The sequence below is a fragment of the Olsenella phocaeensis genome (genome assembly GCF_900120385.1).
Classification (GTDB): domain Bacteria; phylum Actinomycetota; class Coriobacteriia; order Coriobacteriales; family Atopobiaceae; genus Olsenella_I; species Olsenella_I phocaeensis.
Genome location: NZ_LT635494.1, coordinates 1,911,348 through 1,952,513, shown reverse-complemented (window position 1 = coordinate 1,952,513; position 41,166 = coordinate 1,911,348). Strand labels below are relative to the sequence as shown.

Sequence of the window (41,166 nt, the reverse complement as noted above, 5' to 3'; positions counted from 1 at the left end):
CGTACTGGCCCACGTTCTGCCGGTGGCCGTACTCGACGTGCGGGGCGTGCTCCGCCTCGTAGCCGACCACGCCCTCGCCGCCGTGCGCCTCCTGCCTGAGCGAGTTGACCAGGCCCCCGGTGTCCCGGGGCGTCGTGGCCCTCAGGTCCTCCGCCATCTCGTTGACGGTGCGCCTCACGACGGTCTCGACGGCGAACCGCCGCAGCTCGTCGAGCCGGTCGGCAAGTCCGCCATCGTCCAGCTCGAGCCTCAGCCCGGCCACGTCAGGTCCCCTTCCTGCGCGAGCACGACAGGGCGCGCCTGCGGCCCAGGTCGGTCCTCTGCGTGACTTCGTAGGTGCCCCCGGCTATGACGAGGAGCGTGGCTCTCCCCACCGTGGCCATGGGGGCCGTGGTGACGAGCGTGAGGTCGGCCTGTGTGTGGGCGTTGCCCTCCTCGGTCACGAGGAGCAGGTTGGACGGGGCCACGCGCACGCGGGCCCTCCCCAGGGAGACCTTCTCGCGGACGCGGTTCCCCAGGGCGTCGCGCCTGCCCGTGTCGGCCTCCTCGAGGAGCTCGGCCATGAGCCACCTCACAGGAACCTCACCGTGGGCAGCGCCGAGGAGCCGTCTGCCTGGGCCATGGAGGCCAGGGCGGACAGCTCCCTGTCGTACTCGGAGAGGAGGTCGTCGGCGAAGGAGACGGACATGGTCCCGCCCTGCCCCTCGGACTCGGAGCCGATGCCCTCGTCGAAGCGGCGGTTGACGGCCTTCACCGTGGCGTCGACCACGATGGACTCCGCCATGGGCGGGAGCGCCGACACGCCCGCCCTCAGGCACACGCGGTCCGAGAGCGTGCGCGCGGCCTCCGAGAGCCACGCGTCGGACGGGACGTCATCCCACCCGTCGAGCCTGGCCTTCACGCGGGTCAGGACGTCGGTGTCGGCCATCTGGCCACCTCCCTAGGGTTTGCCTACGCGCCGGGCGTGATGCTGCCCTTCAGGACGGCGTCCGAGACCTCCGGGAACACCTTCATGCCGCTCATGAGCAGGGTGTCGACGGTGGCGTTGGTGGTCACGATGGAGTGCGTCATGCCGATGAGGCCGGTGGCGTCGGAGGTGAGTCCGAAGGTGCTGGCGATGGCCGAGCCGTTGGCGGGGACGTAGGCGATGTTCAGGTTCTGCGCGGCGGTGCCGTAGACGGCCCCCGCCTCGACCTTTGCGGTGGGGATGACGGTGCCAAGGCCCAGGAAGTCCTTCAGGTAGTTGATGCCGAAGGCGGTCTGGGTGCTGATCGTGGCGGTGCCAAGGTAGTCCGCGACGTCGGTGGGGTTGACGAAGAAGACGTACTTGGAGGAGTCCCCGCCGTCGAGGTCGCCGAACCCCTCGTAGTCCTCGAACACGACTTCGAGCGCGCCCCACATGCTGGCGAGCGTGGCCTGCAGGGTCTTGCCCGCCTTGGAGGTCTTCTGGGTGCCGGTCACGGCGGCGTAGAGGTCGTCGCGCGTGAGCTTCTGGACGCCCGCCACGAACTTCGCGTCGGTATCGTTCAGCGCTGCGGCGAGCCCGCGCGCCTGGACTGCCTCGGCCGTGGTGTTGCGGCGCCACTTGTTGAGGGGCAGGTCGTAGGTCTGGTCGAGGGTCTTCTTCACGCTGGAGAGGGGGATGTACTCGCCCTCGGCGACGTTGCCCTTCTTGATGTCGGAGGTGTACTTGTAGGTCTTGATGGTGCCGCCATCGGGGACGGGCATCAGGTTCGAGACGCCCAGGATGGCCTGGAGCTTCTGGATGCCCTGGGTGAAGCGGTTAACGTAGTCGATGGAGATCTCGGGCGCGATGTCCGCGGCCTTGGTGACTCCCGCCTCGGGGTAGCTGACGTTGGTCTCTGGCATGTTCTGTCCTCTTTTCTGTCTGCCTTACTGCCTGTTGAAGAAGTACTCGGGGTGCTCGGCGATGGCCTGCTGGCGCTTGGCGGTGTCCTTGATCGCCATGATCTCGTCCTTGGTGAGCGCCTTGGTGGCGCCACCTGACTTCGGCGCGGTCCCGGCGAGGCGCTGCCTGACGCCCGCGTCCACGGCGGCGAGCCAGGCGTCCGCGAAGGCGTCGACCGTGGCCTTGGTCTCGTCGGCGGTCTCGCCCACGAGGCGCGCCACGAGCTCGTCGGGGACGCTCACGCCGCGCCCGGAGAGCTGGCGGCGCGACTCGGCCACCATCCCGGCGACCTCCTTGTCGCGCTCGAGCTCGTCGAGGCGCTTCTGGAGCTGGTCGCGCTCGTACTCCGCCTTCTGCGTCGCGTTCATCTCCGCGAGCTTGGCCGCCTCGGCGACCTTCTGCTCCTGCTGGCGCTGCCACTTGGCAAACTTCTTCTCGACGATCGCGTCGACGTCCGCGTCGGTGTACTTCGCCTCCGGCTTCCCCTCGGGCGGCCTGGGCTCGTTCCCCTGGCCCTCGGTGCCCTCGGCCTGGCCGGTGCCTTCCTCTGCCATCACGTGCTCCCCCATCCCCGGCTGTCGCGGCCCGCCGGCGCGGCCATCGCGGTGCTTTTAGCGTCGTCACGACTCGGACGTATGAGAAGGGCCACCGTCCCCGGTGGCCCCTACTTGCCCAGCAATTCGAGCATCTTACCGAGCGCGTCNCGACGCACCGGCGCACGATTTCGTCATCGACCGTGTGGAAGCTCGAGCCGTAGCCCATGACCTCCGCCACGGCGTTGGCGGCGTTGGCGGCGTGTCTCGCGAAGTGCTCGCCCATGCCCTCCTCGGCCTCGGCCGTGGCGCGCGCGAGGTGGACGCGCACGGACGCCTGTAGGCCCTCCAGGCGGTCGAGCCTCCATATCCCCTTGCGCACCTCGACCATGTCGGCGTGCTCGGGGTGGGCGGCGGCGAACGCCTCGCAGTCGCGCATCAGGAGGTCGCGCTCGCCGTCCGAGAGCCTCTGCAGGAGGTCGCGGTAGCGCAGGACGCTGCCCGTGCCGTAGCGCTCGTAGAGGGCCGATACCTCGCGGGAGAGCGACTCCATCTCAGCCTCGTAGACGCGCCTGACCCTCTTGGCCATGGCCCGCTCGTCGCGCTCCAGGGCGGCGTCCGCCCTGGCCATGCGCCGCTCCCAGTACGTGGGCAACTATGCCTCCTGACCGCCCCTCGGGGGCGCTAGGGACGTGACGCTGGACTCCGCCTCCCCCTCGATGCGGTCGAGCTCCTCGTGCGGGTCGTCGACGCAGGAGAGGACGGAGAGCTGGGTCTCGCGCGACGTGATGCCCGAGAGGTTGCCGGCCACCTGGCTCTCCTCCAAGAGGTTTGACGGCAGGTTGGCAGTGAAGGTCGCTCTGAGCCCCATCCAGGCGTCGTCCGCCACGGGGCACGCCGCGTAGCCGAAGAGCAGCCGCCAGCGGCGGGTGAGCGAGCGCCTGAACTTGCGCTCCTTGACCTTGGCGAGGTCGTTCATCGCCTGCAGACGGTACTTGATCGCGATGCCCGAGCTCGTGTCGAACGACTCGGAGCTGAGGTCGGAGACCATCGAGAGCGTGAAGATGAGGCGCTCCAGGCGGTCGATGAGGTGATCCTGCGTGCCGTCTGCATCCGGCTTCGAGAGGAACTCGACCACGACCTTGTCGGAGTTGGTCCCTGCGAGGTTGATGATGCGGCTGTCGCGCAGGGTCCTGAGCGTCTTCTCGTCGAGCTTGGCGCCCGTCACCTTCAGGTAGGCGTCGGCGTAGTACTCGACGTCGTTGGCCTTCTCAGAGAGGGCGCGGTCGTGCGCGTCGATGAGCGAGAGCACGCCCTCGAAGAGGCCCTGCCTCTCCTCGTTGTCGACGTACTCGACCACGGGAACGTCGGGGAACCCGTGCGCGACGGGCTCGCCGAACCTCGCATCCGCGCCTCCCCACTCGAACGGGGTTTCGAAGGCGCTGTCGTAGAGCGTGCCGCGCCAGGCGTCCGGACGCCCGTCAAAGCGGTTGTCGTCGCGCCAGAAGCGCACGGCCCAGAGTATGCGGCCCTCGACGGTGTCGTCGCGGATGACGAGGCAGTTCACGGGGGTCACGACCGACGAGCGCGGGTTGGCCCCGCCGTCGCGCCACATGACCTCGAAGGCGGAGCCGTAGACGTCGGCGACCTTGGAGAGCTCGGCGTCGAGGTCCTCGACGTCGTTGGCGCGCGACCACTCCGCGAGCCAGGCGAGCGCCTCCTCATCGTCGCCCGCGACGCGCACCGGCATGCCCAGGAAGTAGCCGACCATGGAGTCCACGATCTGGCGGGCGTAGTTGGCCACGAGCCTGTTGTCGGGCTTGTAGGCAGCCTTCCGTGGCAGGCGCAGCACGTCGTGGTCCCCCTCGTAGGCGCGCCTGAGGGTCGCGAGGCGGCCGAGCGCCCTCGACCTGTAGTCGCTGAGGATGCGCGAGAGCAGGAGCCCCGTCATCTCCGTGCCCTCCGGCACGCGGTACCCCTCGCGGGGGTCGAAGGTCGCGGCGTCCGCGCTCGCGTTCCCTGCCATCAGATTCCCCCTCTGAACAGGCTGACCTCGATGGCGTCGCCGTGCAGGCGCATCGCGCACGCGAGGGAGTCGGGCGCGTCGTCGTGCGACGCGCCCTCCGTGTAGTCCATGACCTCGTCCCAGTAGGCGCAGCTGGCCTCCCACGCGCTGTCGTAGCGCAGGAGGGACGGCCAGGAGCCGCGCCCGTGCGTCGAGATCTTGACGTGCTTGTTGGCTGTCTCCTGGTAGGTCGAGACGGGGAGGCCCATGCCCTCCAGCTCGCGCGCCAGGTAGCCCTTGTCGGCGTTGCGCTCCAGGTGGACCGTGCCCAGGCGCAGCGACGAGTGGAGCTCGAGGATGCGCTCGAGGCAGCGGTCGACGTGCGTCTCGCGGAAGAGCTCGCCGTGGACGTAGGCGTGGCCGTCGTGCCACGCCGCGCAGGTGACCGCCGTGCCGTCCGGGCCGCCGTAGGCCGCGTCCACGTGCATGATGCCGTCGAAGAGCAGCGACGGGTCGGAGAACGTCTCCGGCTCGCCCTCGAACACCGCGCCCTCGTCGGCCACGTGCCGGAGCTCGTAGTTGGCGGCGAAGAGCGAGCGGGTCATCGACGCCCTGAGGTCCGCCGCCTCCCCGTCGGAGACCAGGCCCGTGCGGGAGAGGTCCCACCGCTCGGGCTCGGGCATGAGCGAGAACGCGTCGTCCCTGTGCCAGGGCGTGCCCGTGTTGACGATGCGCCCGCCCCTGTTGCGCACGTTCTGCAGCTCTCGGTAGAACGCCTTCGTTGACTCGCGCTCTGCCCTGGACGCCCTGTCCCTGAGCGTGACAACGTCATCGGTGAACACCACGTCGTAGTGCTTGCCCGTGAGCGAGCCGCCTATACCGTAGCCAGAGAGCTGCGGGAGGTCAGAGACGTTGCACGCGAGGTCGGTGCCTATCGCCGTCGAGCTTGCCGACGTGACGCGCGCGGGCCTGCCATAGATCGTCTCCGTGACCATGGCCGACGTGTCTGACGCAAGCATCCTGGCGACCGCCGTCATAACCTCCTCGACGTCCGGGGAGGCCTTGCGGAAGAAGCCGACCGTGAGCTGCGGCCTGGTGACCATGAGCAGCCAAAGCGCGACCTTGACGCACGTGGTCTTGTACGACCCGCGGTGCGCCTGGAGCGTCCAGTCGCCCGACCCGAAGGCCATGCGGCGTATCCAGCCGTCGTGCAGTGGCTCGGTGAGCCTGTCGTATCCCATCATGCGTGCCAGCCTCACGGGATGACCCGTCATGACGTGCGCGAGGGCCTGCGCCCTGCTAGCCAGCATCGCCCATCGCGCCGTCCAGCAGGCGCGAGAACTCATCCGCGCTCTCCCTGGACGGGGTGGTCAGCTCGACGCGGTCGCTCGGCCTCTGGCCTGACGTGTCGCGGATGAACTCCGCCGCGCGCACGTCGCCGTCCAGGGCCTTCCTAAGCACGGAGAGGGCGATGGCCTGGCCGACGGTCATGTTCTTGCCGCCCATTCCCTCCAGGGTCGAGGCGGTCGTGGTGCCGCCCGGGCGCATGGGCATGTCGAGCATCGCGCGGAAGGTCTCGCGCATGTCGCGCCTCTCGCGGCGCTTGCGGTTGGTGGCCTCGGCCCCCTTGCGCGAGAGCTCACGGCGCTCTCTCGGCGTGAGAGTGTTGGTCGGCCTCAGGTTCTGCTCGTTCGCCATCCGTCACCCCCGCGCAAAAAGGAAGGGGCCATGCCCATCAGGACACGACCCCCTGCCGAACTTTCTCAACGATACCTTCATACCACGAAACCGAGTGCAAAGCAGTACAAACTTTCGCACAGGCACCTGTTCTTGTCATTCCGGGCAGGCCCACCCGTGCACGAGGTGCGCGATGCCGACCTCGTCGGTGAGCTCCACGGCCCTTTTGCGGATGCCGATGGCAGTGCCCCTGGAGACATGGGCCCTGTCCGCGACCTTGTCCCACGTCAGGCAGTCCACGTAGTAGCTCTCCATGACCAACGCGGCCGCCTGGCTGTCCATAATCACCCCGATTCGATGGCAAGCGGCAAGGCCGTCACCGACCACCTGCTCAAGCGCGCGCACCACCTTGGTCTCGCTCGCCTCGGCCTCGGCCAGCTGCACGGCCCACCTGCCAGTGGGGTCCCCGATGCCGCTCCCGACGCCGTGTCCGCCCGAGCCCCTCGGCTCCCTGAGCGCGGCGAGCCTCGCCTCGGCGGCCCCGATCTGCGAGGCGGCGTCCCTCACCGAGTCCCACCACTCGCGCCCCGTCACAACGCGTCCCCCTCGATCTCCTCGGCCCTGAACCACACCCCCACCGGGTGCCAGGGGACCATCGGCTGCCTGTCTCCCCTGCTTCCGGTCTTTCTTCCAGTGACCAGGTCGTACGCGATACCCCTGTCGCCCTCTCCGCGTTGGGCGATGACCGGCGTCGCCGACACGGACTCGCAGTAGCCAAGGAACGCGTTCCACTCCTCGACGCCTATGGCCCCATGCAACTTGCACTGCACGAAGACGAGCTCGCCGGTCCTTATCGCGTAGAGGTCCGCGGGGGACTTCGACGCGGGGGACCTGAGGACGAGGTACCCCCTCTTTGCGAGGTCGTCCCTGACCGCGTACTCGAAGTCGCGCCCGCGGGCGTACTGGGTCCTCCTCGGCCTCTTCGACTCGATGACGGTGTCGTACTCGTCTGGGAAGCACCTCCGCATCGCGTCCGTGAACGACTGGACGTTGTAGTGCCTCGACCTGCAGAACGCGCCAACGCCCTTCCTTGACCTCTTGAACTGGTCCCAAAGCGGGGCGAGGACCGCCTCGCTCACCTGCGCCCATGTCCGCGCGTAGGACCTTGCGTGCTTGGGGTCGGTGAGGCCGAGCGTCCCCGCCTTCCTGCAAATGAACTGCTTCGTCCTGCCCATCTCGTCCGCGAGTATTTGGAGCTGCCCTGCGTCACGGTACATCAGGTACCTTTCGGCGAGGTACCTCTCGTCATCCTTCGTGAACTGATTCGCCGACGTGTCCACGCCCATCCTCTTGAGGCGCTCGTGCACGGACTGTCCGCACATCCCCAGCTCTTCCGCGACCTTCCAGACGTTCTTGAGCCTCGCGTACGACTCCCGTATCTGCCCGTCCGTCGCCTTTGCCGCCATCCCAAAACACCTCCGAACTCCCAGCCGCATCGCGTGCGGAATCTTTTTGACCCTCTGACGGGGGGGTGTTGCCCTAGCGTCCCCGCGTAAGGGCGGGGCGCGCCCTTAGGCGCCCCACCCGGGGGCTAGCACCCCCCCAGAGGGGGGGTACCACACCCCTTTATAAGGGGGTGTCGCACCCCCCCGTGCAGGGGTGCCGCAACCCCTCGTCGCACCCCCCCCGTGCAGGGGTGCCGCAACCCCTCGTCGCACCCCCCCGTGCAGGGGTGCCGCAACCCCTCGTCGCACCCCCCCGTGCAGGGGTGCCGCAACCCCTCGTCGCACCCCCCCGTGCAGGGGTGCAGGAACGCGGTCCGGCACCCCCCTAGCAAGGCTCGCCGCCGTCGTTCCCGTCGCACCACGGGTCCCCGTCGTCGACGCTGTAGAGGACGTAGCCGCGCTCCTCGCCCGCGCACCTGTAGGGGCTCCAGTCGGCCTGCGCCGTCGTCCAGTGCTTGAGCTGGGCCATGGTCACCTTGCCCTCGCGCCCGTCGTTGATGCGCTCGAGCACGGCCCTCCTCGTCGGCGGGACGCCGTCCCGCTCGCACTCCGCGACGGCGCCCGCGATCATGGCGACGCACTCGTCCTGCTCGCGCCTGGCCTTGGCCTTGCGGGTCTCCATGGCCTCCCGCGCCGGGTTCTCGCCCTCGACGTCGAACCTCGCGAGCTCGCCCGTGGCGTCCCGGTAGAAGCGCGGGAAGCGGAACAGCAGGTCGATGGGCTCCGGGCTCCTGAACTCGCGCAGGGTCGCGGTGACCCTCCACGCGGTGGCGTCCCCCAGCACGCTTTTCGCCCTGTCCTCGGGCACCCTGATCTGGGTCATGTCCAGGATTGCGTCGGCGTCGCGTGCGAAGACCCCGGAGCCGCTCATGCGGTCCATGGCCTTCCTGGCCCCCATCGCGCCCTTGGCGTGGTGGTGCGCGTAGATCACGGCGCACCCGCACTCGCTGGCCACGCGGTCCAGCTGGTTCGTGAACTTGCTGATGGCGGAGGCGTCGTTCTCGTCGCCGCCGTTGACCTTGTAGATGGGGTCGACGATGACGGCCATGAACGTTCCCTTGGGGCCGCGCCTGAGGACGCGGCGCACGAGGAGCGGCGCGAGCCGCTCCATGTCCTGGGCGTGGCCCCTCAGGTCCAGCCGCACGAAGTTGCCGCGCATGGTCGCGAGCCCCTCGCCCACGTCGTGGTGGGCGGCGCGGTCGTCCCAGACCACGTGCTGGCGCATGCGGAAGCTCTCGTCCGCGATCTCGAGGTTGACGTAGTAGACCGGTCCCATCGCGCAGGGCCATCCCAGCCACCTGCCGCCGCAGGCTATCGCCTCTGCGAGGTCGATGAGCGCGAAGCTCTTGCCCGCCTTGGAGGGGCCTGCCAGGACCATCTTCTGGCCCTGGCGCAGGATGCCATCCCCCTCGGTGCCTATGAGGGGCGGCGCGAGGCGTATCGGCTCGTCCCAGTCGTCGCCGGAGTCGTCCGGCAGGTCGTCCTCCTGCTCGTCGCGCCATGCCACCCACTCGTCCCACGACGCGCACCCGCAGCCCACGTCCACGAGCGTCTGGAGCTGCCCGCCCCTCGTGGCGCCCGGCAGGCGCGAGAGCCTCGACGGGTTCTTGTTCTGCGTGTCCGGCTCGAACCCCTGCCTCCGGCAGAAGGCGTACAGCTCCTCCACCCTCCTGCGGTAGAGGTCGTAGTCGGTCCCGGCGTCCACCCTGACGATCGCGTGGACGGACTTGCCGCCGCTCGTCACGATCGCCGCGCACGGCAGGCGCATGGCCCGTATCATGGGCAGCTGCCGCTCGTAGGGCAGCGTGTCGGACTCGACGAGCGCGTGGCGGTACTCCGTCACGTTGGCGTTGCCCACCCCCCTGCCGTCGAGCGGGTTGAAGCGCACCCACGCGCCCACCTCGCCGTCCCAGTCCCCCAGGACCTTGGCCAGGTCGCCCGTCCTTGCGAGCTCCTGCCTGAGCTGGCCAGCCGTGCGGTCGCTGTGCCCCTTGGTGGGCACGCGCCTTCCGTCCGGCGTCTCCCAGCTCTCGCAGACGTAGCCCACGCGGTCCTCGTNCGGCCACACGGACCAGGCCGTCGGCGAGGGCGTCGGCGACGTAGCCGCCGCCGGACGTGTCGGTGCCGAGCATCATTGCGACCTCGAGCGCCGCGTCGCTGGTTTCGAGCCTGTTGTCCCGCGCGACCTGCGCGGCCTTGCGGATTGTTTCGCTGGTTATCGTCATGAGGTGCTCCAATCGAGTCTCGCCGGCTCCGCGTCCGGCTCGTAGGTTGTGGGGTCGACTCCGGTGGGCACGCGCCATCGGTTGGCCGCGAGACGGCCCATCATGTCGCTGGCTGCCGCGAAGGTCCAGGTGCCGGGGTGCCTGAAGCCCTTTCGCTCGAGCATCCGCACCTGCTTGGGCGTGGCCATGCCGGCGTCCCTGCGCTTGGCGAGGCGCTCGAGCATGAGCGACGCCTTGCCGGCGCCCATGCCGTCGGGGTCGATGCCCCACCTCTCGAGCGCCTCCCTCTGCGCGTCCGTGGCCTCGTCCATCTCCCACGCGAAGGTCGGCTCGTAGGTCGTGAGGTCCTCGTCGCAGATGCTCATCTCGTACTGCAGGGGGTCCACCAGGCGGGCCTTGCGGTGGCGGACGGCCTCCAACTCGCGTGCCAGCGCCTCCTCGCGCTCGGCCTGTGCGTCGCGCTCCCCCTCGTCCACCTCGCCCATGAGGTNTGCCGCCCCATGCCGTGGCCGAAGCCGGCCCACTTCCTGGCGCACTCCCCTTCGTGCCAGCGCGCGGCGTCGCGGCGGCTCCACCCGTCCCACGCCTCCATCGGCAGGCCCGACTCGTGGAGGGCGAGCCCGACGTCCACCCACTCCTGGTACGACAGCCGCGCCGGGTCCACGAAGTCGAGGGCCCCCAGCAGGTCGCCGTGCCCCCCGTCAGCCATTCCTCTCTCCTAGTGCCTCCTCCAGCTCCATCACGCGTATCCCGCACGCCATGGCCACGTCGCGCTCTAGCGATGCGCCCTCGCTGCCCTCCCAGCCCGGGAGCTGGACCAGCGTGTCCACGCCGGGGAAGCAGTCGTTGACCAGGGCGTCGATGCACTTGCGCATGCCGTGGCCGTGGTCCGTGCCGTACGTGACGCGCTCCGTCGGCACCCACACCTCGTGGCCCGCCATGCGCAGCCTGGCGGCGGCCCGCGCGAAGTCCGCGCAGGCGTCCTCGTAGTCGCGGCCCGTCACGGGGCCGGAAAGGTAGACGTTCATCTCTTATTCCTCCGATCAATCCACGCGCACGGCACCCACGCCGGCGCGAGCAGCACGGCCATGAGCAGCCCCACGAGCGCGCCCAGGCCCCAGCCCAGGTCGTAGCGGGTCACGAGGCATCGCCGCCCAGGACGCGGGCGCCGCAGCTGGAGCAGAAGCGTATGGGGATGCAGCCCGTTGCGTCAGTCACGCATCCCATCCGTACGAACGCCCCGCAGCGTGAGCATCTTACCCAACCGTCCATGGCCTCCAGGCTGCACGTGCGCTCCTCCACGACGCGGGTCCCGTCCGACAGGCGCGTGGACCTCGCGGAGCGGAAGTAGCTGGCGTCGATTACCAGGTCGCACTCCATGTGCGACACGTCGCCGACCACGGCCTCGCAGACGAACGTGCGTTCCTCACTCATCCACATCGCCCCCGTCCGGGTCTATGAGGTCGGCAAGGCGGATGAACGTCTCGCTGTAGTCGTGGTACTCGAGCCCTGAGAAGACCTCGTACTGCAGCAAGTCTCTGAACTGCTCGGCATACCGCACCGGCTGTCCTGGATAATCGGCAAGACTGCGTAGGTTCTCCGCCACCTCGCGCCGCTCGCCATCGGTCACTTGCCAACTCATAACATCAGCCCCTCTCGTATCTCGCGCCCGCACCACGGGCAGTGCTTCCATGTCGGGTAGTAGCCCTGGTCAAGCTCCTGGTCGCAGTGCTCGCACCAGACCTCGTAGTCGCCAAGCTCTCCCGTCTCGTCGCGATTGAGGTATGTCGTGTCGTTGCGAATCTCTCCGCAAAAGCGCTCGTCATCGGTCGGTCTCATTCGCCCTCCTTCCTGAGCCTGTACCGGTTCTCGTATGCGCGGCATGTCAGCGCGCGGAGCACCGGGTGAAGCTGCATCTCGCCGCCGCGCACCGTACACTTCCACACGTCCGGGAGGTGTGGCGCTGGTCTGAGCAGGCACCGCGCGTAGACGCAGTTCTCACACCTGCGCATCGCCGCCACCTCCCATCCATCCACTCATTCGTCCTCCCCTGCTACTCCGTCCTGCTTCGTGGTCGCTCATCGCGCACCTCCCGCCAGGTGCTCGCAGCGGGCCACGAGGTCCTCGACCGAGTAGCCCGGCCCGTCGCCCACCATCTCCTCAGACCATCCGCCGAGCGCGAAGGCGTCGCGTACCACGCGCTCGAAGGAGTCCGGGTGCTCGTGGGCGAGACGGTCCGGACGCTCTTGGACAATGCCGTCGTCGTATCTGACATATGCCTCGACGCAACCATCGCAGACGGTCAGGGACGTCACCACGCCCTGCGTCCCGTCCTCGTCCCAGACGCCATCGCCCGGCCTTATCGGCTCCCCGTCCGCGCCCACGGGCAGCGGCATCATCGCGTCCATCGCGTCGGCCACACGGACCAGGCCGTCGGCGAGGGCGTCGGCGACGTAGCCGCCGCCGGACGTGTCGGTGCCGAGCATCATTGCGACCTCGAGCGCCGCGTCGCTGGTTTCGAGCCTGTTGTCCCGCGCGACCTGCGCGGCCTTGCGGATTGTTTCGCTGGTTATCGTCATGAGGTGCTCCAATCGAGTCTCGCCGGCTCCGCGTCCGGCTCGTAGGTTGTGGGGTCGACTCCGGTGGGCACGCGCCATCGGTTGGCCGCGAGACGGCCCATCATGTCGCTGGCTGCCGCGAAGGTCCAGGTGCCGGGGTGCCTGAAGCCCTTTCGCTCGAGCATCCGCACCTGCTTGGGCGTGGCCATGCCGGCGTCCCTGCGCTTGGCGAGGCGCTCGAGCATGAGCGACGCCTTGCCGGCGCCCATGCCGTCGGGGTCGATGCCCCACCTCTCGAGCGCCTCCCTCTGCGCGTCCGTGGCCTCGTCCATCTCCCACGCGAAGGTCGGCTCGTAGGTCGTGAGGTCCTCGTCGCAGATGCTCATCTCGTACTGCAGGGGGTCCACCAGGCGGGCCTTGCGGTGGCGGACGGCCTCCAACTCGCGTGCCAGCGCCTCCTCGCGCTCGGCCTGTGCGTCGCGCTCCCCCTCGTCCACCTCGCCCATGAGGTCGCAGGGGCCCCCGTCCTCCGCCATCGCCTCGGTGGCCCTCGCGGCGCCCTCGGCGGTCCTGGCGAAGAGCGCGGCTGGCCTGACCAGCTCGTGGCGACCGGTCATCCACAGAAAGTCCAGCAGGAGCAGCCCCTGCTTGCCCGTCTCGGGCGAGAGGCGGGTTCCGCGCCCGACCATCTGGGCGTAGAGGCTCCGGCTCTTGGTGGGCCTGAGCACCACAACGCAGTCAACGGACGGGCAGTCCCATCCCTCGGTGAGCAGCATGCTGTTGCAGAGCACGGAGCCGTGCCCCGCTCCTGCGAACGCCTCGAGCACCTCTTGCCTGTCCTCGCTCTGGCCGTCCGCCTCGAAGGCGAGGAGCCCACGGCCATTGAGCATCTCGGCGAACGCCTTGGCCGTCCTCACGAGCGGCAGGAAGACCACGGTCCTGCGGTCCCGGCAGAGCTCCGCCATCCTGTCGGCGATGCCGTCCAGGTACGGCTCCAGGGCGTCGCCGAGCTGCCCCGCCACGAAGTCGCCATGGGAGGTGCCGACGCGTGAGATGTCGATGTCGAATGGCACCGTCTGCGCCTCGATGGGGCAGAGGTACCCGTCCTTGATCGCCTGCGGGAGCTGGTACTCGAAGGCCACGCTGTCGAACACCTCGCCCAGGTCGCGCCTGTCGGCGCGGTCGGCTGTCGCGGTGACGCCCAGGACGTTGGCACCCGAGAAGTGCTCGAGGACGCGCATGTACCCGTCGGCCAGGCTGTGGTGGGCCTCGTCCACCACGATCGCGCCGAAGCGGTCCGGCGCGAAGCGCGAGAGCCTGTCCTCGCGCATGAGTGACTGGACGGACCCGACGGTGACGCGGTTCCACGCGCCAAGGCTCGACTCCTGCGCCCTCTCGACGGCGCATCCCAGCCCGGTCGTCCTCCTGATCTTGTCCGCCGCCTGGTCGAGGAGCTCCCCCCGGTGGGCGAGCACGAGGGTCCTGCCCCCGCGCTCCGCCACCTGCCGGGCAATCTCTGCGAAGACGATGGTCTTGCCGGTGCCCGTGGCCTGCACGAGGAGGGTGCGGCGGTGGCCGCACCCCCACTCGCGGAACACCGACTCGACCGCCTGTCTCTGGTACGGTCGCAGCCCCATGGCTACGCCCTGTACCCAGCGGAGGGCGCGGCCTTGGGCGCGAGGAATGAGTCCACCTCGTTGTACTCCTTGCCGTCGTAGGTGCGCGTCTTTACCTTGCAGTGGCCCTGCGCCCCCAGCACCCTGTCCCATGGCAGGCGCGTCTGCCCCTCGGCCCCGGCGGGGATGAGCCCGCAGGACTTGAAGAACTGCGTGAGCTTCCACTGCTGGCGGCGGTTGAGGTACAGCCGCGTCTTGACGCTCGCCTGCTCGCCCCTGGCGTTGGCGCACGCGAGCGTCAGCGTGGCCATGGGGCACGCCTGCATCTTGTCGCTGCCGTCGAAGTGCCCGCGCTCGAAGTCGTCCACGCGGAAGACGTACTCCCCCGGCGTGAGCAGCGTGAACTGCGAATCCTGGGCCTCTATCGGCTCGTCCCAGTCCAGCGCCTCGTTCTCGATTGCCATTCTCGGTACCTCTTTCTGGTCGTCTTTCCGTACGTGTTGTTTGTCTCGCTAGTCGAAGGGGACGTCGACGCGGTTGTCCTTGACACGCGCCAGCATCGGCGCCCAGTTGGACACGAGGAAGTCCACATACCCCTGCTCGTAGTCGACGGGGTCGCACTCCTCGGGGAAGTTGCCGGTCTGGCCCACGGCCTGCCTCAGCTCGGCGTCGGTCACCTGGTCGCGCTCCATGAGGTCCGCGAGGGCGCTCATGCGCGCCGGGTATCCCGGGCGCTCGTAGGCGTCTCCCGCCGGGGTGCCGGCCGCCTGTCCCTTTGGCTTCGCGGCCTTCTTTGCGGACTTGCTTTGTTTTGGCGCAGGCTTTTTCTCCGTGGCCGTCTCGGCCATGAGGTCGGGGATTACTTCGGCCAGCTCAGTCGGTAGCTTTCCGAGTTCGAGCGGGAGTTCCTCCGGGAAACCGAAGCGATTCTTGGCGTCCCAGCATGGATTGTGTGAGGTGCGTATTACGCGCGATCCACCGGTGGCTTTTGCTTTTCCGCTTTTGTCCTTTATGATCCTGGTCTTGTAGTCGCAAAAGAGCACCATGTCTGCCCATTCCTTAGCCATGGGCGCGACCTTCTTGGTCAATTTCAGTTCGAAGCGGTCGTAAGCGCCAGACTCGTCCGGGCGCTCGAACTTACGCATCGCGGCGTGGCTTACAAGGGTTACGTTGCGTCCGCGCTCCGACACCTCGGAAAGCAGATCCAGCAGCTTTCCGAATTCCTCCATTAGGTAGGTGTATCCCTTGCCGTAGGATATGCCCTCGATTCCGTCCCATCCGTGCTTCGCACACAGGTGCGATACGCATAGCTTCTCGGCGGCGTCGGCGGTGTCTACCACAAGCGTTGAGCATGATGGTACGTCACCGTCGCGGGTCGCCCTTACTTCGTCAAGCAGCATTTCCCAGCTCGTCGGCCTTGGAAGTCGAGCCACAGGAAGTTGGTTCGTCCCTCCCTCCACGTCGATGAACACCGGCGACGGGAACTCAGCAGCGAGCGTTGACTTGCCCAGTCCCTCGGGGCCGTACACGAGAATCTTCAGCGCCGTCTGCTTGACTCCACAACTAAGCTCGTACCTTGGCATTGCCCGTACCTCTCTTCCTCCTGTTGTTTGCCTGCTTTTTGAGGTCAACGAACCTACAGTTGTCTGGCGAGTAGCCACGCATGTTGTCTGCGCGGTCGAGCGTCGTTTCTCCGAATGCGGCATCTGGCCTATATCCATGTGACATTGCCCATGAACGAAACTTCGCGTAGTCGTCCCATTCGGGACAGACGTTGATTCCGCGCCCTCCGTAGTCGGCATAAAACTTGTTGTGTGGGTTATTGCAGCGTTGTCTCATTGACTTCCAGACGCCATATAGGCGTTCTCCAGCATGACCATGCTTCACAAGCTGGACGCCTCTCACATTTCCCGCCTTTTTCGCTTTTCCTGCGGCGAGTTCTTTTCTCAGACAGCCGCAGCTTCTTGTTGCGCCACTTTGCAGGCTTGCTGTGGTTACCTCAATCTCGTTTCCGCAATCGCATCGACAAAGCCATAGCGGGTGATGGCTGCGCGTTCCGGTGCGCTTTATGACTGTCAACCTTCCAAACCTCTTGCCAGCAAGATCTATGAGTGCCGGCATGTTTAGATCCTCCACTTCTTCTCCGGCTTCTCTTCCTTCTTCTTCTCTGGCTCCGGGTCCGAGACGTCGGCCCCCACCACGCGCCCGTCCTCGATGACGAGGTCGCAGGTGCCGTCCGTGGCCACGCGGGTCCCGATGACCTGGAGGCCCTCCGCCTGCGCCCACGCTCCGAACTCAGCGAGCGTCTGGGGGTCCATCTGCTCGAGCTTGTCGACGAGCACGAAGCCGCACTCCGGCTTGGCGGCCCGCGCCACGGCCGCTGCCACGCGCATCTGCTCGGAGCCGCTCATGTCGCCCCAGGTGGCCCCCAGGTAGGTGAGCCGCCCGTCCTCGTCTATCGAGAGGCCGGGCAGGGGCAGCGGCGCCCCGTCCAGGAGCGCGCGCCTCTCGTCCCTCAGGCGCTCGACCTCGCCGTCCAGGCGCTCGTACTCCGCCTCGGCCACGGCGGCGGCCGCTGCGGCCTGGGCCTTGGCCTGGTTCTCGCGGACGCGGGCGTTGGTCTCCTCGACGCGGGCGATGGCCGCTTCGACCTCGGCGGTCGACTCGTCCTCGAGCTCCTCGGCGGTCTTCGCGGCGTCGCGGGCGTCGGCGGCGTCCTTGGTCAGGCGGTCGTTGGCCTCCTCGAGCCTCGCGTGCGCCGCCCTGAGCGCGGTCTCGGCCTCCTCGACGGCCGTCCTGAGGGCGTCCACGGTGGCGCGGTCCGCCTCGACGGCGCGCGCCAGCTCGGACGCGCGGGCCCTCTTGGCCTGCCTCTCGCCGTTGCGCGCCAGGATCTCCTGCTGCTCGGCCACGAGCTCGGCCACGCTCACCGGCTCCTCGGGGGCGTCGTCGTGGTGGGGCAGCCTGTCGGCGTGGGCGCGCTTTGCCTTGGCGTCTCGCCCGACCAGCTGCCTGTCCTGGTAGGCCCCGCGAATCTGGCCGTCGACGCGGGCCAGCTCCTCGTCGATTCCCAGCGTCTGGAGCAGCGCAGTGGCCTTGTCGGCGTCGGAGCCCGCCATGAAGCGCGGCAGGTCGATGGCGAGCTGCCCCACGAACTCGTCGAGGAGCGCCTGCCCCGCCTTCCTGCCACTCTCGTCCGTCACGTGGAGGGCGCCGTTCTTCCCCTTGCGCTCGACCACCAGGCCGTTTGACAGCTCGACGCGCAGCCTCGCGGGGGTGGCCGCCCCGCGACGGTTCGGCTCGTCCGGGCGCCTCTTGTTGCCGCCCAGCGCCCACGCGATGGCGTCCAGGACGCTGGTCTTCCCCTGGCCGTTGCGCCCGCCGATGACCGTCAGCCCCTCGGGGCTCGGCTCCATCTCGACCACGCGCACCCTCTTGACGTTCTCGAGCTCGAGCGCGTCAATCCTCACCGGCTCCGCCATGTCATCGCCTCCATCGTCTCTCGCGCGCCCTCGCAGGCACGCATGCTCTCGTAGTCCGACGTCCCCGCCAGGGCGAAGGCCGCGAGGAACGCGGCCAGGGCCAGAAGCGCGAGAGCGAGTCTTGCCGCCGGGTGGGCGTCCTCTCCCCGCGACGTCCGTCTTGCCATCCGTCCTCCCATCCCCCGTGCCCTCCCCCGCGCGGCCCGCCTGGTCAGGGCGCCACGTGCGCGGAAAGGAGTGACGCCACGCCGCCCAGCACGGCGGCGGCGCCGTTGCGGCCCCCTGCGGCCCTGTGCACGCCGCTCGGGAGGAGCGGGCGGGCCTCGCGGGAGGGGCACGGTGTTCGTTTGCCGTTGTTTGGTTACTTTTGTTGGTAGCTCCACGTCTGCTTGGCCCTCAGGTAGCGGGCCAGGCCGTCTCGCTCCACGTACTTGCGCTTGTTCCTGCTGCTGCCTATCTCGAGGATGGGCGGCGGGTCGTGGGAGTCAACGAACGCGCGCATGGCGTTGACGCCTATGCCCGCGTAGCGCGCCGCCTCCTCGACGGTGAGGTAGAGGGGGCAGGCCCCCTGCGGTACAATCTCCGTGTCCACTTTCACCTCCATGTGATGGACATGCCCGCCAGCTGTTCCAGCAGTTGGTGGGCGCTCTCTTTACTCGGAAATCAGGTCGGCCACGTCGCAGCCGATGGCCTTGGCCACGGCCAGCGCCCTGCCCAGCGGGGCCTTGGCGATTCCCCCCGACTCCCAACGCTGGAGCGTCACGTAGGGGATGCCAGTCTCGCGGTGGACCCGCATCAGCGACTTCCCGCAGCGGTCGCGCATCTCGCGCATCCGACTTTTCGACATGCCTCTCACCTCCCGTTCCATTGAGTTATTGGTCGTCACGGTCGGCTAGGCCCCGTCGCCCTCGTTGCGGGCACGGGCGGTGAGGGCGCCAAGCTCGTCGTTGAGCGCGCGGGCCAGGACGGTCGCGCGCTCCAGCTTCGCGTTGAGCTCGTCGATGCCGTCGGTCTTGACCTCGACGCGCAGCTTCTTGGTTATCCTGTCGTTCTTCTCGTCCATTTGTTGCTCCGATTTCTCTTCGCTTGCAGTGCAATGGCGGTTCTTCCGTGAGGGCCGCCAACGTGCGGATTGCAGGCCCCGCCAGCTCCCCTGGTTCGGGCCAAATCCGGTCTTCCGTTGTCAAGGTGCAAGGCTCCGCCCAGCCCCCGTGGGGATCGGTGGTGCGGTGGATTGTGGATGGTTGATTAGCGGGTCGCCGCGCGGCCCATGAAGTCGCTGACAGAACAGTCCATTGCCGCCGCAAGCGCGGCGAGCGTGACTATCCCAGGGTTTGCTGTCTTGCCAGTCTCGATGTTCAGGATCTGGTTCTCGGTCACGTTGCTCTCGATCGAGATTTGCCGGAGCGTCTTGTGGCTCCTTTTACGCATCTCTCGCACCATGCTGCCATCCATGTCTCTCACCTCCTTGTTGGCCGAAATTATCGGGCAACAAGGATATTAGGCCAATATAAATGGCTAGTCAATATATCTGGCTAATATTTTCGTCCCGTTTTGTATGATGCAAGCAAAGATGACCAACGATGATGGCCAAACAGAGTTCTCGCAGAAGAAGGGGCAGCATGAGTAGTGTTTTCGGAGACAACATCGCCAGATTGCGCGCTGAGCATGGAATGACACAGCGAGATTTGGCCGCCAGACTCGACATTGCAAAAAGCACAGTCGGTGCCTGGGAAACATCGGGAACGCTTCCCGACTTCGAGCGTATGGAAGAAATATCAAAGCTGTTTAACATTTCAATGCCGACCCTCTTCGCCAGGTACATACCCACCCGCGACGAGGAGGAATTCTCGAGCGAGGAGCTCAGGGTGTACGGTAAGATCGCGGCTGGGATGCCGCTCGAGATGGAGGAGGGCGACTACGGCTTCCCCTGCCCGACGTTCCTGACAAAACGCCATCCCAAGGCATTCTTCCTGGAGGTTTACGGCGAGTCGATGAACAGGGTCCTTCCGAACGGGAGTCTCGCCCTGGTCGACCCGACGCTAAGGGAGCCGATCCTCGATGGCTCGGTCTACGCTGTCTGCGTCAACGGCTACGACGCCACCGTGAAGCGCGTCAGGAGGCTCGAGAACGGGCTTGAGCTTGACCCGGACTCGACCGACCCGACCTTCCATCCGATGGTGTACGACGCCACTGTGGAGGGGACGGAGACCATAACCATCATCGGACGCGTGATCTGGTACACCATCCCGTTCGAGTGGGAGTTCTGAGGGGGTTGGCATGTCATACACGTTCGAGATTGCCCACTACGGCGAGGAGCGCGACCTCGACCTCACGGCGGAGGAGAAGTGGCTGGCGGACGTCGCCGTCATCGCCCTCGCCGAGCGCGGGGTCCCCAGGGAGCTTCTGCGCGTCGTGCGGAAGAGCGACAGCTACGCCACGGTGGTCGCCCATGGCGGCGAGTTCGACCTCGACCTGATCAGGTTCAAGTTCTCCCCGAGGGCGAGGTGGGCGTCGGTGAGCGTCATTGGCGATGACCGCGACGCCCTGGCGGACTCCCCGCTCTTCGCGGCGCAAAAGAACAAGCGGCAGGGATTTTGGAAGGCCGCGATCTCTGAGCCGACGGACGTCATCGGACTCGCCGACTTTGCCGCGAAATACTACAAGTTCTCGCTCGAGCACAATCCAGGGAATTTCACAAACTAGCCCGCTCGCCCCCAGAGTTCCATCCCTTCCCTCGGAAGGAGTCAACCCATGTCCATCTCCAAGCGCACCCTCAAGAGCGGCAAGGTGGTCTACGACGTCCAGGAGTACGTGGGATTCACCCTGGACGGCAGGCGAGACCGCAAGAAGGTCACCTGCCGCACGATGCGCGAGGCGAAGGTCGAGCAGGCGAAGCTCGTGGCCCTGCGCGACGCCCGCCGCGGCCGCTCGGGGCGCTGCACCTTCTCCGACTACGTGGACCGATGGTGGTGGCCCTCCACGGCTCGCCTCGCCGCGTCCACGCGCGACACCTACGAGAAGGAGCTGCGGCTGCGCCTGCGTCCGGCTTTCGGCGGGATGGACCTGCGCGACATCACGCGCCCCATGGTCCAGCGCATGGTGGACGGCTGCGGGACCCGTCGCGTGGCCGAGAAGGCGCTGGGAACGCTCGGGACCATCCTCTCCCAGGCGATGGGCGACGGCATCCTGACGGGCAACGTGGCCCGCGCCGCCTACGTCCTGCCGCCAGCTGGCAGGCGGCGCGACAACGGGCTCGTCATCACCACCTACGAGGCGATGGGACCCCTGCTCTCGGCCCTCGAATCGTACGTGGCGGTTGATGGCGGGTTCTGCCTGCTGCTCGGCTCCCTGGGCCTCCTGATGGGCCTGAGGCCGGAGGAGCGCTATGGCCTCGACTGGGCGGACGTTGACCTCGCCGTGCGCTCCTGCCACGTGCGCAGGGCCTACCTCGCCGTCTCGAGGCGGGAGGGCGGCCACGACCTCAAGGAGCCTAAGACGGCGAACTCCGAGCGCGTCGTGCCCATCCCCGCCGACATGGCGGGCATCCTCGCGCGGGCCCGCACACAGGGCGGCGTGGTGCGCGTGGGCCCCGTGCTGCTGGGCAAGTCGGGAGGTCGCGTCTCGCCCGCCACTGCCAAACGGCGGTGGGCGGCGTTCCTGCGCTGGTGCGACGAGCGCGGGATGGACGTGCCGCACGTCACGATCGAGAACTGCCGCCACTCCTACGCCACGAGCTACCTCCATGCCGGGGGGCGCGTTGAGGACCTCTCGCGCATCCTGGGCCACTCGAACATCGTGACCACGCTGAGGCGCTACGTGAGGCCCAGCACGGACGATTTGGCACGCGGAGTGGAGGATGTAATACCGCCCATTCTTTCATCCATTGACCCACCATTAGCCCATGGCACGGCGTTTTAACAGGTAAAGTAGTGTGATTTCGGGCTTCGAATCCCCAGCTCTCCGCCAGATTCTGCTGCCTGGGACGCGACGCGTCCCAGGCTTTTTCTTTATTTCCGGGCATAGACTTAGAGGTGCATCTACACAAAAAGTTTTCTAGCTTCTACCAGGCATTTCTTGTGTTCTCCTAAATTTTTCAAGATTCTCGCTTGACTCATGGTGGTGGGGATGGCATTCTAATTCCTGCAACGCGGCGTTACCTCAGCTGGATAGAGGGTCTGACTACGAATCAGAACGTCACAGGTTCGAATCCTGTACGCCGCACCAGCGAATGCAAAGCCACCTGCTCGGGCAGGTGGCTTTTTTCATGCCCTTCCACATGCCACCCGCAAGCTACCCCATGACAAGTTGCCCGCTTGCCTATGCATCGAGGGCGAGGCGGAGCTCCTCCCCACTGGGCCTGAAGATCACGTAGCCCGAACGTTGAGCCTCGTAGGCATAGGGAAGGCCCGCCCTATCCATCGCGTCCTCCAGGTCGAGAAGGCAGTGGCCCTCCTCGAAGTAGCGGGCCAGAGAGACCGTGGTGCCTTCGCCCTCCGTTCCGCCCAGCAGCTCCACGAGCCGCCCGACGAGCCCCTTCTCCACCAGAATCCTGTGCCTGTGGAGGGGCATGCCGAAGACCGCACTCGTCACGGGCCCCATGCTGCGTTCCACTATGGAAATCTGCCCTGCGGACTCCTCGTACAGGTGATGGCGCTCCTCCTGGCCCTCCTGACGGCTGTGAAGCAATTCTCTTCTCGGCCTGCGCATTCTCTCCCCTTCTCTCGCCCTGCCCCCATTGTATCAGAAAAACAGAACATATGTTCTGTTTTATCGAGCGGGTCGGGCGGGGGAGGAAGAGGCGCCCCGAAGGACGCCTCTCGACCTCATGCATGTCCTTCCGATGCTACGCATCGGGCTTGATGACCTCCACGCCGCCCATATAGGGCACGAGCGCCTCGGGGATGGTGATGCTACCGTCGGCGTTCTGGTAGTTCTCCATGATGGCTGCCATGGTGCGTCCGACGGCAAGCCCCGAGCCGTTGAGCGTGTGCACGTAGCGGGTGCCCTTGAACTCGGAGGGGTCGCGGTAGCGGATGTTGGCGCGACGAGCCTGGAAGTCCCAGCAGTTGGAGCAGGAGGAGATCTCCTTGTAGTTGTCGTAGCTGGGGAGCCAGACTTCGATGTCGTAGCACTTGCGGGCGCTGAAGCCTATGTCGCCGGTGCAGAGGGTGACCACATGGTAGGGAAGGCCCAGGGTCTGGAGGCAGAGCTCCGCCTCGGCGACCATGCTCTCGAGCTGGTTCATGGAGTCCTCGGGCTTGGCGAACTTGACCATCTCCACCTTGTCGAACTCGTGCACGCGGATGATTCCGCGGGTGTCGCGGCCTGCGGAGCCCGCCTCCTCGCGGAAGCAGGGGGTGAAGGCCGTGTAGAGCAGGGGGAGCTGGCTCGCGTCGAGCACCTCGTCGCGGTGGATGTTGGTGAGCTGCACCTCGGCCGTGGGGATGAGGTAGAGGTCGGGGCGCACGTGATAGAGGTCCTCGTCGAACTTGGGCAGCTGGCCCGTGCCAAAGAGGGAGTCATGGTTGGTGATGACGGGGGGCCACCACTCCTTGAACCCCGCCCTGTCGTGCATGTCGATGAAGAAGTTGATCAGGGCCCTCTCCATGCGGGCCCCCATGCCGCCCAGGAGGTAGAAGCGGGCGCCGGCGAGCTTCACGCCGCGATCGAAGTCGATCATGCCCGTCGACGGGCCGAGGTCCCAGTGGGCCTTGGGCTCGAAGTCGAACTCGCGCGGGGTGCCCCAGCGACGGACCTCCGGGTTGTCGGAGTCGTCCTTGCCATAGGGGACGCTGGGGTCAGGGATGTTGGGTATGGCGGCCACGAGGTCGAAGAGCTCCTTGTCCAGCGCCCCCCTGCGCTCGTCAAGCTCGGCGATGCGGCTCTTGCCCGCGGCGACCTTGGCCTTGGCCGCCTCGGCCTCCTCGTTCCGGCCCTCACGCATGAGCTGGCCAATCTGCTTGGAGGCGGCGTTGCGCTCCGCCTGGAGCGCCTCCACCTCCACGATAGTCTGGCGGCGCTCGTCGTCCAGCTCGAAGAAGCGCCTGCGGTCCCAGTGGGCGTTCTGCCTGGACTCGCAGGACCTATCGATGGCGTCGGGATTCTCCCTGACGAACTTGATGTCGAGCATGTCGTTCCCCTCATGGTCTGGATTCTTTTGGGTTCGGGTGCGGCGCCCCAACCCCTGGCGCAAGGTCGCGCACGTATCGCAAGTATATACTTGTGCTGCTTTTGGACGAGCGCGCGGCACGCAGGGCCGCGCATGCTATGGAAAGGGCACGTCATGGACTTCTTCAGCTGGCTCTTCGGGACGCGCCCAGGCGTGTTGGCCCTCATCCTGGGCGGAATCGTCCTCTTCCTGATCATCTCCCTCGTGCTCGAGCGACGCACTCGTGCCCTGTACAAGAACCACAAGAAGTCCGAGGGCGACTGGGACCTCTTCGACTTCGACGAGGATGACTCGGAGAGCGGCTGGAGCGACTTCGAGGACGACAACAAGTAGGCACGCCCGACCTGACGCAGACCCACGGGGGAGAGGGGCATGCCCCTCTCCCCCGACTTCTTGTCCTTTGGTGGAGATTCGAGCGGCGACTCCGGGCACAAAAAAAGCCCCGGACGAAACCGGGGCCAAGCAATCATGGTGCGGGCGAAAGGACTTGAACCTTCATGAGATTGCTCTCATACGGACCTGAACCGTACGCGTCTGCCAATTCCGCCACGCCCGCGTAGGCATGGATTCTACTACCACCTTCCGATGGCGTGCAACAGAAATCTGCCCTCGTTTCGCAAAAACCGCCGCCGCGGCGCGTTGGGCGCTAGAATGGGTAGACACGGATGGCTCTTGAGCAAAGCAGCTAAATCGAAACGAGACCCGAGCCATGGCAGACACGCTGGGAGCCAGGGGTGCCTCTTCGGCACCATACGGCCAGACATACGAGCAACAGACGCGCGACCAGCTCCTGCTGGGGCGTTACCGCGTCATGCACCCGGGCACCGTCGGTGGCTTTGGCACGGTCCTCACCTGCTGGGACACCCGCCTCCAGCGCCGCGTCGCCATCAAACGCATGCCGCTCGTGGCCCAGGGGACGGGCGCCGCGGGCACGTCCACGGTGATGGAGGCCCTTGCGGAGGCACGCACCTCCAGCATGCTGGCCCACCCCAACATCGTCACGATGTTCGACTTCGAGGCCGACCGCCACTGGGCCTACCTGGTCATGGAGTACGTGGACGGCCTCACCCTGTCCGAGCTCCTCGCGCGGGTGGAGGGAGGGACCCTCACCAACGACGAGTGTGCCCACCTGGTGAGGTCCGTCGGGGACGCCTTGGCCTTCGCGCACGAGAACGGCGTTCTCCACCTGGACATCAAGCCCACCAACATAATGATTGAGCGCTCGGGAACCATAAAGCTCTGTGACTTTGGCATGGCAACGCTTGCCTCGGCAACCGGCTTCGGCGACGCGCGCGGCGGCACCGTGGGCTACATGCCCCCCGAGCAGATCGAGGGGGGGCTCGTCGACGAGCGCAGCGACATCTTCTCACTCGCGGTGGTGGTCTGGCAGGCCCTCACGGGCGAGAACCCCTTCGCGGCGCCAAGCGCGGAGCTCTCGCTCAAGAAGATCGAGAAGGGCCCCAAGTCCACCCTCGCCAAGCTCGACCCCAGCCTCGCCGGCATGGCCGACGAGGTGATGTGCCAGGCGCTGAGCCCCAGTCCCGCGGGGAGGGTCCCTACCGTCGAGGCCTTCAGGGACGAGCTCTCCTTCGCGCTGGGAGACGCCGAGGCGGGCGCCGAGTCGCTGAGCGCACTCATGGAGCAAGACGCGGACGAGGACGGGGCGGGCTCCCTGGAACGGCCCTACGAGGAGCTGTCCCTCTCGTACCGCTACCCCTGGCTCCCGCAACTCGTCACACGCGCTGGCTGCTCCCTAGCAGCCCTCGCCGCGACCTGGGTGGCCCTGGGCGGGGTCGAGCTCGCACAGGCATCGTGGAGGCCGTGGCTGGCGCTTGCCTGCGCCGGCCTGACGGCGGCCTGGACCCCGCTGGGAGGGCTCCTCGCGACGCTCTGCCTCTGCGCCAGCCTCTTCGACCAGTCCACGGTCACGGGCCTTGCCCTCCCCATGGCGCTGGCGCTGGCCTTCCTCGTCTGGTGGGCCCGCGAGGGGAGAAGGGACCCGCTCGGCAGCCTGACCCTCCTCCTCCCCTCCCTCGCCCAGAGCCCGCTGGCGGGGCTCCCCCTTGCGACGTCGGTCCTCGGACCGCCGCGTGCCGCCCTCGCCACGGCGGCGGGCTGGGCCTTCGCCCACTGCCTCATGAGCTCGTGGCGGCTCGGCTTCGACGCGCCCGCGGTGACGCGCGCCCTCTTCGACCTGGCCCTCCGACCCAGCTCCTGGCTGGTCCTGGCCGGTGGCGCCGCGGTTGCCGGGCTGGCCTCGCTGCTCGCCCATTGGAGGGAGACTCCCGCCGCCCAGTACCTGGCACAACTGCTTGCCCTTGGAGGCTCTGTCGGCGTCAGGGCAGTCGCCGCGCGGATGGAAAATGGGGGCACCTGGGTGGCCCCGAGCTGGCCGGCCACCGTCGTTGCGGTAGTCTGTTGTGTGATTTTGTGTCTTGCCGTCAGGCTGAATGGCCCTATTCCCGCACCCGAGGGGGCTGGTGAGTTCCATGAATCTGCTTAGGACCTTCGAGAGCCGCGTGAGCGACGCCTTCGGCGCCGGCGCGTCGGGAAAGCCCGCCCCGTTCTCGTTCAAGAAGCTCGCGAAGCGCGCCGCGCGGGCCATGGAGGCGGAGACCTTCCAGATCGACGGCGTGGACACCGCGCCCGCCCTGTACACCATTCTCGTCGCCCCCGCGGACGACGCGGCCATGCGGCCGCTGTACCGCGAGCTCACCGACGAGGTCTGCGGCTTCGTCGAGGCCCAGGCAGACGCCAAGGGCTACGCCTTCGTGGGCAGGCCCCTCGCGCGCTTCATGNCAGGAGGCGGGAGTCGCGGCCGAGGACGTGGCGCCCGCATCGCCCGCCATGGACATCCCCCCGACCGTCCGCCGCAGCGTCCCCCTCGTCAACCCCCAGCGCGCCCAGACGTCCCGCGAGCTTCCGAAGGAGGTTCCCAGCTGCCTGCTCATCGACCACCAGAGCGGGCGCACTTACACCGGCGGCGCACCGGTCACCATCATCGGCAGGGAGCGCACCCAGGGCGGCATCGTGCTGCGTGACCCCAACGTCTCGCGCAGGCACGCCGAGCTAAGCTACGACGGCCGCGACTGGCGCATCGCCGACCTTGGGTCCACCAACGGGACCAGGGTCAACGACATCGACGTCGACAGCTGCATCCTGAGGGACGGCGACCTCATCACCCTGGGGCTCATGAACCTTGAGTTCAGAGAGAGCCGCGCATGATAGACCTCGTCCTCTTTGGCGGGCGCATCGCGCTCGTCATCCTCCTCTACCTCTTCCTCTTTGCCGTGATGAAGACGGGCATAGGCCTCGTCCGCGGCCAGAGGCGCGACTCGGCCATCTGGTCGGTCGACGTCGAGAAGGGCGAGAGGTCCCTGCGCGGCCTGCACGTGGACATGCTCGGACCCGTCATCGTGGGACGCTCCCCCTCGTCCGACATCGTGATTGACGAGCCCTTCGTCTCATCCTCCCACGCCCGCTTCACCCTACAGGGACCGGCCCTCGTGCTCGAGGACCTCAACTCGACCAACGGGACCCTGGTGAACGGCCACCCCATAGCCCAGCCCGTGACCCTGCGCGACGGCGACGAGATCCAGGTTGGCAACGCCGTCATGCGCGTGAGCCGCCGATGAGCCCGTTTCCCCTACATAGGGACGAGCTCGAGCGAATCCTGCGCGGCGGGGGCGAGGGCGAGGCGGCCCAGCCCGTCAACAGCCCCGGCCACGACACCGTCGCGGTAGGGTCGCGCGAGGGAAGCGAGTCCAAGAGCGGTTCCACGACCAAGCTCTCGTGGGGCTCGCGCACGGACATCGGCCTGGTGCGCGCCCACAACGAGGACTCCTTCCTGGTGCAACCCCCCGCCTTCGCTGTGTGCGACGGCATGGGCGGGCACGCCGCCGGCGAGGTGGCAAGCTCCATAGCCGTGGAGACCATCGGTTCCCGGCTGCCCCTCCATGCGGACGACGTGCTCCTGGGCGCGGCCGTGGAGGCGGCCAACCTCGCCGTCATCCAGGGGGCGGCCGAGGGGCTGGGCAAGCCCGGCATGGGCTGCACGGCATCCTGCGTCCTCGTGGAGAACGGCAAGATGGCCATAGCCCACGTGGGCGACTCGCGCATCTACCTCCTGCACCACGGGACCCTCGTCAGGCTCACGCACGACCATTCCTACGTCGAGGAGCTTGTCGATGCGGGCGAGATAACCGCCGACGAGGCGCGGGTGCATCCCTCCAGGTCCGTGATCACGCGCGCCCTGGGCTCCGACCCAGACATGTACGCAGACCACTTCACCCTGGACGTCACTGCCGGAGACCGCGTCATCCTCTGCTCCGACGGCCTCTCGTCCATGGTCGAGGACTCGGAGATCGAGGCAATCGCGGTCTCGTCCCCCCTGCCACAGATGGCGGCCGACAACCTGATGTCTGCCGCGCTCGCCGCGGGCGGGCACGACAACGTGACCATCGTGGTCGTGGACGTGACGGACGACGGCATGGTCGAGGCGCACTTCCACCGCCGCCGGAGGGTCGCCATGGGGATCGTCGGCGCGCTTCTCGCTCTCGTCGTGGTCCTTGCCGCGCTGGGGGCGGAGCTCGTGGGCAGCTCCTGGTACCTGGGCGACAACGATGGGACCGTGGGCATCTACCACGGCATGGAGGGCAGCTTCCTGGGAATCCCGCTCTCGAGCCTGGCCGAGACCTCCTCGGTCAAGACCAGCGACCTCCCCCTCGCGATCCAGGACCGCCTCAGGAGCGGCATCCTGGTCAACAGCGAGGAGGAGGCCCGCGAGGCCATAGAGGGCTACCGCGACCAGATCGACTCTGACAAGAGCTCCGCCGCCGTCACCGCCGACCGCAGCACGGCCGGCACCGAGGTCTCGAGCCCGCAGGAGATACAGGCCGCACCAGAAGAGGGCGGCGGCTCGGGGTCGTCGGGCAAGGGTGGTGAGTGACGTGGCAGAACGCCATGCGAACACAAGGCGCAACACGGAGCTCCTGCTCCTCGTCCTCGGGGCCGTCCCCGTCGTGCTCCTCTATGCCATGTACATAGCAAACGCACAGGCCGCCGTAACCCTGGGCTCCCTCGCGCTGCCCATCGGGCTCTTCGCCGCCTTCGCGGTGGCGCATGTCGCCATCAGGATCTACGCCCCCGGCGCCGACCCAGCGATCCTTCCCATAGTGTTCCTGCTCTCGGGCGTGGGCATCACCTTCGTGTCAAGGCTCGCCCCCGACCTCGCGGGCGGACAGGTCATGTGGCTCTTCGTCTCCGTCGCCGTCATGGTGGCGGTCCTCGTCGCCGTGCCCAGCGTGGACACGCTCGCGGAGTACAAGTACACGATGGGGGTCGCGGGCGTGGCCCTCCTCCTGCTGCCCATGCTCGTGGGCACCGAGAAGGGCGGCTCCAAGCTCTGGCTCCAGCTGGGCGGCCTCTCCTTCCAGCCCGGAGAGATCGCCAAGGTGCTTGTCGTCCTCTTCCTGGCCGCCTACCTGGCCGAGAACCGCGAGCTCCTCTCCGCGTCGACCCGCAAGGTGGGACCGCTCTCGCTTCCCCACCCCCGTATGCTCGCACCCATGTTCGTCATGTGGGGCGTCTCCCTGCTCATCGTCATCTTCGAGCGCGACCTGGGAAGCGCATTGCTCTTCTTCACCTTCTTCGTGATCATGCTCTACGTATGCACGGGACGCGTGAGCTACGTGCTTGCCTTCCTCATCCTCCTGGCCGTGGGCGGGGCGCTCTGCTACGTGCTCTTCAGCCACGTCCAGACGCGCGTGCAGATCTGGCTCGACCCATTCAAGGACCCCAGCAACGCGGGCCTGCAGATCGTCCAGTCCCTGTACTCCCTCGCCGACGGAGGGCTCACCGGCGCCGGCATAGGCAAGGGTCTGCCCAAGCTGATCCCGGTGGTCGAGTCCGACTTCATCTTCTCCGCCATCGGAGAGGAGATGGGTCTCCTAGGCGGTTCGGCCGTCCTCATCTGCTACCTGCTCCTCGCCGTGCGGGGATTCGCCACCGCGGCCCGCGCCAAGTCGGACGTCGCCGCCTTCACGGCCGTGGGTCTCACGGCCGCCCTGGTGTTCCAGGCCTTCCTCATCGTGGGAGGCGTGACCAGGCTGCTCCCCCTCACGGGCGTGACCCTGCCCTTCATGAGCCAGGGGGGCAGCTCTCTCCTCGCAAGCTTCGTGATCGTCGCGCTGCTCCTCAAGACCGGGGACGAGGGCACGGGTCGCGAGGCCATGGTCCAGGCCTCGGGAACCGGCAAGGTCGCGTCCGTCGAAGCCCCGTCTGAGGTCGTGCACGGCTCCCATGCGCGCGGACGCTTCGGCATCCTCACCCCCGAGTCGGGCGTACTGGGCCGCGTCGCCCTGGGCAACCGCCTCGTCAGGCTCCTCGCCGTCTTCTCGCTCATGTTCGTCGCCCTGGTGGCGAACCTGAGCTATGTGCAGGTCGCGAAGGCCGACTACTACCAGTCGCTGCCCAACAACAATCACACCATCGCCAAGAGCGCCAAGGTGCAGCGCGGGGCCATCATCACCTCCGACGGACAGACCCTCGCCGAGTCTACCCCCCAGGAGGACGGCAGCTACGTGCGCCGCCATCCCCTTGGCGCGCTCGCCGCGCACACCGTGGGCTACCTCTCCACCCGCTATGGCGCGACGGGCGTCGAGGCGTCGATGAACGAGGCACTCACCGGAAGGGCCGACTACTCGAGCTGGAAGTCCGCGCTCTTCTCCATGGCCGGAATCGCCAACCCCGGGTCGTCGGTGGTCCTCACCATCAACTCGCAGATGCAGCGCGCCGCCGAGTCGGCGCTCGAGGGCGAGAGGGGCGCCATCGTCGTCCTCGACCCCTCGACGGGGGCCGTGCTGGCGAAGGCCTCCGCGCCCTCCTACGACTACGACAGCATCGAGGAGGTCATGACGTCGGACGGCAGCGGGGGCTCCCTCATGGACCGCTCGACGCAGACCCTCTACACCCCCGGGTCCACCTTCAAGGTGCTCTCGCTCGCCGCCGCGCTTGACTCCCAGAAGGCGACGCTCGACACGAGCTTCCCGGCTCCCGCGAGCATCTCGATCGGCGGGGCTGACATCACCAACGTCGACCAGGAGGAGTGGGACTCCCTCACGCTCAAGGAGGCCCTGGCCTTCTCCGCCAACACGGTCTTCGGCCAGCTAGGCCAGGAGCTCGGCGGGAAGCTCCTCGTGAGCTATGCCAAGGCCTTCGGCTACGGCAGCAAGATCGGCCAGGACTTCTCAACCATTGCCTCGCTCATGCCCGACCCCGCCGAGATGAGCGAGTGGGAGACTGCCTGGGCCGCCGTGGGACAGCCCGTGGGCATGCACGACAGCCCGGCTGGCCCCCAAACCACCGTCATGCAGAACGCCGTGATGGCCGCGGCCATCGCCAACGGCGGCATAGCCATGAACCCCTACCTCGTGGACCACATCCTGAGCCCCGAGGGAACCACCTCCTCGACGACGCTGCCCAAGGCCCTGGGCCAGGCGGTGTCCGCCCAGACGGCGGCCTCGGTCAAGGAGGCGATGCTCCAGGTGGTCGAGGGCGGAACCGGCACCGCGGCGCGCGTGAGCGGCGTCAAGGTGGCGGGCAAGACGGGCACCGCGGAGGTCAGCTCCTCGGTGGCCAACTCGCTCTTCGTCGGGTTTGCCCCCTATGACCAGCCAACCCTGGCCATATCGGTCTGCATCGAGGGGTCCGAGGACAACGACGTGCAGGGCAGGGCTGCGAGGGTGGCGGGCAAGGTCCTCGCCTCCTGCCTGAGCGTCCAGGCGGCAGGGGCGAACCTCTAGGGGCCTGGGGGTACGGCAGGCGAGGGCGCTGCCTGCCTCGAACGTGGTAAGACGGCGCGGGTGCTGCCGCGCATGCGATGGGAGAGATGATGTCAGACAGGGTGCTAGGCGGACGCTACACGGTCCAGGACAAGATTGGTGCCGGCGGCATGGCCGTGGTCTACCGCGGGTTGGACGAGGTGCTGGGCAGGACCGTCGCCATCAAGACCATGCTGCCTCAGTACGCGGGTGACGCGTCGTTCGCCGCGCGCTTCAAGCAGGAGGCCCAGGCGGCCGCGGCGCTGCAGAGCCCCTACATCGTCTCCGTCTATGACTGGGGGCGCGACGGCGACACCTACTACATCGTCATGGAGTACCTCCGCGGGACCGACCTCAAGAGCGGCATCCGCAGGCATGGCGCCCTGGACGGCAAGAAGGTCGCCCAGGTGGGCTCGCAGATTGCGCAGGCGCTCTCCGTCGCGCACCGCCACGACATCATCCACCGCGACATCAAGCCGCAGAACATCATGGTGCAGCCTGACGGCAACATCAAGGTGATGGACTTTGGCATCGCGCGTGCCAAGAACAGCCATCTGACCACCGACAACTCAGTGCTGGGCACAGCCCACTACGTCTCTCCCGAGCAGACCCAGGGCAAGGAGCTCGGCCCCACGACGGACATCTACTCGCTGGGCATCGTCATGTACGAGGCGGCCACGGGCAAGGTGCCCTTCGACGGGGACGATGCCATATCGGTCGCCCTCAAGCAGGTCAACGAGCAGCCCAAGCCGCCCAGCCAGCTCAACCCCAGCGTGGACAGCGCGCTCGAGGGAATCATCCTCAAGTGCATGCAGAAGGACCCCGAGGCACGCTTCCAGACGGCGGACGAGCTCTACCACGTCCTGCGCGACTACCTCGCTGGCAGGATGCAGGCGGTGAGCAGCGCCACGGCCACGACGGCGATTCCGACCACACCAGTCATGGCACCCCTCCAACCCGTCAACAGCACCCAGTCCATCCCCCGCATCCAGGCCAACGGGCACGGCCGGCCCCGAAGCGCGACAGAGCAGGCGCGAGAGAAGGCACAACGCGAGGCACACGGCCGCAGGCGCAAGCTCGTCTTGGGAACCGTCTTCGTCACCCTGGCGCTCATCGCCGCCATCGTCGCGATAGCCAGCCTCCTCACCAACCGCAACGCCACCGCAAGCGTTCCCAACCTGTCCAACCTGACCGAGGAGCAGGCTCTTGCAACCATCGACGCCTCGGTTTTCGAACGGGGCACGGTCAAGGAGTCCTACAGCTCCACCGTCGCATCTGGACTGGTGATGGACCAGAGCCCCGACGCAGGTCTCGAGAAGGCGCGTGGCACCCAAATCAGCATCGTCATCTCGAAGGGCCCCGAGCCCGCGGCGGACGTCGTGGTCCCCGATCTCAAGAACCTCTCGCCCTCGGAGGCGGAGCAGGCCCTTGCCAAGGCGAACCTCGTGGGCCAGGCCGGCGACTCCGTCTATAGCAGCGAGGTGGAGGTGGGCAAAGTCGCGCAGCAGAGCATCGCGGCCAACAGCACGGCCAAGGCAGGTGACACCGTAACCTACCAGCTCTCGAAGGGCGTCGAGACCGCCGAGGTGCCCGACGTCACGGGCTACGGCGAAGAGAGTGCGAGGAACACGCTCCAGAACAGCGGCTTCGGCGTGAGCGTCCAGCGCAGCTCGAGCAACAGCGTCGAAGAGGGCGAGGTCATCAGCCAGTCTCCCACCGGCACCGCAGAGAAGGGCGGCACCATCACCATAACGGTCTCAACGGGACCCGCCGACAAGAACATCCCCAACGTGGTGGGCTACAGCGAGGACGGGGCACAGAGCGCCCTGGACAACGCGGGCTTCCTCGTCAACACGACCTACGCCACGAGCCCGAGCGTCCCTCGGGGCAACGTGATCAGCCAGTCCCCCACCGGCAGCGCGAAGGCGGGAAGCACCGTGACCATCGTGGTCTCCACCGGGTCCGGCTCTGGCACGAATGGAGCGGGCGAGGCGGATGGTGGTAGCTCTGGCAAGAGCAGCGGCACCTCCAGCTCGACCGAGACGAAGTAGGCGTCGCCGACGGACGGTGCGAATACCCCCGCATCCATCCATCTGGGTGCGGGGGTTCCCTTGTCCGTCCGACCACCAAGAGCACGAGGCGGGCAAGACAAGAAGAGGCCTCGTACCGCAGCGCGTGCGATACGAGGCCTTGTTCTCTGGTGACCCCGATTGGATTCGAACCAACGACACCAGGTTTAGGAAACCTGTGCTCTATCCCCTGAGCTACGGGGCCATGCAAAGGCATTCTACCATCACCTGGCCGCGGGCGCAGCACAAAGCTTCACGTCTCGCAGTAATTGCGGCGTGTCGGAGTCTCGTGAGCCGCGAACTCCGATCATCCTGCATTGCCGGTAGTTGAATGCCGACAGACGTAGGGCGAGAGGGAATACGAGACAAGAATATCCCGCTTGTCGGCACTTTGCAGAGCATGCGGTGCCGACAAGCGCGGGATGTCCCGACGGTCGGAAAGGCCTACTTCTTCTTGGCCTTCCCCTCCTGCTCGAGCTGCTTGGCGTCCGCCTCAAGAAGGGCCATGACCTTCTTGCTGCTCATGGATGCCACCTCCGCGTCAGCAGCGCGACGCAGGGGCCTCACCTTGCGCCAGTCGTACACGAAGGCCGCGATGATCGCCACGTACGCGAACACGATGGCGACCAGCATGACTATGCCGGCAGGCGATGACGGGTTGGTCGCCGCCTCGGGGTAGAAGTAGGTGATGGCCCAGGTGACCAGGGTGATGACAAGACCGGAGCCGATGAGCGCCCACCAGACGCGTTGGCTCTTCCTGAACTCCGAACGCTGGTTGAGAAGAACGCGGGACAACGTGGCCCTGCGGTCCTCCTCGTCGCGCCGCGCGTTGCGTGCCGCCTTGCGCTCCTCCTTCGTCATCTCGCTCTCGGCCTTGCCCGAGGCAGATTGGCTGCCGCGGCGCACCTTCTCGCTCGAGACGACCCTCACGCCCGACGCCGCCTCGCGGGCGGGACGAGCGCGCGTGACCGAGCGCCTGGTAAATCCGGCGTGGGGCTTGTCTCCCCCGTCGGCTGCCTCACCGGCCTTGGATGCCTTGGGGCTTGCCGCGGGAACGCTTCCCGCCTCCTCGGCCTCCTTGCGGGCCGCTTCGATGGTGTCACGCAGAGACATGGGACTCCTTCATGGGCTTGAACTCGCTTGCGGTGATTATCTTGAATGCCTCGGCATAGCGCCTCGAGCTGCCCTCGATGACGTCGGAGGGGATGTGGGGCGGTTCCCCGGTCATGTCCCAGTTCGCCTTGAGCCAGTCACGCACGAACTGCTTGTCATAGCTGGGCTGGACATGGCCGGGTTCGTAGCCGTCGGCAGGCCAGAACCGGCTCGAGTCGGGGGTCAGGCACTCGTCGATCAGGGTGAGCCTGCCATCGACCATGCCAAACTCGAACTTGGTGTCGGCAATGACGATGCCCCTGGTGGCCGCATAGTCCGCGGCGGCCTCATATATCCCAAGCGAGGCGTCGCGCAGCTGCGCGGCCACCTCTTCCCCCACGATCTGGGCGCAGCGCTCGAACGAGATGTTCTCGTCGTGGTCGCCGAGCTCGGCCTTGGTCGAGGGGGTGAAGATGGGCTCAGGCAGCTTTGATGCCTCCTCCAGGCCGCCGGGAAGCTTGATTCCGCAGACGGTGCCGTCCTGGTCGTAGGTCTTCTTGCCGGAACCCGTGAGGTAGCCGCGGACGATGCACTCGATGGGAATGGTCTGGGCCTTCATCACCAGCATTGAGCGGCCGCTCAGGTAGTCTGCATAGGGGGCAAACTCCTCTGGATAGTCCGAGACGTCCATGCTCAGCATGTGGTTGGGCATGAGGTCCTGGAACCTCTCGAACCAGAATGCGGAGATGCGGGTGAGAACCTCCCCCTTGAAGGGAATCTCGTCCGGAAGGACGTAGTCGAACGCGCTCACACGGTCGCTGGCGACCATGAGCAGGCTGTCGCCGCAATCGTAGATGTCGCGGACCTTGCCGTGCGAATCGGGGCGAAGCTCCATGGCTTCCATTGTCTCTCCCATCGATGTTGACGACCGTGGTCGTGCCGGGCACGACGTTCCCCATTCTAGATGAAGCCTGACCAAGCTCGGCAAACAACGGAACAAGTCACCCGATGACAACCGGACTGGCGGGGAAGCGCCCTCCCCTACCTCTCCTGTTGCGGGCGAGCGGGTGTCTTGCGTTGCTCGAGGGGGAGGCGGAGGGTGAAGGTGGTGCCCTTGCCCAGCTCGGACTCCACGCCAATGACGCCGTTGTGCTTCTCGACTATCTCCTTGGTGAGGGCGAGGCCCACCCCCAGGCCGCCCGAGACGCGCTCGCGGCTTGCATCGGAGCGCCAGAAGCGCGAGAAGACCCTGGGGATGTCCTCCTTCGAGATTCCGATTCCCGTGTCCTGGACCGAGACCTGCACCTCTCCCTTGACGCGGTCGCGCCTGACGCCCACGACGACCCATCCGCCCTCGCCCGTGTAGCGCATGGCATTGGACATGAGGTTGGTCACGGCCTCGCGGATGAGGTCCGCATCCACCTGGGCGTAGCACTCGTGCGCGTCCGTCTTGTCGTCGAAGCGCAGGTGGAGGCCCTTCTCATGGAAGAGCTGATGCTGCATCGAGACCATGCTCTTGACCAGGTAGACCATGTCGGTCCGCTCGAGCTTGAGCGCGCGCGTGCCGTTCTCGATGCGCGAGAGGTGGAGCATGGCGTCCACGAGCCGGGAGAGGCGGCGCACCTCCTCGGCCACCGTCTCGAAGTGCTCGTCGTCTGAGGGCAGGACGCCGTCCTGCATGGCCTCGACCGTGGCGAGCATGGCCATGAGCGGCGTCCTGAGCTCGTGGGCGACGTCGCTCGTCAGGCGGTGCTCGAACTTGATGTCGTGCTCGAGCTCCGTTGCCATGGAGTCGAAGGTCTCTCCCAGGCGCCCTATCTCGTCGTCACCGCGCAGGTTGGTGCGGGCCGTGAGGTCGCCGCTCCTTATCTGCGCCGCCGTCGAGGTGATGGCCTTGATGGGCTTGGTGAGGGCACGCGAGGCCAGGTACCCGATGACGCAGGCAAGGATGACCGCGACCGCCGCTGCCGCCGCGACGGCACCGTAGGAGTTGGTGCGGAAGGTCGAGTCGGCGCTGCTCGTGAGGGCGGTGGACCCATAGGCAAGGAGCCTGACCGTCCCCACCACGTTGCCCGACGAGCTGAGCACCTCGGCCGAGACTATGGACTCGGGCCGGCTCGAGGGCGCCCGTCCGCTCGTCGCCGACATGCGATGCGAGACCGTCCAGGAGTCGTCGTAGAGCATGGTGCCGTCGGAGTCCTCGAGCTGTACCGCCACGCCGGCGGACGAGACGGAGGCGAAGTGGGCGTAGCCCAGCACCTCGTCGGTCCATGAGCCCGCGCTGTCGTACTGTACGGCTATGCCGTCGGCGAGCTGGTCGGCGAGGGTCTGAAGGTTCTGCTGGGTGTAGCGACGAAACTGCCCCTCCCAGACCACCGCAAGCACCACCGAGAGCACCGCAGCCGTCATGATCGCCGTCAGGGCGAAGTAGAAGGCCATGCGAGCGGTGAAGGTCTTGGTCGGTCGCGAGCCGGACGTCCGCGCCATGGTGTTGAAGGAGGACTTGGGTGAGTCCGACCCAAGTGAGGAGGCCTCGCCGTACTCGCGGCGGGCCTCCTCGTTGTCGAGTATGTCAGGCAAGGTCTGCGTCCCCTACCTCTTCGCCTCGCCGGCGTCCGCCTTCTGGGCTGACTCGAAACGGTACCCCACGCCGTGGACGGTGTACAGCCAGCGCGGGTTGCGCGGGTCGTCGCCCAGCTTGGCGCGGAGGTTCTTCACGTGCGAGTCGATGGTGCGCTCGTAGCCCTCGAAGTCGTAGCCCAACACCTTCTCGACAAGCTCCATGCGGGTGTAGACGCGTCCTGGGTAGCGGGCGAGGGTGGTGAGCAGCTTGAACTCGGAGGCAGTGAGGTCGACCTCGTTGCCCTCGACCATGACCTTGTGGCCCGAGATGTCGATGACCAGGTCTCCGAAGTCCAGCACCTCCAGCGGGGGCTCAGCCTCGGTGTGGGCGCGCCTGAGGAGGGCGCGCACACGGGCGACGAGCTCCCTGGGCGAGAAGGGCTTGATCAGGTAGTCGTCGGCGCCGAGCTCCAGCCCGATGATGCGGTCTTCCACCTCGCCCTTCGCGGTGAGCATGATGATGGGGACGCTCGACGTCTCGCGAACGGCGCGACAGACGCGCTCGCCCGAGAGCTGGGGAAGCATGAGGTCGAGCACGATGAGGTCGAAGCTGTGCTTCTCGAACTCCTCGAGGGCGCTCTTCCCGTCACCCACGCCGCGGACGATGTAGCCCTCGCGCTCGAGGTACGCCGCCACGGCGTCACGAATGGTCTTCTCGTCCTCAACGAGCAGAATCTTCTTCTCTTCCGAAGCCATTCCGGCCCCCCTCACGTCCCGCCGATGTCCCAGCTCCCCACGTCAGGCATGGGTGCACAATTTGCCTATACAAGAGTCATTTTAGCGCACCTGGCGTCCGTGCCCCAGAGACTAGAGCGCGAAGGACCTCACGGCGACGGCCGACGGATATCCGGTCTTCTCGTCCTTGACCGTGGCGAAGGTGACGAAGTGGTCGCTCGTGCCAAGGGTGGCAGGATACTCCCCGTAGTCGATGCAGCGGTTGGATGCCGAAAGCACCGAGTAGGTCTTTGCGTTGGTGTCCACGACGAAGTAGGAGGAGGTGCTTTTGATGACGAACGTGTCACCCTTGCCCGTCACGGCCGCAGTCGGCTCGCGCGAGAGCATGACGAAGGGCCCCTCGCCACTGCCGATGTAAGTGCCCATCTTGCCCAGGAGGCCACCGGACGAGTAGCTCGCCTCGATGGAGAAGGCGAAGCGGTCGCCGATGCGGACGGCATTGAGGGGCCTCACCGACGCGGGAAGCACGAGTTGGTCAATCTTGGTTGAGAGCTTGTCGGAGAGCGAGTACGCCGTGATGCCATAGAAGGTTCCCTGGTCAGCGTTCACCCGGGGCACGAGCGTGACCGTCCCGTCCGAGACGGCCGGCTCGGTGGCGAAGCGACCCGGCGACTCCACGACGGCCTGTGCGCTCGTGTCGCCGGTCTGCCAGAGGTAGCAGAAGGAGTGCTCGGACCTCTTGTCGCCCGACGCGGAGGGCATGACCTGCCAGAGCACCCTGGAGTCCGTGACCGCGAAGCGCGGCGGGTCGTAGTCCGAGCCTGCCGACCAGAGCGTCGAGGGTGTGCCGGAGAGGGCTCCGTCCGCAAAGGCGGCAGCATAGAGGGTCCAGTCGTGGGTGAGCAGGTTGAGCTCGACCCAGGCGTATGCGGAGTCGGAGCAGCGCACGTCATAGATGGCCACGTTGCTAGCATCGCCGGCCAGGGGCTTCGGGACCACCTCGCTGACCTGTCCCGTCGAGATGGAGAAGGCACCACCCTTGACCATGGGGTTCGAGCTCGAGCCGGCCGTGGTGCAGGGGACCCAGCTCCCCTCGCCCGGATGGAGCACGTTGCCCAGGGAGATGCTCCAGCCACCCTGCTGCGCGATGGGAAGCTGCTCTGCCTCCTGGTAGCTCTCGAGGATGTTGGTGGCAGACTCCTCGCCCACCACCACCGGGCTCGACCCCTCCTCGGACTTGTGCTTGCAGCCTGCGAGCACACTCACGCCCGCCGCGGCGACGCTCGCGGCGGCAGTGGCGCGAAAGAGGCCCCTCCTGGTGATGCTGTGCTTCGTCATGCGAGAAGGAACCCCTTTCCGGAATCGGTCGGCCGTCGGCTGGGCGCATCCCATGCCATCCCGCCTACTCGAAGCTCAGTCCTTCCAAGCGGTCAAAGAGCACGTCGGACCTGGTCAGGAAGCTACGTGGGTCGAAGATGGCGTCGAGCTGCTCGTCCGTGAGAGTACAGGCCGGGTCTGCCTCGAGCTTCTCGCGGAAGCTCGTGCCCTGCTCGCAGCGCTGGATCTCTCCCCAGGTGGCCATGGCGTTCGACTGCACCACCTTGTAGGCGTCCTCGCGGCTCATGCCCGTGTCCACCAGGGCGAGCAGGACCTTGGACGAGAAGAGCATCCCACGGGTGCGGTTGAGGTTCGCCATCATCTGCGCCGGGTACAGCACCAGGCCGTCCACGATGCGGATGAGGCAGCCAAACATGTGGTCGAGCGCGATGAAGCTGTCCGCCTGGGCGACGCGCTCCGCGGAGCTGTGGCTGATGTCGCGCTCGTGCCAGAGCGCGACGTTGTCAAAGGCCACCTGCGCGTTTGCCTTGACCACGCGAGACAGGCCGCAGACCTTCTCCACCGTGATGGGATTGCGCTTGTGGGGCATGGCGCTCGAGCCCTTCTGGCCACGGCGGAAGGGCTCCTCGGCCTCGAGGGTGTCGGTCTTCTGGAGGTTGCGGATCTCTGTCGCTATGCGCTCGCAGGTGGCGGCGCAGGTGGCAAGGACGCCGGCGAGGTATGCGTGGTGGTCTCTGCTGATGACCTGGGTCGAGAGCGGGTCATGCGCGAGGCCCAGGTGCTCGCAGACGTACTCCTCGACGCGTGGGTCGATGGACGAGTAGGTGCCCACCGCGCCGCTGATGGCCCCGAAGGCCACGTTCTTGCGGGCGTCCTTCAGGCGGTCGTGGTCGCGCTTGAGCTCCCAGGCCCAGCTGCCAAACTTCATGCCGAAGGTCATGGGCTCGGCATGGATGCCATGGGTGCGGCCCACGCAGAGGGTGTCCCGCTCCTCGAAGGCACGCCTCTTGCAGATCTCCCCCAACCTGGCGCAATCGTCCAGGAGGATGTCGACAGCCTGGGTGAGCTGGTAGCAGAGGGCCGTGTCACCCAGGTCTGAGCTGGTCATGCCGTAGTGCACGTGACGGCTGGGCTTGGGCTGGCCCTCGGGGACCTCCGCGTCGATGTACGAGCCCATGTTGGTCAGGAAGGCGATGACGTCGTGGTTGGTCACGGCCTCGATCTGGTCGACCTCGTCCTTGTCGAAGGCGGCGTGGTCGCGAATCCAGCGCGCCTCCTCCTTGGTGATGCCGCCCTGTCCCAGCTCGGCATGGGCCTCACAGGCCAGGACCTCGATCTCCTGCCAGATGGCGTACTTGTTCTGGAGCGAGAAGATGTGACCCATCTGGGGGCGGGTGTAGCGGTCGATCATGCGGGGTGTCCTTTCCTGGGCTGCGGACGTCCCCCAATTCTAGCGCGCCGCGGCGGGGCCCACTAAGCGTGCAGAGGTGGGGACCCTGGCCGGAAGGCCGCCGTCGGCGTCCCCTGCCGCCTGCGACCTACTCCCCCGCCAGGGAACCCTCGTCGGCCTCGAGCGCGGCGCGCGCCTCTTCGAGCTGGCGAGCGAGCGCCTGGGTACCTGTACCGCCGTAGCTGTTACGGGCCGAAGCTATCCCCCTTGGGTCGAGGTCCTCCGTCACGTCGGAGTCGAAGAGCCCGGAGGCCTGGCGGAACTCCTCGGGCGTCAGGTCCTCCAGGCCCTTGTGATGCCTCTCGCAATATAGGACGAGCTCCCCCACCACCTCATGGGCCTTGCGGAAGGGCACCCCTCGCTTGGCGAGGTAGTCTGCCACGTCGGTCGCGGCGGTGAAGCCCTTCCTCGACTCCTC

General features: G+C 67.0%; 45 protein-coding genes, 3 tRNA genes and 1 pseudogene. 12 read left to right on the top strand and 37 right to left on the bottom strand.

Features of this window, described 5'->3' with window-relative positions; translation table 11 throughout:
- The 26 genes from BQ7388_RS12415 to BQ7388_RS09320 form a co-directional block, all read right to left on the bottom strand.
- Positions 1–262: HK97 gp10 family phage protein (locus BQ7388_RS12415; protein WP_072500361.1), on the bottom strand; the 262-nt coding region annotated here is incomplete at its 3' end.
- Position 263: 1 nt separating this feature from the next.
- Entirely contained in the window at positions 264–563 is a 300-nt protein-coding gene (locus BQ7388_RS09455) for a hypothetical protein (protein ID WP_072500360.1), read from the bottom strand.
- A gap of 8 nt (positions 564–571) precedes the next feature.
- Positions 572–928, bottom strand: coding sequence for a hypothetical protein (locus BQ7388_RS09450; protein ID WP_072500359.1), 357 nt, complete (start codon positions 926–928; stop codon positions 572–574).
- A 23-nt stretch (positions 929–951) separates the two neighbouring features.
- Positions 952–1,869: a hypothetical protein gene (locus BQ7388_RS09445; RefSeq protein WP_072500358.1), complete on the bottom strand. Its 918-nt coding sequence runs from the start codon at positions 1,867–1,869 to the stop codon at positions 952–954.
- 24 nt (positions 1,870–1,893) lie between these two features.
- Entirely contained in the window at positions 1,894–2,463 is a 570-nt protein-coding gene (locus tag BQ7388_RS09440) for a DUF4355 domain-containing protein (RefSeq protein WP_072500357.1), read from the bottom strand.
- Positions 2,464–3,097: 634 nt separating this feature from the next.
- Positions 3,098–4,468, bottom strand: a complete 1,371-nt coding sequence (locus tag BQ7388_RS09430) for a phage portal protein (RefSeq protein WP_083558344.1) — start codon at positions 4,466–4,468, stop codon at positions 3,098–3,100.
- The gene (locus BQ7388_RS09425; RefSeq protein ID WP_072500355.1) at positions 4,468–5,757 is read right to left on the bottom strand and encodes a hypothetical protein; all 1,290 of its coding nucleotides are present in this window, start codon (positions 5,755–5,757) and stop codon (positions 4,468–4,470) included. The genes BQ7388_RS09430 and BQ7388_RS09425 overlap by 1 nt, the downstream gene beginning before the upstream one ends.
- Positions 5,747–6,145 (bottom strand): hypothetical protein, encoded by a 399-nt coding sequence (locus BQ7388_RS09420; RefSeq protein WP_072500354.1) that lies wholly within the window; start codon positions 6,143–6,145, stop codon positions 5,747–5,749. Before BQ7388_RS09420 ends, BQ7388_RS09425 begins: the two co-directional genes overlap by 11 nt.
- Positions 6,146–6,280: 135 nt before the next feature.
- A complete protein-coding gene (locus tag BQ7388_RS09415) occupies positions 6,281–6,718 on the bottom strand; it encodes a hypothetical protein (protein WP_072500353.1) in 438 nt (145 codons plus the stop codon).
- The gene (locus BQ7388_RS11660; protein ID WP_083558343.1) at positions 6,715–7,590 is read right to left on the bottom strand and encodes a PDDEXK family nuclease; all 876 of its coding nucleotides are present in this window, start codon (positions 7,588–7,590) and stop codon (positions 6,715–6,717) included. The genes BQ7388_RS09415 and BQ7388_RS11660 overlap by 4 nt, the downstream gene beginning before the upstream one ends.
- Positions 7,591–7,954: 364 nt before the next feature.
- On the bottom strand, positions 7,955–9,397 hold the full coding sequence (locus tag BQ7388_RS09405) for an AAA family ATPase (RefSeq protein ID WP_456319935.1): 1,443 nt from the start codon (positions 9,395–9,397) through the stop codon (positions 7,955–7,957).
- A gap of 818 nt (positions 9,398–10,215) precedes the next feature.
- A complete protein-coding gene (locus BQ7388_RS13545) occupies positions 10,216–10,563 on the bottom strand; it encodes a PriCT-2 domain-containing protein (RefSeq protein WP_072500350.1) in 348 nt (115 codons plus the stop codon).
- A complete protein-coding gene (locus tag BQ7388_RS09390) occupies positions 10,556–10,882 on the bottom strand; it encodes a DUF4406 domain-containing protein (protein ID WP_072500349.1) in 327 nt (108 codons plus the stop codon). The genes BQ7388_RS13545 and BQ7388_RS09390 overlap by 8 nt, the downstream gene beginning before the upstream one ends.
- A gap of 109 nt (positions 10,883–10,991) precedes the next feature.
- A complete protein-coding gene (locus tag BQ7388_RS09385; RefSeq protein WP_072500348.1) occupies positions 10,992–11,288 on the bottom strand; it encodes a hypothetical protein in 297 nt (98 codons plus the stop codon).
- Complete coding sequence (locus tag BQ7388_RS09380) at positions 11,281–11,496, bottom strand: hypothetical protein (protein ID WP_072500347.1); 216 nt, start codon at positions 11,494–11,496, stop codon at positions 11,281–11,283. The genes BQ7388_RS09385 and BQ7388_RS09380 overlap by 8 nt, the downstream gene beginning before the upstream one ends.
- Complete coding sequence (locus tag BQ7388_RS09375; protein WP_072500346.1) at positions 11,493–11,693, bottom strand: hypothetical protein; 201 nt, start codon at positions 11,691–11,693, stop codon at positions 11,493–11,495. Before BQ7388_RS09375 ends, BQ7388_RS09380 begins: the two co-directional genes overlap by 4 nt.
- Positions 11,694–11,932: 239 nt before the next feature.
- Positions 11,933–12,433, bottom strand: a complete 501-nt coding sequence (locus BQ7388_RS09365; RefSeq protein WP_072500344.1) for a hypothetical protein — start codon at positions 12,431–12,433, stop codon at positions 11,933–11,935.
- On the bottom strand, positions 12,430–14,049 hold the full coding sequence (locus tag BQ7388_RS09360) for a DEAD/DEAH box helicase (protein ID WP_072500343.1): 1,620 nt from the start codon (positions 14,047–14,049) through the stop codon (positions 12,430–12,432). Before BQ7388_RS09360 ends, BQ7388_RS09365 begins: the two co-directional genes overlap by 4 nt.
- A gap of 2 nt (positions 14,050–14,051) precedes the next feature.
- Entirely contained in the window at positions 14,052–14,492 is a 441-nt protein-coding gene (locus BQ7388_RS09355; protein ID WP_072500342.1) for a hypothetical protein, read from the bottom strand.
- A gap of 48 nt (positions 14,493–14,540) precedes the next feature.
- Positions 14,541–15,611, bottom strand: a complete 1,071-nt coding sequence (locus BQ7388_RS09350) for an ATP-binding protein (protein WP_072500341.1) — start codon at positions 15,609–15,611, stop codon at positions 14,541–14,543.
- Entirely contained in the window at positions 15,592–16,149 is a 558-nt protein-coding gene (locus BQ7388_RS09345) for a hypothetical protein (RefSeq protein WP_072500340.1), read from the bottom strand. Before BQ7388_RS09345 ends, BQ7388_RS09350 begins: the two co-directional genes overlap by 20 nt.
- A gap of 2 nt (positions 16,150–16,151) precedes the next feature.
- Positions 16,152–17,510 carry an ATP-binding protein gene (locus BQ7388_RS09340; RefSeq protein ID WP_072500339.1) on the bottom strand — a complete coding sequence of 453 codons (1,359 nt, stop codon included), beginning with the start codon at positions 17,508–17,510 and terminating at the stop codon, positions 16,152–16,154.
- A gap of 361 nt (positions 17,511–17,871) precedes the next feature.
- Positions 17,872–18,102, bottom strand: coding sequence for a helix-turn-helix domain-containing protein (locus tag BQ7388_RS09330; protein WP_072500337.1), 231 nt, complete (start codon positions 18,100–18,102; stop codon positions 17,872–17,874).
- A 60-nt stretch (positions 18,103–18,162) separates the two neighbouring features.
- Positions 18,163–18,357, bottom strand: coding sequence for a helix-turn-helix domain-containing protein (locus tag BQ7388_RS09325; protein WP_159430825.1), 195 nt, complete (start codon positions 18,355–18,357; stop codon positions 18,163–18,165).
- A gap of 45 nt (positions 18,358–18,402) precedes the next feature.
- Entirely contained in the window at positions 18,403–18,573 is a 171-nt protein-coding gene (locus tag BQ7388_RS12410) for a hypothetical protein (protein WP_159430824.1), read from the bottom strand.
- A gap of 185 nt (positions 18,574–18,758) precedes the next feature.
- Complete coding sequence (locus tag BQ7388_RS09320) at positions 18,759–18,965, bottom strand: helix-turn-helix domain-containing protein (RefSeq protein WP_072500335.1); 207 nt, start codon at positions 18,963–18,965, stop codon at positions 18,759–18,761.
- 167 nt (positions 18,966–19,132) lie between these two features.
- Between BQ7388_RS09320 and BQ7388_RS09315 the strand changes: the two genes are divergently transcribed.
- The 4 genes from BQ7388_RS09315 to BQ7388_RS09300 all read left to right on the top strand — a co-directional run bounded on the left by BQ7388_RS09315 (position 19,133) and on the right by BQ7388_RS09300 (position 21,737).
- Positions 19,133–19,780, top strand: a complete 648-nt coding sequence (locus BQ7388_RS09315; protein ID WP_072500334.1) for a LexA family protein — start codon at positions 19,133–19,135, stop codon at positions 19,778–19,780.
- Between the two features lie 10 nt (positions 19,781–19,790).
- Positions 19,791–20,216 carry a hypothetical protein gene (locus BQ7388_RS09310; RefSeq protein ID WP_072500333.1) on the top strand — a complete coding sequence of 142 codons (426 nt, stop codon included), beginning with the start codon at positions 19,791–19,793 and terminating at the stop codon, positions 20,214–20,216.
- 48 nt (positions 20,217–20,264) lie between these two features.
- Positions 20,265–21,431 carry a tyrosine-type recombinase/integrase gene (locus BQ7388_RS09305; RefSeq protein WP_072500332.1) on the top strand — a complete coding sequence of 389 codons (1,167 nt, stop codon included), beginning with the start codon at positions 20,265–20,267 and terminating at the stop codon, positions 21,429–21,431.
- A gap of 229 nt (positions 21,432–21,660) precedes the next feature.
- Positions 21,661–21,737, top strand: a tRNA-Arg gene (locus BQ7388_RS09300).
- 93 nt (positions 21,738–21,830) lie between these two features.
- Here BQ7388_RS09300 and BQ7388_RS09295 read toward each other — a convergent pair.
- Both BQ7388_RS09295 and serS read right to left on the bottom strand, forming a co-directional pair.
- Positions 21,831–22,199 carry a hypothetical protein gene (locus tag BQ7388_RS09295; RefSeq protein ID WP_159430823.1) on the bottom strand — a complete coding sequence of 123 codons (369 nt, stop codon included), beginning with the start codon at positions 22,197–22,199 and terminating at the stop codon, positions 21,831–21,833.
- A 157-nt stretch (positions 22,200–22,356) separates the two neighbouring features.
- Positions 22,357–23,643, bottom strand: coding sequence for a serine--tRNA ligase (gene serS, locus BQ7388_RS09290; protein ID WP_072500330.1), 1,287 nt, complete (start codon positions 23,641–23,643; stop codon positions 22,357–22,359).
- Between the two features lie 153 nt (positions 23,644–23,796).
- Between serS and BQ7388_RS09285 the strand changes: the two genes are divergently transcribed.
- Entirely contained in the window at positions 23,797–24,015 is a 219-nt protein-coding gene (locus tag BQ7388_RS09285; RefSeq protein ID WP_009278311.1) for a DUF6724 family protein, read from the top strand.
- A gap of 136 nt (positions 24,016–24,151) precedes the next feature.
- Here BQ7388_RS09285 and BQ7388_RS09280 read toward each other — a convergent pair.
- Positions 24,152–24,238, bottom strand: a tRNA-Leu gene (locus BQ7388_RS09280).
- 153 nt (positions 24,239–24,391) lie between these two features.
- On the opposite strand from BQ7388_RS09280, the gene BQ7388_RS09275 reads away from it, so the two are divergent.
- The 7 genes from BQ7388_RS09275 (at position 24,392) to pknB (ending at position 33,553) form a co-directional block, all read left to right on the top strand.
- Entirely contained in the window at positions 24,392–26,185 is a 1,794-nt protein-coding gene (locus BQ7388_RS09275; RefSeq protein WP_072500329.1) for a serine/threonine-protein kinase, read from the top strand.
- Positions 26,133–26,723 (top strand): FhaA domain-containing protein, encoded by a 591-nt coding sequence (locus BQ7388_RS09270; RefSeq protein ID WP_327196104.1) that lies wholly within the window; start codon positions 26,133–26,135, stop codon positions 26,721–26,723. The genes BQ7388_RS09275 and BQ7388_RS09270 overlap by 53 nt, the downstream gene beginning before the upstream one ends.
- On the top strand, positions 26,626–26,907 hold the full coding sequence (locus BQ7388_RS13115) for an FHA domain-containing protein (RefSeq protein ID WP_072500509.1): 282 nt from the start codon (positions 26,626–26,628) through the stop codon (positions 26,905–26,907). The genes BQ7388_RS09270 and BQ7388_RS13115 overlap by 98 nt, the downstream gene beginning before the upstream one ends.
- A complete protein-coding gene (locus BQ7388_RS09260) occupies positions 26,904–27,317 on the top strand; it encodes an FHA domain-containing protein (protein WP_009278308.1) in 414 nt (137 codons plus the stop codon). Before BQ7388_RS13115 ends, BQ7388_RS09260 begins: the two co-directional genes overlap by 4 nt.
- Positions 27,314–28,630: a Stp1/IreP family PP2C-type Ser/Thr phosphatase gene (locus tag BQ7388_RS09255; RefSeq protein ID WP_072500327.1), complete on the top strand. Its 1,317-nt coding sequence runs from the start codon at positions 27,314–27,316 to the stop codon at positions 28,628–28,630. The genes BQ7388_RS09260 and BQ7388_RS09255 overlap by 4 nt, the downstream gene beginning before the upstream one ends.
- Position 28,631: 1 nt before the next feature.
- A complete protein-coding gene (locus BQ7388_RS09250; RefSeq protein WP_062531810.1) occupies positions 28,632–31,484 on the top strand; it encodes an FtsW/RodA/SpoVE family cell cycle protein in 2,853 nt (950 codons plus the stop codon).
- Positions 31,485–31,573: 89 nt separating this feature from the next.
- The gene (gene pknB / locus BQ7388_RS09245; RefSeq protein WP_062531551.1) at positions 31,574–33,553 is read left to right on the top strand and encodes a Stk1 family PASTA domain-containing Ser/Thr kinase; all 1,980 of its coding nucleotides are present in this window, start codon (positions 31,574–31,576) and stop codon (positions 33,551–33,553) included.
- Between the two features lie 147 nt (positions 33,554–33,700).
- On the opposite strand, the gene BQ7388_RS09240 is transcribed toward pknB, so the two are convergent.
- The 8 genes and pseudogenes from BQ7388_RS09240 to BQ7388_RS09205 all read right to left on the bottom strand — a co-directional run.
- Positions 33,701–33,776 (bottom strand) — tRNA-Arg (locus BQ7388_RS09240).
- Positions 33,777–34,015: 239 nt separating this feature from the next.
- Positions 34,016–34,684: a hypothetical protein gene (locus BQ7388_RS09235; RefSeq protein WP_072500326.1), complete on the bottom strand. Its 669-nt coding sequence runs from the start codon at positions 34,682–34,684 to the stop codon at positions 34,016–34,018.
- The gene (locus BQ7388_RS09230; RefSeq protein ID WP_197414976.1) at positions 34,671–35,567 is read right to left on the bottom strand and encodes a phosphoribosylaminoimidazolesuccinocarboxamide synthase; all 897 of its coding nucleotides are present in this window, start codon (positions 35,565–35,567) and stop codon (positions 34,671–34,673) included. The genes BQ7388_RS09235 and BQ7388_RS09230 overlap by 14 nt, the downstream gene beginning before the upstream one ends.
- A gap of 137 nt (positions 35,568–35,704) precedes the next feature.
- Positions 35,705–37,243: a HAMP domain-containing sensor histidine kinase gene (locus tag BQ7388_RS09225; RefSeq protein ID WP_009278302.1), complete on the bottom strand. Its 1,539-nt coding sequence runs from the start codon at positions 37,241–37,243 to the stop codon at positions 35,705–35,707.
- Positions 37,244–37,255: 12 nt separating this feature from the next.
- Positions 37,256–37,981, bottom strand: a complete 726-nt coding sequence (locus BQ7388_RS09220) for a response regulator transcription factor (RefSeq protein ID WP_009278301.1) — start codon at positions 37,979–37,981, stop codon at positions 37,256–37,258.
- A gap of 111 nt (positions 37,982–38,092) precedes the next feature.
- Positions 38,093–39,298: a Tat pathway signal protein gene (locus BQ7388_RS09215; RefSeq protein ID WP_072500325.1), complete on the bottom strand. Its 1,206-nt coding sequence runs from the start codon at positions 39,296–39,298 to the stop codon at positions 38,093–38,095.
- 64 nt (positions 39,299–39,362) lie between these two features.
- Positions 39,363–40,709, bottom strand: a complete 1,347-nt coding sequence (gene purB / locus BQ7388_RS09210) for an adenylosuccinate lyase (protein WP_072500324.1) — start codon at positions 40,707–40,709, stop codon at positions 39,363–39,365.
- Between the two features lie 127 nt (positions 40,710–40,836).
- Positions 40,837–41,166, bottom strand: a pseudogene (locus BQ7388_RS09205) (argininosuccinate lyase); the annotation flags it as partial.

Bases quoted from the DNA above. Each gene is read 5' to 3' on its own strand.
- BQ7388_RS09455 (WP_072500360.1), bottom strand. From the start codon at position 563: ATGGCCGAGCTCCTCGAGGAGGCCGACACGGGCAGGCGCGACGCCCTG.
- BQ7388_RS09450 (WP_072500359.1), bottom strand. From the start codon at position 928: ATGGCCGACACCGACGTCCTGACCCGCGTGAAGGCCAGGCTCGACGGG.
- BQ7388_RS09445 (WP_072500358.1), bottom strand. From the start codon at position 1,869: ATGCCAGAGACCAACGTCAGCTACCCCGAGGCGGGAGTCACCAAGGCC.
- BQ7388_RS09440 (WP_072500357.1), bottom strand. From the start codon at position 2,463: ATGGCAGAGGAAGGCACCGGCCAGGCCGAGGGCACCGAGGGCCAGGGG.
- BQ7388_RS09430 (WP_083558344.1), bottom strand. From the start codon at position 4,468: ATGGCAGGGAACGCGAGCGCGGACGCCGCGACCTTCGACCCCCGCGAG.
- BQ7388_RS09425 (WP_072500355.1), bottom strand. From the start codon at position 5,757: ATGCTGGCTAGCAGGGCGCAGGCCCTCGCGCACGTCATGACGGGTCAT.
- BQ7388_RS09420 (WP_072500354.1), bottom strand. From the start codon at position 6,145: ATGGCGAACGAGCAGAACCTGAGGCCGACCAACACTCTCACGCCGAGA.
- BQ7388_RS11660 (WP_083558343.1), bottom strand. From the start codon at position 7,590: ATGGCGGCAAAGGCGACGGACGGGCAGATACGGGAGTCGTACGCGAGG.
- BQ7388_RS09405 (WP_456319935.1), bottom strand. From the start codon at position 9,397: ATGCGCCTGCCGTGCGCGGCGATCGTGACGAGCGGCGGCAAGTCCGTC.
- BQ7388_RS09390 (WP_072500349.1), bottom strand. From the start codon at position 10,882: ATGAACGTCTACCTTTCCGGCCCCGTGACGGGCCGCGACTACGAGGAC.
- BQ7388_RS09385 (WP_072500348.1), bottom strand. From the start codon at position 11,288: ATGAGTGAGGAACGCACGTTCGTCTGCGAGGCCGTGGTCGGCGACGTG.
- BQ7388_RS09380 (WP_072500347.1), bottom strand. From the start codon at position 11,496: ATGAGTTGGCAAGTGACCGATGGCGAGCGGCGCGAGGTGGCGGAGAAC.
- BQ7388_RS09375 (WP_072500346.1), bottom strand. From the start codon at position 11,693: ATGAGACCGACCGATGACGAGCGCTTTTGCGGAGAGATTCGCAACGAC.
- BQ7388_RS09365 (WP_072500344.1), bottom strand. From the start codon at position 12,433: ATGACGATAACCAGCGAAACAATCCGCAAGGCCGCGCAGGTCGCGCGG.
- BQ7388_RS09360 (WP_072500343.1), bottom strand. From the start codon at position 14,049: ATGGGGCTGCGACCGTACCAGAGACAGGCGGTCGAGTCGGTGTTCCGC.
- BQ7388_RS09355 (WP_072500342.1), bottom strand. From the start codon at position 14,492: ATGGCAATCGAGAACGAGGCGCTGGACTGGGACGAGCCGATAGAGGCC.
- BQ7388_RS09350 (WP_072500341.1), bottom strand. From the start codon at position 15,611: ATGCCAAGGTACGAGCTTAGTTGTGGAGTCAAGCAGACGGCGCTGAAG.
- BQ7388_RS09345 (WP_072500340.1), bottom strand. From the start codon at position 16,149: ATGCCGGCACTCATAGATCTTGCTGGCAAGAGGTTTGGAAGGTTGACA.
- BQ7388_RS09340 (WP_072500339.1), bottom strand. From the start codon at position 17,510: ATGGCGGAGCCGGTGAGGATTGACGCGCTCGAGCTCGAGAACGTCAAG.
- BQ7388_RS09325 (WP_159430825.1), bottom strand. From the start codon at position 18,357: ATGTCGAAAAGTCGGATGCGCGAGATGCGCGACCGCTGCGGGAAGTCG.
- BQ7388_RS12410 (WP_159430824.1), bottom strand. From the start codon at position 18,573: ATGGACGAGAAGAACGACAGGATAACCAAGAAGCTGCGCGTCGAGGTC.
- BQ7388_RS09320 (WP_072500335.1), bottom strand. From the start codon at position 18,965: ATGGATGGCAGCATGGTGCGAGAGATGCGTAAAAGGAGCCACAAGACG.
- BQ7388_RS09315 (WP_072500334.1), top strand. From the start codon at position 19,133: ATGAGTAGTGTTTTCGGAGACAACATCGCCAGATTGCGCGCTGAGCAT.
- BQ7388_RS09310 (WP_072500333.1), top strand. From the start codon at position 19,791: ATGTCATACACGTTCGAGATTGCCCACTACGGCGAGGAGCGCGACCTC.
- BQ7388_RS09305 (WP_072500332.1), top strand. From the start codon at position 20,265: ATGTCCATCTCCAAGCGCACCCTCAAGAGCGGCAAGGTGGTCTACGAC.
- serS (WP_072500330.1), bottom strand. From the start codon at position 23,643: ATGCTCGACATCAAGTTCGTCAGGGAGAATCCCGACGCCATCGATAGG.
- BQ7388_RS09285 (WP_009278311.1), top strand. From the start codon at position 23,797: ATGGACTTCTTCAGCTGGCTCTTCGGGACGCGCCCAGGCGTGTTGGCC.
- BQ7388_RS09275 (WP_072500329.1), top strand. From the start codon at position 24,392: ATGGCAGACACGCTGGGAGCCAGGGGTGCCTCTTCGGCACCATACGGC.
- BQ7388_RS09260 (WP_009278308.1), top strand. From the start codon at position 26,904: ATGATAGACCTCGTCCTCTTTGGCGGGCGCATCGCGCTCGTCATCCTC.
- BQ7388_RS09255 (WP_072500327.1), top strand. From the start codon at position 27,314: ATGAGCCCGTTTCCCCTACATAGGGACGAGCTCGAGCGAATCCTGCGC.
- pknB (WP_062531551.1), top strand. From the start codon at position 31,574: ATGTCAGACAGGGTGCTAGGCGGACGCTACACGGTCCAGGACAAGATT.
- BQ7388_RS09235 (WP_072500326.1), bottom strand. From the start codon at position 34,684: ATGTCTCTGCGTGACACCATCGAAGCGGCCCGCAAGGAGGCCGAGGAG.
- BQ7388_RS09230 (WP_197414976.1), bottom strand. From the start codon at position 35,567: ATGGAAGCCATGGAGCTTCGCCCCGATTCGCACGGCAAGGTCCGCGAC.
- BQ7388_RS09220 (WP_009278301.1), bottom strand. From the start codon at position 37,981: ATGGCTTCGGAAGAGAAGAAGATTCTGCTCGTTGAGGACGAGAAGACC.
- BQ7388_RS09215 (WP_072500325.1), bottom strand. From the start codon at position 39,298: ATGACGAAGCACAGCATCACCAGGAGGGGCCTCTTTCGCGCCACTGCC.
- purB (WP_072500324.1), bottom strand. From the start codon at position 40,709: ATGATCGACCGCTACACCCGCCCCCAGATGGGTCACATCTTCTCGCTC.